Below are 54,094 nucleotides of genomic sequence, written 5' to 3'. Positions count from 1 at the left end.
GTGGGCACCCGCCAGACCGTCCACACGCTGCGCCTCAGGTACTGCGGGATGTACCTGCGCCTGCTGGACGCCGAACTCACCGCAGGCAACCAGACCCCGGCGATCAGATCGGAACGAGCCAGGATGGGAACCCTCTTCGACGAATGGTTCGACCTCGCCGAGGCCGACTCGACCGCAACCCCCATCCCCCTGGAAACCCTGGTCACCGTCCAACTCGAAGCCGCCCTGCTCGCGGCCGGGTGGTGGACGCATAGATGATCTATTAACGGCCTGCCCGATGCTGTGGGCATGATGACGAAACCGCACGTGGAGGGCTGGCTCGTCGAGGGCGCCCTGGTCAGGACCTCGGAGGTCACCTACACGATCGACCTGACCCGACCGGCCGAAGCGGAGGTCGCGCATGACCTTCGGTAGTGAACTGCGCCGCCTGCGCCGCAGGCGTGGAATGAGCCAGCTCACGCTCTCCCAGGAGGTGGGCACCGGGCAGCGCCACATCAGCTTCCTGGAGCGGGACAAGGCCAGTCCCGGCCGCCCGCTGGTCCTGCGGCTGGCCGAGCACCTCGGGCTCACCTCGACCGAGCGCGACGACCTGCTGCTCGCCGCAGGTCTGGTGCCCGAGGCGGTACGGCCGGAACCGGACTCCCTGCCACTGGACCTGCTGGAATCGGTGGTGAGCAGCTACCTGCCCTACCCGGCGGCGATCATCGGTCCGCTGGGCGGCGTGGTGGCGGCCAACGCCGCCCTTACGCTCGTCACCGACGGAAAAGGCCCCGCGGAGCTGCGCGAACCTGCCTCGCTGTGCCGCCTGCTGACCAGCCGGGCGGCCAACCCCGCCTCGTGGGCCGGGCACGTGCTCGCGGGCATGCGCACCCTGGCCCGCCGTACCGCGGGAAGCCCCGGGCTCGTCGCCTTCATCGGCGAGCTGGCCGAGCACGTCACCGACCCGATGCCCGACCACCTCGGCTTCACCACGTCACTGCGCCTGCGCAGCTCCCGCGGCGACCTGAACCTCACCATCGTCACCACCACCCTGGGCACCGCCGCGGAGCCGACGCTGAACGGCTGCCTCCTGAAAACCTTTCTGCCCGCCGACGCCCGCACCGCCGAGCTCTTCCACAGCGCCGTCCTGACCTAGCCCGGCGGCAGGTCGTGGCTGGTGAACATGTCGAGCAGGCGGCTGATCGGCAGGTCGGACTCGGTCGGGTAACGCAGGTGCCGGTCGGGATGCACGCTGTAGCGGTTACGCCGCCCCACACGCTCGCGGGTGAGGTAACCGGCCTCGGCCAGGTCGTTGACGATGCCCTGCACGGCGCGCTCGGTGATGCCGATGACGGTGGCGATGTCGCGCAGCCGTACATCGGGATCGCGGGCGATCTCCAGCAGCACGCGGGCATGGTGGGTCAGGAACGTCCATTGCGACGGTTCGGGCACGGCGCCTCCTGGATGTCGGCGTTCCTCCATCTTATAATGAAGCAACATTCAGGTAATTTCCTTCATGTGTGGGATGGGGGGAACGGCCATGAGCCCACTGTCGCTGGCCTGCCAGCACCTGCCCGGCGGCTCCGTGATCCGGGTGAGCGGTGAGGTCGACGCGAGCACGTCCGTCCAGTTCGCGACGTTGCTCCTCGAGGCCCATCCACGCCCGCACGAGCCGCTGGTGCTCGATCTCAGCGCGATGACCTTCATGGACAGCTCCGGGCTGACCGTCCTCCTCAACACGCGGGCGTCGGCGGAGGCGGCAGGCGGCCGCCTGCTACTGGCCGCCCCGCACCAGCGCGTCCGCCGCGTGCTGGAGGTCACCGGCCTCGTGCGGCTGTTCAGCCCCTACGAGGACCTGGACGAGGCCATCGCCGCAGCAGGGCTGCGAGCTGAATATGAGCTGCTGGAGGGGTAGGCAGTCAGTTATGACAGTGACCAGATTCCAGGACCTGCCACTCGCCGACCGCGACCACAAGTGGGACGGCGACGCCGCCGACAAGCGGGTCCGCGCCTGGGCCGACGCCGAGGACGCCCCGGACGCGGCATACCGCGACGCCCACGTCTGGTACGACGGGGACGCGCCGGACAACTTCGGCAGCTACAAGCTGCTGATCGCCGACGTGGTCGACGGCAGGCTGAAGGCCGTGCCGCACGCCGTGATGGCAGCGGGCGGCGTCATGCAGGGCGCCAGGGGCGGGGTCGACCTGCCGGACGGGGACGTCGAGCGGGTGAAGGCCCACCTGGCCCGCTACTACACCAAGATGGGCGAAACCCCGCCTTGGGAGCGCTGAGGCACGGACCAGGTGCGCCTTGGGCCGGGGCTAGCCCCGGATCGGGCCGTGGTTCTCCACCGAGGAGATGCGGTCGTTCCAGCCGATCCGCTCCATGTCGGGGATGTCGATGGTCGGCGTCCCCCACAACCGGGAGCCGTGGTAGTGGTCGTGCTCGTAGTAGAACACCAGGCAGTTGGTCGCCCCGGTCGAGCTGATCGTGTCGTTCCACTCCGAGCCTGGCCAGGAGCCGTGATGGACCTCGGTCAGGTCCGGCCACGCGTAATAAGCGTCCAGCCAGAACCAGTCCCCGGCGAAGAAGTGGTGCTCGAACATCTGCACCTGCCCGATCGTCGGCGGCCTGGACGCCATGGCCGGCGGGCTCTCCGCCCTGCCGACGGCGGCCGCCGCCCACACCGCGGCGCGCAGCGACCGGTCGTCGGTGTAGGCGAGGATCCGGTCGGGCGAGCCGTCGGCGACGAAGGTCAGCATCTGCCCGTCGAAGCGGGCGATGTCCGCCGGGTCGTACTCGACCCCGTCCACGACCACCGCCACCTGCGGCGGCCGGTGCTTCAGCGGCGGGGCTCCCGCTGTCGCGGGCGTGGTCGGGGCGAGCAGCCGGAGGGAGTCGATCGGTTCCGGCCTGGCCGGTGGCGGGGTGGCCACGGCGCGCTGGACGAGGGACTCCAGCGTGGTGATCCCGGCCTCGTCGAGGACCGCCAGGACGTCGTCCTCGGTCAGGCCGCCGACGTTCCCGGAGAAGCGCAGGAGCTTCTCGACGTCTTTCCTGGTCTGCGTGCTGAGCTGAGCGTTTGACATGGGGCGTGGCTCCATCAGTCGAGGGGGTCAGCGTCGGCCGTTGCCGTAGTTGGCGACCGAGGAGATGCGGTCGTTCCAGCCGATCCGCTGCAGGTCGTCGAGGGCGATGCCGGGCGGCGCGTAGAGCGCGATGCCGCCGAAATTGATGTGCTCGTAGTAGTAGACGAGGCAGTCGGTCGGCTTGGCCGAGCTGATGGTGTCGTTCCAGTCGGAACCCGGCCAGGAGCCGTGCCTGACCCCGGTCAGGTCGCTCCACCCCTGGTGGGCGCCGCACCAGAACCAGTCGCCGTCGTAGAAGTGGTGCTCGAACATCTGCACCTCCCCCTGGGTGATCTCGGCGGAGGGGGCGGCAGGGGACTGCGCGCCGAGCGAGGTGGCCACCCATACCGCGGCCCGCAGCGGCCGGTCGTCGGTGTAGGCGAGGATCCGGTCGGGCGAGCCGTCGGCGACGAAGGTCAGCATCTGCCCGTCGAAGCGGGTGATGTCCGCCGGGTCGTTCTCGACCCCGTCCACGACCACCGCCACCTGCGGCGGCCGGTGCTTCAGCGAGGCGTCCGCCGTCCGGGTGGGCGCCAGGAGGTGGGAGGGGTCGAGCGGCTGGGGCTCCGCGGGCGGTGGTACGGCGAGAGCATGCCGGATGAGGGCGTCGAGGCTGGTGATGCCCGATTCACGCAGGACCGTCAGAACATCGTCCTCGCTGATTCCGCCGACGTTGCCGGAGAAGTGCATGAGCTTGTCGACGCCTCGCCGGGTTTCACTGCCGATCTGGTTACGAGCCATTGCGGGTCTCCATCTGAGAGGGGGGTGCTGCTCAGGCACACCAGACTGCTCGTGGGACCCGTGATGCTGAAGTAGCGCGAGCGCGACAGATTGACACTCGACAGTTACATTGAGTGACCTACGTCGTCGATAAACGGTGACATTCGGCGGACAGTCCGCGCACATTCGGCCGACATCGTGGAACGTCATGACGAGCACCACGCAGCAGTCCCTGGCCGCATGCGCGCGGGACCTGACCAAGACCTACGGCCAGGGCGACGCCCAGGTGCACGCCCTGCGTGGGGTCGACCTCGACCTCCCCCGAGGCAGGTTCACCGCTATCATGGGGCCGAGCGGTTCCGGCAAGTCCACGCTGATGCACTGCCTGGCCGGGCTCGACCAGGCCAGCAGCGGCACCGTCACTGTGGCGGGCACCGACCTGGGGTCGCTCGACGACGACGCGCTCACGATCTTCCGCCGCAAGCACATCGGATTCGTGTTCCAGTCGTTCAACCTGCTGCCGATGCTCACCGCGATCGAGAACATCGTGCTCCCGCTGGAGCTGGACGGCCGCCGGATCGACGAGGCGGCCCGGCAGCGCGCGCACGCGCTCGCCGAGACCCTCGGCGTGGCCGACAGGCTCGGTCACCGGCCGGCCGAGCTGTCCGGCGGCCAGCAGCAGCGCGTCGCGATCGCCCGGTCCCTCATCACCCAGCCTGACCTGCTGTTCGCCGACGAGCCCACCGGCAACCTGGACAGCACCACGTCGGCCGAGGTGCTGGACCACCTGCGCCGCTCGGTGCGCGAGCTGGGCCAGACCGTGGTGATGGTCACCCACGAGCGGGACGCGGCGACGTACGCCGACGACGTGGTCATGATGCAGGACGGGCGGATCGTCTGATGAACACCGTGTTCCTGGCGTCGCTGCGCATCCACGCCCGCAGGTACGTGGCTGCGGCGATCGCGGTCGTCGTCGCGGTCTCCTTCGTGGTCGTGGTCGGGGTGCTCACGGCCGGGGCGCAGACCGGTCTCATGGACGGCCTTGGCGTGCCGTACCGCAATGCCGACCACGTGGTCTCGCCGGTGGGGTGGCCCTCGTTCGAGCTGGACACCAAGGACGTGATCGCCTACGCCGAGCGGCACGGCCAGAACGCCTCCGCGATCGGCCGGGCCACGCTCCCGGCGCGCGCGGGCGGCCGTCTGCTGTCGGAGACGACCGTGGGGCCGATCGCCCCCTCGGAGGAGCTGCGCTGGCAGAAGCTCAGCTCGGGCCGCTTCCCGGCGCGCGAGGGCGAGGCGCTGGTGGACGTGTACTTCGCCCTGGCCGAGGACGTCGCGGTCGGCGACCGGGTCAGGGTCGGCGACAGCGCCAACGCGGCCGACATCGAGGTGGTCGGCCTCGTGGAGTCGCCCTCGCCCCCGGCCCAGGCCTCGATGTACGTCACGTGGCCGCAGCTGATGAAGTGGCGCGACCAGCTCCACCTGGGCTCGGTGGCGGTGCGCGGGGAGGTGGGCGAGCTTCCGAAGGGCGCCAAGGTGATGTCGCCCGAGGGGTTCGCCGAGGAGCGGCTGCACTTCGTCCAGAACCGGGTGGACAGCCTGTCGGTGATGCTGCTGGTGTTCGCGGGCATCGCGCTGTTCGTCTCGGTACTGGTCATCGCGAACACCTTCTCCATCCTGTTCGCGCAGCGCCTGCGCGACTTCGCGATGCTGCGCTGCGTCGGCGCGACCCGGCGGCAGGTGGTGGGCTCGGTGCGCCGGGAGGCGGCCGCGGTCGGCGTCCTCGCGTCGCTGGCCGGGATCCTGGTCGGCGTCGGCCTCGGCTACGGGCTGATCGCCCTGATCAACGCCCTCGCGCCCACCACCCCGATGGGCGCGGCCGACCTGCCGGTGCTCTGGCTGCTTGGCGCGTTCGCCGTCGGCCTGGTGGTCACCATGGTCGCCTCCTGGCTGCCGACCAGGCGGGTGGTCCGGGTGAGCCCGCTGGCGGCACTGCGCCCGGACGCCGCGGTCGACGTGAACCTGTCCACCAGCCTGGTGCGGCTGGTGCTCGCCGCGCTGCTGCTGGTCGCGGGGCTGGCCCTGCTCGGGGTCGCCATGATCCAGGACGCCACGGTGCTCATGGTGGCCGGGGGCGGCTCGGTCTTCGCAGCGGTCCTGCTGTTCGGTCCGGTGCTGATCCCCCGGCTGGTACGGATCGTCGGCGCGCTGCTCGGTCCCGCCGGGCGGCTGGCCACCAAGAACGCCGTGCGCAATCCGCGCAGGACGGCCACCACGACCGCGTCCCTCCTGGTCGGCGTCACCCTGACGACGGCCGTGCTCACCGGGATGAACACCTGGCGCTCCGCGCTGGACGAGCAGGTCGGCAGGGAGCACCCCATCGACGTGTCGCTCACCTCGGCGGGCAAGCCGGTCGGCGCCGACCTCCTGGACCGGGTACGGGGCACCCCCGGCGTGGAGAACGCCGTCCTCCTGAACGGCGCCGTGGCCCGGGTGGCTGGGCTGGACAAACCGCTCCCGGTGGTCGCCGCGCCGGACGTGGGGCAGGTGTCCCGCGACGGCGGGACCTTCGCCCAGGTGGCGCCGGGGAAGATCAAGCTCGACGCCGAGGCCTTCGGCAAGGAGCTGAAGCTGCGGCCGGGCGACCGGGTGACCGTACGGGTGGGAGACCGGCAGGCCAAGCTGCAGGTCGCCACCGGCACCGGCTGGGGCAGGACGGGCGTGGTCGCGCCAGAGACGCTGGCGACGCTCACCGCCTCGCCCGAGCCGCACGCCGTCTGGATCCGCGCCTCGTCGGGCGCCGACCCCGCGCAGCTCGGCCGGGACCTGGACGCGCTGGCGAACCCGGCAGGCGCGGCGGTGGAGAACGGGCTGCGCACCTGGGAGTCGCTGGACGCCCAGCTGAGGGTCCTGACCTGGTCGGCGCTGGGTCTGATCGGCATCGCCATCGTCATCGCGCTGATCGGGATCGCGAACACCCTGGGACTCTCCGTACTCGAACGCGCCCGTGAGCACGCGATGCTGCGCGCGCTCGGGCTGACCCGCAGGCAGCTGCGCCGGATGCTGGCGGCCGAGGCGGTGCTGCTGTCGATGGTGGCCACCCTGCTCGGCACCGTGATCGGCGTCGCGTTCGCCTGGGTCGGCTTCGAGACGGTCGTGACGCGCGCTCTGAGCAACGCCACCATGCGGATCCCGTGGTTGTCGCTCGCCGTCGTCGTCGTCATCGCCGCCTTGGCCGGGCTGCTCGCCGCCGTCCTCCCGGCCCGGCGGGCCGCGCGAGTCACCCCGGCCGCGGGGCTGTCCCTCGACTAGTCCAGGGGCATCACCGTGAAGCTGAACCCGGTGCTTCTCGTACGGCGGAGCGGGGTGTCGCTCTTGATCCGACGCGCCACCTCGCTCCTGCTGAAGCCGAGCCCCTGGGCGATGAGCCACTCGGGGCGCACCGGCACCGGGTCGTCGAAGGCGACCTCCACCCGGACCGGCCACGCCTCGTCGGACCACCCCGACGGGGCGTCCAGCTCCCAGGCCCCCGCCCAGTCGAGTGTGAACCGGTTGCGCCGGGCGAGCAGCGGGTCCAGCAGCCTGGCGGCCACCAGCCCCTGATCGTTGGCGTGGTAGCCGTCGAGCTCGGCCGGGTCGAAGGACCTGACGGGAGCCCGCTCGTGCACGGTGAGCTTGCTGGTGCGATCGCAGGACACGCAGCGCACCAGCAGCCACACGTCCAGCAGCTTGCCGTTGGCGTTGACGCGGAACCTGCCCTCGCCCGTGGTGGCCGACTCCGACCGGCAGTCGACGCACCGGAGCGACAGCAGGGGCAGCCTGGTCCGGCGGACGGCCCAGGGCAGCACGATATGAGGTTGTGAAGACATGATCTCTCTAGACCTGACACGAGGCCGATTACGCGCGGCCTCGAACGCTGAACGGCCGGGCAGCCCGGCGGAGCCGACGTCACGGTCGGCTTGAAGGAGAGCGGAACTGTGTCAGGTCTAAAGGGCAGGCGGGGTCACGCGGGTTTTGTCCTCTGTCTTCACGGGCGTTGGGGCCGCAGGCAACCTATGGGAACGCCGGAGGAGGGCTCAACCGGTTTTACAGTGGATCACCATGAGACACCGTATCGCCGTGGTCGGCGGCGGCCCCGCCGGTCTGACCTTCGCCCGCGTCATGCACCGCCACGGCCACCTGGTCGACGTCCTCGAACGCGAGCCCTCGCGCGACTCCCGTCCCCCGGGTGGAGCGCTGGACATGCACGCGGGGATGGGGCAGCTCGCGCTGAGCAAGGCGGGGTTGCTGGCGGAGTTCCAGGCGCTGTCGCGCCCCGAGGGGCAGGCCATGCGCATCCTGGACACGGACGGGACCGTTCTCCGCGACTGGCCGGCCCGTCCCGACGACCAGGCCAACCCGGAGATCGACCGCGGGCAGCTCCGCGACCTGCTGCTCGGTCCCCTCGACGTCCAGTGGGGGCGTGCCGTGACCGAGGTGGCGCCGGGGGTCGGGGACGGCGCGCTGGTGCGGTTCGCCGACGGGCGGGAGGAGACGTTCGACCTGGTGATCGGCGCGGACGGCGCGTGGTCCCGGGTCCGTCCCGCGCTCTCGCCCGTGGTGCCGCACTACACCGGGGTCACCTATGTCGAGACCTCGCTGGACGACGTCGACACCCGCCACCCGGACCTGGCCCGGATGATCGGCGACGGTTCCATGGCCGTGTACGGGGTGAACCGGGCCGTCGTCGCCCAGCGCAACAGCGGCGGTCACGTCAAGGTGGGCGCCCAGTTCCGCGCGCCTCTGGACGAGCGTGCGGACATGGACGACGCCGAGGTCGTGCGGGCGGGCCTGCTGGAGATGTTCGACGGCTGGGCCGACCCCGTCCTCGACCTCCTGCGTCACGGCACTGCCTTCGCCTACCGCCCGCTCTACGTGCTGCCGGTCTCCCACACCTGGACGCACGTCCCCGGGGTGACGCTCCTGGGCGACGCCGCCCACCTGATGCCCCCGCTGGGGGCGGGCGCGAACCTCGCGATGCTGGAGGGCGCGGAACTCGCTGAAGCCGTGGCCGCGTCCGACGATCTGGACGGGGCCGTGCGCGCCTTCGAGGAGCAGATGTGGGCGCGGGCGAGCAGGTGGGCGAAGATCACGGGCGACGGCCTGGAGCGCCTCGTGAGCTCCGACCCCACCCAGGCCCTCGCCCTCTTCGACGAGGTCCAGCCCTCCTAGGGTGTGCCGTAGCGGGTGGCGACCGTGGTGGCACGTTTGTGGAGGGAGGCGCGCAGCCACTCGGGGGTCAGGGCCTCCGCGCTCGTGCTGAGCTGCCACAGCGCCCATTCCGCGTGCCGGTGGTCCTGGAAGCTCACCTCCAGCCGCAGCCAGCCGTCCGCCTCCGTCTCTTCAGCGAGTACGGCCAGCGCGGTGCCCACCAGCTCCTCCCGCCGCACCGGATGCACCCGCACCACCACGGTGACCTGGTCGCCGCCGGTCCTGAACCGCGCGCTGCGCTCCTGCCAGGCCCGGTCCAGATCGACCCGGTCCGGCCGCTGCGCGGGTTCGTCGAGCTCCTCGGCGGCCAGGATCCGTGACAGCCGGTAGGTGCGGTCCTCCCCGGACCTGGTGGCCAGCAGATAGCCACGCTCGCGCACGGTGACCAGCCCGATCGGGTCCACCGTGCGCCACTGCGGACTCTGGTCCGCGGCAGCGTACTGGATGCGCAGCTTGTGCCCGGCGAACACCGCACGCAGCACGTCGGCCACGATCGCGTCGGGCGCCTCCTCCGCCTCCAGCCGCCGCGAGAGCAGGTCGGTCTCCGGATCGATGAGCAGCCGCTGCGCCGCACCGGCCGCGGTGTCGCGATAGCTCTCCGGCAGCGCGTCGACCACCTTGAGCATCGCCGACGCGAGCGCCGAGCCGAGCCCGAACGCCTGCGCCCCGCGCCGCGACCCGGCCACCAGCAGGGCCAGCGCCTCGTCATGATTCAGCCCGGTCAGCTCGGTCCTGAACCCCGGCAGCAACGCGAACCCGCCGAGCCGTCCGCGCTCGGCGTAGACCGGGACGCCTGCCGAGGACAGCGCCTCGATGTCGCGCAGCACGGTCCTGGTGGAGACCTCCAGCTCGCGGGCCAGCGCGGTCGCCGACAGCCGGCCGTGCTGGCGCAGCAGCAGCACCAGGGAAACCAGCCGGTCAGCACGCATCAGAAAACCCTAAGGGATACACGACACAGGGTGTCGTATATGGCCTGGCAGACTGATCGGCATCTGGTCTCGACGAATCATATGGAGCTGAAATGGCACTGCAGCGTACTGCGGTCAACCCGTGGGCATGGTCGGCACCCCTGGGATACAACCAGGGTGAGCTCGTTTCCGGCGACACCCGGACCCTGTACATCTCCGGGCAGACCGCGATGAGCGCGGAAGGAAAGCCCGAGCACATTGACGACATGGCGGGGCAGTTGGCGCTGAGCCTCGACAACCTGGAGGCGGTGCTCGCCGAGGCGGACATGTCCTTGGCGAACCTGGTCCGGCTCAACGTCTACACCACCGACGTCGACCGGCTCTTCGAGCACTACGGCGTGCTGGCGGCGCGGCTGGGCGCCGCGGGGGTGGCGCCGTCCACCACTATGCTCGGTGTGACCCGGCTGGCGATCCCCGTCCTCATGGTCGAACTCGAGGGGACCGCCGTCGCGTGACAGGCACCACCACGGAGTTGGGGATCATGAGCGCGGAAGAGGATTTCCAGCAGGTCGGCGCGGAGCTGGCCGACCTGGGTGTGCGGCTGTCCAGCATGATGGGGCGCCCCGCGCTCAAGGACCAGGCGGGCAAGGTGTTCGCGAGCCTGCAGCGCGACGGCGCGATGGTGTTCCGCCTGGTCAGGGACACCCCCGAGCACGCGGCCGCGCTCAAGCTGCCCGACGCGTCCCTGTTCGACCCCTCGGGGGCGGGCAGGGCGATGAAGGACTGGGTGGTCGTGCCACACTCCTCGGCCGACGAGTGGACGGATCTGGCCGAGGCGGCGCTGAGCCGCCCCCGCTAGAGGTGCTCGTGGCGGTGCTGAGCCGTCACGAGCCGTCCACGACGACGACCAGGTCCTCGCCTGGATGCACAACGGGCACGCCGACCTCCTGCGCCAGGGCATCGACGGCGCCGTGGGCCTCTAGTCCCTCATGAGGCGAGCGAGCCGGTCCCAGGCCGGGGAGGTGGCCTCGGGCTGCGACTGCGCGGCCAGACGGGCGATGGTCGGGTTCTGGACCGGGCGGGTCTCCGAGCGGCTGTGGTGCCGGGCGAACCAGTCCCGGGTACGGCCGGCCAGGCCGGGCAGCCGCGGGTCGTCCGGTGACCAGTCGTAGGCGGCGTCGTGTTCGAGGTAGAGGGCGCGGAACTCGGGATCGGCGATGAGTTCACGCTTCTCCGCGAGCCACACGGCGGCGTCCTCGGGTGAGGCGGTCTGCATCAGGATCCAGCCGTCGCGTTCCAGGCGCACCTGGCGCTCGCCTGCGCCGAGCTCGCGCAGCTCCTCCAGGTAGTCCGCCACGTCCTGGGTGACGAAGAGCCGGTCGTCGCCGCGCAGCCGGGCGAGGTGCTCGCGGCTCCGTCCCAGCTGCGCGATGCGCTCCTGCAGGTCGTGGTCGATCTCGGCGATGGCCGCGGTGAGCGTGTCGGGGTCGGCGTCGAGGAGGTCCTTGACGCGGGCCAGCGGCACGCCCGCACCGGCCAGGGTCCTGATCTTGACGAGGGTGATGGCGTGCTCGGCGGTGTAGCGGCGGTAGCCGGAGTGGTCGCGGCCCGGCTCGGCGAGCAGGCCGCGCTCGTGGTAGTGGCGGATGGTCTTGATGCTCACTCCGGCGTAGTCCGCGAGCTGGCCGATCGTGATCATGCCGGTCATTCTCCCACGTGGCGGGTGAGGCGGCCGCCGCCGTTGCGGAAGCGCGCCTGGCCGTCGCGCACGTCGTGGAAGGAGACCAGCAGCAGGCGCAGGTAGCCGTCGAAGGTCTCCAGCGGGTACCCGGCGGGCGCGAACAGTCCGGGCCGGATCGCCACGTAGCGCTGCGGCGGGGCGGAGGTCGCACCGCCCGCGAACGCGGTGAAGATCTCCTCCTGGGAGGCGTCGGCAGGCTCGTAGGTCATCCGTTCCTCCAGCTGCCCGTCGACGATGCTGACGTCGATGCGGAGCTGGTTGGAGCGGTAGGTGCCGACGTACGGGGTGAGGTCGACGTCCTCCCGCACCTCGGTGACCAGGGCGGGGATCTTGGCGCCGAGGTGCTCGGTCAGGATCCACTGCAGGATCTGGTCCTGCAGCATGATCGCCCCCGAGGTGTTGCCGAAGGCGGTGAAGACCAGGTCGTGCTCGGGGACGACACACAGGATGGACACGCCGCCCGGCGAGGCGCCCGACATGGCCAGGACGGTGGTGTCGCCGAAGGGGTAGCGCACCCAGCCCAGGCCCATCGGCGGGACGTTCGGGGTGGCCATGTCGAAGGCGACCTGCTGCATCAGCGCGGTCGACTCGGCCGACAGCACGCGTTCACCGGAGGGCGACACCCCGCCCGCGAGGTGGGTGCGGCCGAAGGCGAGCAGGTCGGCGACGGTGCCGATCGGGGTGCCACCGGCCGGTCCCCAGGTGTCGGGCAGCATGAACATGCCGGTGGGCCTGGCCGCCATGGTCTCGGGGTCGAGGAAGTGGCCGACGGCGGTGCTGCGCAGGATGGCCCGCTCGGCGCTGGTGGAGGAGTCCTTCATCCCGGCGGGCGCGTAGACGTCGCGGGCGAGCAGGTCGGGGAAGGACAGGCCGGTCACCGCCTCCAGCAGGCGGCCCGCGACGATCATGCCGCCGTTGGAGTAGCTGAGCTGCTCGCCGGGCTCGAACAGGGTGCCGCAGTTGCCCGCCAGGCCGGCGACGTAGGCCTTCAGCGCGTCGCGGCCCTTGGCGTCGGGGAAGTACAGGTCGGCGTCGATGCCGTTGGTGTGCGAGATCAGGTGCCTGACCAGGATCCTGTCCGCCGCTCCCGGGACGGCCAGGGCGAACTCGGGCAGGTAGGAGACCACGGGCCGGTCCAGGTCCAGCAGCCCCCGCTCGACCTGCCGCAGGACCAGGGTGGTGGTCAGGACCTTGGTGACCGAGCCGAACAGGAATCCGGTGTCCGGCAGCATCGGCGCGTTGGTGGCGGTGTTCGCGGTGCCGTGGGCGACGACGATCTGCTCGCCCGCGTGGTAGACGCCGGCGACGAACCCGGGGATGTGGGTGGAGGCGGCGGCCTGCTCGCGGATGTGGGCTTCGACGGTGTGGAGCGCGTTGTTGTTCATGCCCCTACCGTCCAACCCTGCCCTTGGGGCGGGGTCAAGCCTCGGGACCAAGAAATTCGGCGAGCTCCATGCGCTTGGTGATCCCGAGCTTGGGATAGGCGCGGTAGAGGTGGTGCCCGACCGTTCGCGGGCTGAGGAACAGCTGGGCGGCGATGTCGCGGTTGCTGAGCCCGGCCGCGGCCAGCCGTACCACCTGGCGCTCCTGGGCGGTGAGCCGGGCGAGCGGGTCGCGGTGCTGCGGCTGTGCCACCGGGCGGTCGCCGAGGACGGCCAGCTCGGCGCGGGCCCGCTCGGCCCACGCGCGGGCGCCGAGCTGCTCGAAGGCGGTCAGCGCCTCGGCCAGGTGGGTGCGGGCCCGCGTGCGCTGACGGTGGCGGCGCAGCCATTCCGCGTACAGCAGAGTGGTGCGCGCGTGGTCGTAGGGGCGTCCGTCGTGCAGCTTCAGGGCGGCCTCGTAGTGCGCTTCCGCGTCGTCGGTGAGCAGGGCGCGGCAGCGGTGGGCCAGCGCGGCGGCGTGCGCCTGGCGCGTGTGCGTGGCCCAGTTCTCCAGTCGCGGCACGTAGGTGGCGGCCTGTGCTGGACGGCCCGCCCGCACCGCGGCTTCGACGTGGTCGGGGATGGCGCGGATGAGGAAGTCGTGCCGGGCGGGGCCGGAGCAGACCGCCTCCAGCCGGTCGGCGGCGGCTTCGTGCCGACCGCGGCAGAGATCGAGCAGGCCCAGCGCCCAGGTGGCGAGCGCGGCGTTCGTGGGGTGGCGCACCGCGTCGTGGAGGAGGTCGGACCTGACGCCGTCGGCGTCGCCGGTGACCGCGGCGAGCCAGGCCGGGATGGCGGTCATGATGGCACGCTGCGTTTCCTGGCCGAGCTCGGCAGACACCGACAGCGCCTCGGTCACGGCGGCCTCGGCCTCGCCGAACCTGCCGCGCAGCAGCAGGGTGATCGCCAGCGGCTCCTGCGCGTAGGGCAGCCAGGCGAGCGAACCCTCCCGGCGGGCCTGGGCGACCATGGCCGCGAAGATGTCGGTGGCTGCCTCGTCGTCGGCGACGATGAGCGCCAGATACCCGGCCAGCACCCGTTCCACCAGCCCGCTGACCCGTCCCTGTGCCGCGGCGGCGACCAGCTCGGCCATGCGGGCCACGCCGTTCCCGGTGGCGCCGTCGAGCAGGTCGCGCAGCCCGATCATGCCCTCGGCGACGGGCAGCAGCTCGGAGTCCGGGTCCAGCGACACCTCGGCCAGGTGGTCGGCGCCCCGGCGGATCAGGTCGTGCGCGCCAGCGTCCTTGGCGCACCCCATGGCGTCGGTGAGGATCGAGACGGCCTGCTCGGGATGCGAGCCGACGATGCGGGCGGCGCCGTCCAGCATCAGCGCTGCGGCAGCAGCCGGTGACTCGAGCTCGTAGGCGACCTGCGCCCTGACCCACGTGGCCTGGGCGAGCAGGGACTCGTCCGTGGTCAGGCGGGCTGCAGCCGCCGACGACTCGGCGGCCCGGTCGAGCCAGCCGGCGTCGTAGGCGGCCCTGGCGGCGCCGATCAGCCGCCTGCCCTGCTGCTCCCTGTCGGTGCTGAGCTGGGCGGCGCGCTCCAGCGCGCTCGCCACGGCCGCAGACCCGCCGCGCCGTTCGGCGCGGCCCGCCGCCTGCTCCAGCTCGGCCGCGATCCGCTCATCGGGTACGCCGGTGGCAGCGGCCAGGTGCCAGACCCGGCGGTCGTCGTCCAGCGTGTCGGCCAGGGCCCGGTGCGCCGCGATCAGCCACGCCCTCGGCGCGCCCCGGTAGGCGGCGGCCCGGATGAGCGGGTGCCGGAACCTGATCGTGTCAGCGGCCCATTCGATCAGCCCGGCCTGCTCGGCAGCCGCCAGATCGGCAACCGACAGGCCGAGCCGCAGCGCCGCGCCCATCACCACGGACGCGCTGGCCGTGTCGTCGGCGGCCGCCAGCACCAGCAGCCGCTGCGCCGCCTCGGGCAGCTCCACGATGCGGGCCCGGTAGGCGTCCTGGACCTGCCTGGCCACGGGGAGCGGCTCGACGGGGAGCGACCAGGCGCGCCGGTCGGTGAGCGCGGCGGTGAACTCGATGATGGCCAGCGGATTGCCGCACGCCTCCGCCAGGACGCGCGCCCGCGTCTGCCCGGCGAGCCCTTCGGCCCGCTCGTCGAGCAGCGCGATCGCGCTGGCCCGGTCCAGCGGGGGCAGCTCCATCACCTCGATGCCGGGGGCGGAGAACGGCCCGGCGTCCGCGCGGACCGCGAACACGACGGCCACCGGCTCCACCCGCAGCCGCCGGGCGGCGAACAGCAGCGCGTCGGCCGAGGCCGGGCCGAACCACTGCGCGTCATCGACCAGGCAGAGCAGCGGACGGTCGGCGGCCAGCTCCGACAGCAGCGACAACGTGGCCGCCCCGACGAGGAACCGCTCGCCCGCCTGGCCGTCCGCCAGCCCGAACGCCGCCCGCAGCGCCTCCGCCTGCGGGCGCGGAAGCCCGCCGATCCGGTCCAGGAACGGGTGGAGCAGCAGGTGCAGCCCGGCGTACGGCACCCGGATCTCGGACTCGATGCCGACGCCGCGCAACACGCGCAGGTCGGCGGCCCGGGCGGCGGCGTGGTCGAGGAGGGCGGTCTTCCCGATCCCCGCCTCGCCCCGGATGACCAGCGGGCCGCCGTCGCCGGCCCGCACCTCGGCCAGCAACCGCTCGATCCTGGCCAACTCCGCCGCCCGGCCGACAATCACCCACGCACAGTAACCCGGCTCATGGACGAGTCGTAACCGCCTCCGCCGGGGTACACCCAGGCGCCGTCCAGCTCGTCGCCGTCCGGGGCGAACGTGCCGCGGAAGTAGGCCGGCGAGCCCTTCTCGCCGGCCCAGATGGTCAGGACGTCGCCTTCCAGCTCGTAGACGTAGTCCAGGGTGTCGCCCCTATGGCCGTAGAAGCGGCTCTTGACGTCCGCGCTGGGCTCGGCGCCGTACGGGCGCTCGTGGCCGATGATCTCCATGCCCCTGATCTGCTCGCCGTACTGCTCGAGGTCGACGTCCTGGATCAGGAACGCGCCTCCCTCCATCCAGCGGTAGGTCACCGTGCCCTCGGCTCCGCCGGTGACCTTCCACGTGCCGACCAGCCGTTCCAGCTCTCTCATCTCCGTCATGCTCCGACGCTATGACCGGGCCTGTAAGTACCCGCATCGGTCGAAATACCGGCGGTCAGGGCGTATTCGGCCAGGCTGGCGGCCATCATGTCGGCGATCTCCTCCAGGCGCGGGTCGTCGAGTTGCGCCAGCTTCGAGAGCATGATCTCGGGGATGCGGTCGGGCCAGCGCGCCGCGACCAGGATCCACCCGTCCCGCTCGCCCTCCACCAGCCGCTCCGAGGCGGCGGCGCATGCCACCGGAGTAAGTCGAGACCTTGCGCCCGCCCGCCTCGGTCAGGGAGAACCTGCGCAGCAGGTCGTCCGCGATCGCGCCCGGGTCCTTCAGGTGCCACAGCCTGGCCGCGAGGAGGAGGTTCTCCCGTCCGGTGAGTATGCCGTCGACGGCGGCGAACTGGCCGGTGAGGCTGATGGACTTGCGCACGTCAGCGGGTTGGGTGGCGAGGTCGAATCCGTTGACGCCCGCCGTACCCGCGTCGGCTTTGAGTAGCGTGGCGAGGATCTTCACCACGGTCGTCTTGCCCGCGCCGTTGGAGCCGAGCAGCGCGAAGATGCCGCCGGGCGCCACCTCGAAGTCCACGCCGCGCAGCACGTGGAGGTCCTTGTACGACTTCGTCAGGCCCTGCACCTGGATCGCATGACTGGTTCTCATGGGAACAGCGTGGAGGGTTGACGCCGCGTCAGGGTCAAGAGGCGAATCAGCTCAGCGCAGTCGCGCGTTCAACCGTGCGGCCTGGCGGGTGAGGTGGTCGCGCTCCGGGAGGCTCAGCGCCGAGCGGGCTGCTTCGCCGTACAGGCGGGCCGCGCTCACCAGGTCACCGGCGCGCTCGTGCAGGTACGCCGAGGCGGCCGTGTAGCGCGGGAGGGCGGGGTCGAGCTCGGCCAGGGCGGCCAGCCCGGCCCGCGGACCGTCGGCCTCGCCGACCGCGACGGCCCGGTTGAGCCGCGCCACCGGGTTGCCGGTGAGGCGCACCAGTTCGTCGTACCACTCCACGATCTGCACCCAGTCGGTCTCCTCGGCCTTCTGGGCGTCGGCGTGGAGCGCGGCGATGGCGGCCTGGGCCTGGTACTCGCCCAGGCGGTCGCGGGCGAGCGCGGTCTGGAGCACGTCGACGCCCTCGGCGATCAGGCGGGTGTTCCACAGGCCGCGGTCCTGCTCGGCGAGGGGGACGAGCCTGCCGTCCGGACGCGTGCGCGCCGGGCGCCGCGCGTGGTGCAGCAGCATGAGCGCGAGCAGGCCGGCCGCCTCCTCGTGGTGGGTCATGGCCGCGAGCTGCCGGGTGAGCCGGATCGCCTCGGCTGCGAGGTCGACGTCGCCGGAGTAGCCCTCGTTGAAGACCAGGTAGAGCACACGCAGCACGGTGGCGACGTCACCGGGCTGGTTGAACCGCACGTCGGCGACGGTCCGCTTGGCCCTGCTGATCCGCTGCGCCATGGTCGCCTCGGGCACGAGGTAGGCCTGCGCGATCTGGCGGGTCGTCAGGCCGCCGACCGCGCGCAGCGTGAGCGCGACGGCCGAGGACGGGGTCAGGGACGGGTGCGCGCACAGGAAATACAGCCGCAGCGTGTCGTCCACCGCCTCGCCCGGGTCGGGCACGGGCTCGGTCTCGACGCGTTCCTCGCGGCTGCGCCTGGAGGTGTCGGCGCGGGCGGCGTCGAGGAACTTGCGCCAGGCCACGGTGACCAGCCAGCCCTTGGGGTCGCGCGGCGGGTCGTCCTGCCACACCCGCACCGCCTCGACCAGGGCGTCCTGCACGGCGTCCTCGGCCGCGGCGAAGTCAGCTCCGCGGCGGACGAGGACACCGATCACCGCGGGCACCAGCTCCCGCAGCAGCGACTCGTTCACTCGGTCACCGTGGGCGCCTCGCCGTAGCAAGGGCGCAGTTCCAGCCATTCGTGGATCGGCTCGCCGCCGGCACCCGGGGCGGCTGACAGCTCGCCGGCCAGCTCGACCGCCCGCTCGTGGGACTCCACGTCGATCAGCATCCAGCCGGCGATCAGGTCCTTGGTCTCGGCGAACGGGCCGTCGGTGACCGGCGGCCGGCCCTCGCCGTCGTAGCGGACGAACATGCCCTCGGGTGAGAGCGCCTGCTCGCTGACGAACTCGCCGGTGCTCTCCAGCCGGGTGGCGAAGTCGCGCATGTACTGGATGTGGGCGGTGACCTCCTCCGGCGTCCACTGGTCCATCGGCGCGTCGTTGACGGAGGCGGGGGCGCCCCGGTAGTGCTTGAGCAACAGGTACTTGGCCATCGTGTTCTCCTCAGCTCTGACGTTCTGCCCGCTGCCGGACCAGTTCCTCGACCGCGCTCGGCAGGGTCGTCTCGAAGTCGATCAGCTTCGCCCAGGTCGGGGTCACGACGATCCTGACCATGCCGTCGTACAGGGAACGCACCTCCGCCTCCCACGCGACCCGCTGCTCGGCCGTCATCTCGTAGGTGCCGTTCATCTGCAGGTACTCCTCCGGGATGCCGTCGACCACGTCCAGCTCCGCCCGGCCGCGGAGGAGCAGGATCCTGGGCGGGTGCACCTCGGTGTCGATCGTCAGGGCGACCATCGGATTCTCCCGCAGGGCGGGGATCTTCGGCGCGTTCTTCGTCGTGCACATGACGATCTGCGTGCCGTTCCAGGTGAACGCGATCGGCACGTTGCGCGGGGTGCCGTCCTTGGCGACGTAGGCCAGGCGGGTGATGTCGCGGGCCAGCAGCTCCCGGCTGAGGGGGTGGTTCAGGATCTCGTACGGTTCCACGGTCGTTTCTCCCCTTCCTCAGTTGAGCTGCTCGGCCAGCGCGATGACGATCCCCTCCGGACCGCGGACGTAGCAGAGGCGGTAGCTGTCCTCGTACCGCGCCAGCTCGCCGACGAGCTCGGCGCCGTGGGTGAGCAGGCGGTCGACGACGTCGTCGATGTCGTCGACCGCGAACATGATGCGGCGGATGCCCAACGTGTTGGACGGCGCGTCCTTCGGGACGCCGGTGATCGCCTCCGGCTCGTGGTACTTGGCCAGCTCGATCCGGCCGTGGCCGTCGGGGGTGCGCATCATGGCGACCTCGACCCGCTGGTAGTCGAGCCCGACGACCCGCGCCGCCCACTCACCCTCGATCGGCATCCTGCCTTCCAGCTCCATGCCGAGCTCGGTGAAGAACGCGACGACCGTGTCGAGGTCGTCGACGGTGATGCCGATGTTGTCCATCCGCTTGAGCGTCATGGTGGTGCTCCTTCTCCGTCACTGGCCTTGGTATGCCTGGGACGGAGCCACCACCACGTTCTCGACATCTATTTGCCGAGCACCGGATAATTCGCGCGGAACACGTTGTGCGGGTCACGCGCTCGCTTGATCTCCCGCAGCCGCGCGAGCGTGCTGTCGGAGAAGGACATCGCCGCCGTCTCACCGGGGGACAGCACGGTGTACGGCTTGCGCCCGCTGACGTAGGCCCCCAGGTCAGCCACGACCTCGGCCTGCTTGGCCCGCGTCGCGTCGGCCACGTGCGGCAGGCCCAGACCGACCAGGCCGAGCAGGTACGGCTCAGCCAGCGCACCACTCGCGCCCGCCCCGGCGCCCGGCTCGGTGAGCGCCCCACCCAGGTGCCTGATCTGCAGGTTGATGAGCGGTTCGACCGGCTTGGCCAGCAGGATCTCCACCGCGTCCGCATCAAAGCCGGTGAGCAGCTCCGCACGCGCGATGGACGGGGCGGGATCGGTGGGCTCGGCGGCGATGCTTCCCAGGTCGGCGACCGGGACGACGCCGCGGTTGTCGGAGATCGCGTCCCCGATCTTGTCGATGCGCGCCAGCAGGTCCGCCCCCTCAGCCGCCCCGCCCAGGTAGGCCAGATCCAGCGTCACCATCGGCGGCGCGCCGGGCGGCTGGAGCCGGTTGATCCAGACGCTGAGCTCACGCGGCGCCTCTGCGGTGATCTCCAGGAACGCGTCGTACACCTCCCTGGTGCGGTGTTCCGGCCAGATCACGCGCCCGCCGTACAGGTCAGGTGCGGGATACAGCTCGAGTTCGAGGGCGGTCACCACGGCGAAGTCCCCGCCACCGCCGCGCAGCGCCCAGAACAGCTCGGGGTCGGACTCGGCGGTCACCCGGCCCGGCTCGCCCTCGGCGTCCACGATGTCGAAAGCCCGCACGCTGTCGGAGGCGAAGCCGTACTTGCGGCTGAACCACCCGACCCCGCCGCCCAGGGTGTAGCCGGTCACGCTGACGCCGGGCGCGCTGCCGGACAGTCCGGTGAGCCCCAGCGGGCCGGCCGCCGCCAGGAGCTGCCCCCACTTCGCGCCCGCACCCACCCGGACCAGGCGCTCTTCCGCGCGTACTTCCACCTCGTTCAACAGGCCGGTACGCAGCAGGATCAGGCCTTCGACATCGCCTGAGGCGCCGTGGCCGCTCGGCTGGGTGGTCACGGTGAGACCCGCCCGCCGGGCGTGACGCACGAGAGCTGCCACGTCGTCGGCGTCGGCGGCCTCCACCACGGCTGCCACGGGCTGCCTGACGGTCAGATTCCAGGCGGTGGTCGCCTGTTCGAAGCCGTCGTCTTCAGGCAGGATCACGCGCCCCTTGAGCACATTGCGCAGATCGTTGATCGTCATCGTCGTCCCCTTCCCGAGTTCTTAAGGCAAAACCATGCTGCCCTACCGGGAGCATGGCTTCTAGCAGCGCTAGATGCAGTAGCGACGATAGACCTATCGACGACATTTTGTCTAGCGCTGCTAGTTCGCCTCGGGCAACAGAAGAACCGGCGGGACACACGGCTGGGGCCGCCGGTCAGTCGATGCCTTCGATGATGCGGAAGTCGCGCTCGGCGCCGTCGGGGTAGGCGGCCAGCGCCTTCTGGTATGCCTCGCTCTCGTAGGCCGCGACGGCCTGTTCAAAGCTGTCGAACTCGATCAGAACAACGCGTTCCGCGATTCCGGCCTCGCGGGCGACAACTCGACCACCACGGGACGGGATCCGGGACAGCACGCGCCCGCCCCCAGCCTGGACAGCCGGACCCGCCAGCCTGTCATAGGCAGCCAGCCCCTCAAGATCGGAAATAGCGGGGTAGACACTGACCCAATAGCCCTTAGCCATGAGAACCTCGATTGATCGTCATATGCGCAGGTTAGGGCTTGATATACGGCCGAGGGAAAGACCGGTTCGAGCTAGACTCAGAACGGATCGTTATCAATCGGCAGGGAGGGCGCATGGCGCCGGACACGGTGAGCCTGCGCTACTTCCTGGTGCTGGCCCAGGAGCTGAACTTCACTCGCGCAGCCGCCCGGATCGGCATCGCACAGCCCGCACTCAGCGCCCGGATGCGCCGCCTGGAGGCCGAGCTCGGTACGGCCCTGCTGGTCCGCAACACCCGTAGCGTCGTCTTGACCGCGGCCGGTGCGGCTTTGGCGGAGTCCGCGCCGCCCGCACTGGCGGCGCTGGACCGGGCATGGGACACCGCCCGGAGCGCGGCGGCCGGCGAACTGGGCACGCTGCGCGTCGGATACAGCCTCAGCGCCGGAGCCGGAACGGCACCGGCCCTGGTCGACAGGCTCATGCGCGACAGCAGCGGACTCGAGGTCAACGCGGTCCCGATGGCGACACCGGAGATCTCCCCCGCCGTCGCCGACGGCCGCATCGACGCCGGGATCACCCGCGGTGAACAGCCCGGCCGTGGCGTGCGCCGGTACCTGCTGCGGCGCGCACGCGTCGGAGTCCAACTGGCGCAGCACCACCCGCTGGCCGAACACCAGGAGATCGAGATCGCCGACGCGGCCGCGTATCCCCTGCGCCTCCCCGACCGCGCCGCCAACCCCGTGATCCACGATCAGCTGACCGCCCTGTTCCAGGACACCCGGCCACATGCCCGATTCCACACGCCCGCGGTCTCTTTCGACATGTCCCAGCGCGACCTGTACGACGGGGTCACCCTCGCCCCGGCCGGAGAAGCCGCGATCACGACACAACCGGCCGGTCTCACGTGGCGACCGCTACGGGGCGCGCCCAGCTTGACGTTCCACCTGGTCCTCCCACGCGAGCAGTCGCCACTACACCACCACCTCCGCGCCGTCGCCAAAAACCTCGCGCACGAACTGCACTGGCTACCGAACTGACAGACAAGAAGCCGAAGACCTCGCACCCTTCCTCGCCCCCGCCGCTATGCCGACGGATCAGCATCCGACGAGGGCTCCACCGGCCGACCCGAGATCTCTGCCTTCGCCGACACCGAACCGAACAAGCACGATTAACCACCGGAAACGCCCGCCATCACGGCACCACCCGCCCTACCCCTTGGCGAGAAGCTCCGCCGTAATAGCCCGTTCGCGCAGTTGATCGGCCTCCGCCCTGACCGCCTGGAGTTGCGCCCGCAGATCCTCCACCCGAGCCAGCTCCCGCTCCTCCCGCGCAACCTCCTGGGCCTGCCGCGCGGCCTCCTCCTCCAAAGCCGCCAGCCGCCCGGCCACCGACTCCTCCGCCCGCGCCGCCCGAGAGGTCACCTCAGCGACCTCCCGCTCAGCCACCGCCCGGTCCCGCTCAGCGTCCGCCCGCCCACGCTCCGCCGTATCGGCCCTGCTCATCGCCCGATCCCGCTCCTCAGCCGCAGCCTCGGCCCGAGCCAGCGCCGCAGCCGCCTCCCGCTCGGCCCGCTCCTTGCCCTCAGCGGCCCGAGCCGCCCGCTCCCGCTCCCCGTCCCGCTCCTGGACGGCCCGCCGAGCCTCCTCTTCCTGCTGTACGGCTCGCGCGACCGCCTCAGCCGCCGCCCCTTCCGCCCGCCGAACCCGCACCTCAGCCTGGGCAACCATCTCCGCCGCCCGCGCGTTGGCCTCAGCCGACTGCGCCTCGCCCTGCGCCAGCGCCTCGACCGCCCGAGCCTCCGCCCGCTCGACGCGCTCGCTCAACTCCCGAACAGCCTGATCCCGCGCCTCACCCACCGCAGCGACCTGACGCAACGCCTCTTCAGCCGCGGACTCCGCCGCGGCAGCCCGCTGATCCGCCTCCTCAACCCGCTGGTCCGCCGTACGAACAGCCTCTTCGACCCGCTCCCCCGCCACCCGACGAGCCTCCAGGACCCGCTCCTCCGCCACCCGCTCCGCATTCTCGGCCCGCTGATCCGCCACCCGCTCAGCGTCTTCAGTCCGCTGATCCGCAGAAAGTTCCACCTCCGCGATCCGCCGCTCCATCGCCCCCCGAGCCTCCTCGACCTGCGCATCCGCAGCCCGCCGGATCTCCGCGACCTGCTCGTCCGCCGACCGCCGAGCAAGCTCGACCTGCTCCTCAGCCCCCCGCTGCGCCTCTTCCACCTGCTGCTCAGCCCGGCGAGTGGCCTCATTGGCCCGCCGCTCGGTAACCGACGCCTCCCGAAGAGCAGCCAGCGCCTGCTCCCGAGCGAGCTCAGCATCGGCCATGGCCGTATCCCGCTCCACCTGAGCTTCCTCCACCAGCGCACGCATCGCGGTAGCCTCCCGACGCGCGTACTCGGCCGCCTCCCGCGCCAGCCGTACCTGCTCGAAGGCCTGCTCCCGCTCAGTACGCGCGATGGCGACCCTGGTGTGCGCCTCAGCCTGCACCGCACTGATCTTCGCCTCAACCCCCGCGGGGCTGAGCTCATCAGCCAACGCCCTGGCCAGCGGCTCGATGGCCGCAGCGAGCCCGCTTTCCATCCGGTCATAGAGCTGCTCAGCCCGAGCCAGCGCCCCCTCAAGCCCCGGCGTAGCCCGCCTCAGCTCCCGCTCACGCTTGGCGGCTGCCTGGCAGTCACGATCCGGACAGTACGCCCGCGGCCTCCCCCGCCCAGCCCGCTGCTCAATAGCCGCCCCACAGTGCGCACAAGGCGTCACCACACCACTCTCCATCGCCACGACAGCAGCCTAGCATTTATTGTTTTCTAGAAATTAGATTCCAATAAAAACGATCCGTTGCGTCGAGAGCGCTTCAGGTTACTTGCGAGAAGTAAGAATTCCCGCAAGTAACCGACCGAAGCAGTTGGCAGGAGCATCTGCACGAGGTGTCACAGCGCAGAGGCTGTCCTGCCGCACGAAAGGTGGCGCCTATCGCTACTCAGCAGCGCGGACGGAAGCGTGCGGCGATGAGACAGAGAGCGCCACGCTACTGACACTCGATGACCTGGCCGACACCGTGTCGGCGGCGCTGGCCGAGGTCCGTGCCCCGCGGGCCGAGGTCGCCCAAGCCCGGCGCGAGAAGGGCGGAGGCCGAGACGCTCACCGACTGGCCGAGCGCCGCGCCCAGGCGAAGCGCGCCGACGATGCCTGAGCGGAGCACGAACGCGCCCCCGGGACGGCCGTAGGCGGGCACTGACGCGGGACCGGCTGGCGCATGCGGACCAGTACTACCTGCGCGGCGAGACTCCGGCGGCGGCCAACGCGCTGCTCATCCGGGCCCAGAGCGAGGTGCCCATGGTGAACGGCTGGGGCGGCGGGCTGCTCGCCTCGGTCGACGGGCTGCGCTTCGTCGTGCCCAAACGCAGCATCAACACCGGGCCGTCGCCGAAGTACTTCCACTTCAAGCGCGGACTAACCTGGCTCAACGCGATCAACTACCAGGTGTCCGGGATTGGGCCGACGATGGTACCCGGCACCCCGCGCGACAGCCTGTACATTCTCGACACCCTGCTGAACCTGGACGGCGGCATCAAGCCGGAGATGGTCACCACTGACAACGCCTCCTATTCCGACATGGTCTTCGGCCTGTTCGACATCCTCGGCTACCGCTTCTCACCTCGCTTCGCCGACCTGGTCGACCAAGCCCGTGGCAGCTACGGTGCGACTGTCCTGTGGAACAGCCGCTACCTGGATGCCGCCGTGGAACAGCTGCGTGCCATCCGCTACGACTTCATCGCCTCCCGGCCCGGCGAAGGCCTTCGCCCGCTACGAGACCCCTCCCAGCACGAAGAAGACGTGGGCTGACTGCAGGCCTTAACCCGCCCATGAGGGTCGTCAGTAAGAGGCATGCGCCCAGCCGCCAAATTCGTGATCATGGCGACCCCGTCTGACCTTGTCCAGGATCGGGATCACTCCGACCCCCTCAACCGTGCGGGCAAGATCGATCGTCGAGCGCTCGCCAAGATGCTCGATCCCGCACTCACCCTCCCGGAGGCAACACGCAACCCTCACGTTGTGCCATTCACTGGCGCGGGCGGGACGGATACGGGAAACTGTCGCAATGCCTGCTGAGTACACCCAAAGTGACCAGTTACGTGGTGCCCGCATCCATCTGAGCGACCTCTCCGGCCTCGAGATTCGCGATTGCGACGTCACCGGCCTGAAGATCGTGGACTGCTATGGGGGCAATGTCTCCCTCGGTGGCGGCTTCGAGCGTGTCGTGGTCAACGACGTCGACGTGACCGCCTACGTCGAGGCCGAGCTCGACCGGCTCCATCCCAACCGGGTGCTGGCCCGTGAGGCCACGTCCGCCGCCGAATACCGGGCCGCTTGGGATGCCATCGAGAAGCAATGGGAGGAGACGCTCGACCGCGCCAGGCGCCTACCCGAGGCGAAGCTGCACGAGCAGGTCGACGGCGAGTGGTCGTTCATCGAGACGCAGCGGCATCTGCTGATGGCCAGCGATGCCTGGATCGGCAACGCCGTGCTCGAGGAGGACGCGCCGTACCACCCGTTGGGCCTTCCTGGCGGGTGGATGCCGGCCGAAGTATCGGCGAAGATCGGGCTCACCCTCGATGCCACCCCGACGCTCGACGAGGTACTCGCGCCGCGGCTGGCCCGCATGGCCACGGTGCGCCGGGTCGTCGACGAGCTCACCGAGGCCGAGCTCGACCGGGTGTGTGGCCGCAAGCCGGCCGACCCCTACCCGGACCGGGAGTACGTCGTGCGCCGCTGCCTCACGGTGGTGTGCAAGGAAGAGGCCGAGCACCACCGGTATGCGGTCCGCGACCTCACCGCGCTCGAGGCCGGTGCCCGAACCGAGTGAAGGCGCGTCCCGGCCATGGACGGCGATCTCGCGATCCTGCGCTTGACCAGCCCATCTTGCTGCCGGAGCCCTTCATCGCACCCGCACTGCCCAGCCAGGGCGCGGTGCCGACCGGCGACCAGCAATGCGGGCTTTCCCAACGAACGACGCGAGGTCTTCCTCGATGTCACGCCGCGGTGGACCTGCGAAGGCATCTACCAGTTCGTGAAGCCGATCACGCCCGGAATGAACTGCACCCGCAAATCCGGCCAGACGGCCGGAGCATGCGGCACTGGGTGATGTCGTCATCGGAATCGTCTCCTGAAATATCTCTGGCCAGTGCGGCAACCCGACCTATCCCACCGTGAATAGGAACGGCAACGTGGGGAGGTAGCCGGCGGTTCATCCACCTGCCTTCAGCCGGAACGCGAGGCGGCGGGGCGCCTGCACGCGATAGCTGTCCGTCACCAGCTCGGCAACCTCGCCCCAGTCCGTCTCGTCGTCCAGCACCATTCCCACGACATTCACAGCCCAGTCGGCCCGAAAGAACGGCGGGCCGGCCTGCGCCAGCGCGGCCAACTCCCCGGGCGGCGCCCGGAAGGTCATCAGGATGGCCGGATCGTCCGTATCGATGTACGCCGACCCCCTCTCGTCGGTGGTGTAGACGTGCAGGAACGTCCGCCGGCGAATCCGCCACCGCACGCCGATCCACGCCGGCTCCTCGTACGCCTCGGGCAGCTCCCCGCAGATCACCCGAAACCGGCCCACAACGGCGGGTGGAACGTCCGCGATGTCACTCATCTGTACCTCCCGTGCCCATCCTGCCCGTCGGGTAGGACATCAGCACATCAGAGTCTCCGGGGTTGGCGGGGCCGCGCCGACGTCATAGGACTATCGGGCCCTGAACGCGCGCTTCACGTGGCCGATCTTGACGCCCTGGATGGCACGCCGGTGCTGGACGTCAAACCGTACCTCCGCGAGGTCGCGCCGCAGGACGAGGTACGGCAAGCCCCCTGGGCAACCAACCTGATGCATCAGTACTACCAAAACTGGATCGCAGGCCCCGGAAGATCTCGTCCCACAGAACCGGTCGGCTGAAGGCTGGACCCGCGAGATCACTTCCGGTCGATCCCGGCGGGCGTTTCATAGACGAGCACACATGAAACAGTTCTCACCGGGGTCGTTTCAAAACTGTAGCCACATGAAACACTCGCCGGGTGAATGACGGGTACCTCAGCGTGGAAACCCACGGCTGCCCCATGTCCAGCTGTGCCGCGCCGCCGGGTCACCTTGCCGGACCAGCAAGGGCAGGGTGGCGATCAACTACCACACCGCCCGGTTCCGCCTCGTCCGCTCGCTCGCCAAGGCCCTGACGGTTGTCACCCCGCCGATCCGCAAGCCGGGCACTCCGTGGATCGAACTGCCCCGCCCCGCAAGCTCCGGGGCCGAGCTGAGCGGGCACGTCCGGATCGGGTACGCTCGCGCGTCCACAGCCCGGCAGTCGCTCGACACCCAGCTCGACTCTCTCACCGCCGCGGGCGTGACGAAGATCTTCTCCGAGAAGATCTCAACCCGCGCCGTCAGTCGTCCCGAGCTCGACCGTGCGGTGGAGTTCGCGCGGGAGCTGCGGGCCGCCAGCCTCGGTGTCACGCTAGTGGTCCACGAGCACAAGCGCCTCGGACGCGGCCTGGCCCTGTGCGCCACCATCACCGACGACGCCATGCTCTCCCCGGCCCTCCACCTGCGCGAGAAGAACCTCAGCCTGCGTGAGATCGCGGCCAAACTCGTCGTCACCAAGGGCAAGAAGAAGGGCCGACATCCCTCACCCGCGACCGTCCTGCGGATGCTCCGCGAACACGACGAAGCCGATGAAGATCATTCTCACCGCCAATGGCTGTACCGCTGTTCCTCAACCCCGTAGGCGCGGATGAGGGGTTCGTCGATGGCGTTGCCGACTGCGGATCACGATGAGCCGGACAAATCGGGTGGTCAAGCGCGGGGGCGACGGACGACGGGGACGGGCTGGCCGCGGCGCTCGGCCTCGGTGCGCAGTCGCTTGCGGAGCTGCATGCCCTCCCCCAAGAACGACCGGACCCGCCGGTCCGCCGGGAGGCTCCAGTCGCTCAGCGCCCGCTCGACCCGGACTCGGAGCCGCGAACCCTGCCCCGTCGCGGTCCCGACGAGCACGACGTTCTCCTGCCAGCTGAAAGCCGGCCCGAAGCGGTGGAAGGTGAGGCACACCGGCCCCTCGACCGCCTCGATCCCCGCGGGGAGCCGCAGGTCGAAGCCCGTCTCGGTGCGTTCGGCCGAACGGCTCCGCACCACGAGCGGCATGCCGTCGGCGACCATGGTGACCACCGGCTCGCCCAGCCGCACCGCGCGCTCGGCGAAGGGCCTCCAGTCGACCGGCGGGCTCGATCGGCTCGGCAGCCGGGGGCCCTTCGGGGCGGGGTCGGAGGCAGGGACGACGAGGTCGCCGGGGGCGGTCCACACCTCAGGCGGCCTGGACAGGTCCCCTTCAGGCCACCAGACCATCCGCTCCGGGGTGACCTCCACCCAGATGCGGGCGAAGTACCACCCCAGCCCCTTCAGCACGAACCATGGCATGCCGGCGAAGCCGGAGCCGACCGACGCGGAGACGTACCGGTCGGTGTTGGCCTGCAGGTCCGCGTCTCGGACGGTCGCCCGGCCCTGGACGAGGACGACGGGCGCCCGATCGAGGCCGGTGTCGCTTGCGTCGGAGAAGAGCAGCGCGACATGCGGGTTCCTGCGGGCCCGCTCGGCTTTGCCTGGGTAGGTGACCCCGGTGCTCACGTCGAGCGAACCGTCCCCGACGTACGGTGTCACCGGCCAGGTGACGGGCCGCCCGTCACGGGTGAGCGAGGCGTACTCGCACACGAGGGCCCGTTCGAACAGGGCGGCGGCCTCGAGCGGCCAGGTGGTCATCACGCCTCTACCGCGGTGGGCAGGGCAACGGCTTTGCCGTACAGCCGGACGAAGCGACGCCGATAGGCGGGCCACCAGAACAGGCGGAACGTGAGCCGGACCACGGCAGGCGTGTCCGCCAACGCCGCCGTGAGCAGACCCGGGTCCGCGCCGGAGGCGAGCCAGCCGAAGATGACCGGGATCCGGCGTCGGCCGAAGTCGCCCATCGCCTTGCGCCGGTCGGCCTCGATGTCCTCGGGGGTGAGGTGTTCGAGCATGTACGGCACGGCGTCGCGCTCCTCGTGGTCGAGGTGCCGGTTGATGAGTTCGTGCAGGCGCAGCAACGTGGGCGAGCGGTCGGGCAGGGGGATCGACCGGTCGGCGGCGGCCGCCAGGAGCGGGTCGAGCTCGGCGTGCTCGGACTCCAGGCCGGCCAGCACGGCCGCGGCCTCGGAGTCCCTGCCGACGAGCTTGGGCCACAGGTCGGTGTCCTCGTGCGAGTGGTGGGAGTGGAGCATCTCCAGTACGAGCGCGAGGTGCTCCTCCAGAAGTTCCTCGTGCACGCCATCGCGCGGTCTGCTGCACGCCTCGGCAAGCCGGCAGAACTCGGCGCGGAATGCGGCGTGCACCAGCAGGAAGCCGCTCAGGTGCGTTTTCGTGATCATGGGAACATCGTGCGCTACCGGCCCTTACGAACTCTTGGCGAGCGCTTGGCGTGCCCTTGTGAGCCAGTAGCCGGCGCCCGCGCCCTCCAGGATGCGCACCGCCTCCCGCAGGTGGGCCCGAGCCGCCGGACGATCCCCGAGCGCCAGCAGCGCCTCGCCCAGATGCCCGTCGTACGCCCCGGCGACTGTGCTGCAGGTGCCGACCACGAGCAGCAGGCCGGAGAAGGGGCGGAACAGGTCGCAGATCTCCCGGACCACGTCCAACTCGCCCAGCCGGATCGCCGCGTGCAGCCGGTAGGTCGTCAGATGGACCCAGGTGTAGTCGCGCGGTGGCATCGGGGTCTCGTACAGCAGCCTCCGCGCGCGGTCACGTTCGTGCTCGCCCAGCCCGCTCAGGGCGTACGCCAGGACATAGCCGAATCCCGGGATGTCCATTCGGCGGGCGATCTCCTCGAATGCGTCGATCTCATCGGCGAGGTCGTCCTGCCAGAGCATCTCGGCCCGCAGCGCGACCATACTCAGCTCGAAGTAGGCGAGGTCGGCGAACGACAGCGTGGCCCTGACCGGCTCGAAATGGCGGAGAGCGTCCGGCACGTCCTGGAAGCGGTCGAGCCCGACGTGCGCGCCGGCCACCTGCAGCGCCAGCGTGGGGTTGTGCAGCTCACGCAGCAGCGCGTCGGTCTCGGCCAGCTTCGCGCGGGCGCCTGCCACGTGGCCGTGCTCGACCAGGTGGCAGGCGACATGGATCTGCGCGATGGCTCTCAGGTGCGACGTCAGGTGCGGCTGCTCCAGCAGCCGTCGCGCGGTCGCGGCCCGCTGCTCCATGAAGTCCTGCCCGCGCAGGGCAATCAGCCGCAGGTGGAGCGCGCGTAGCAGCGGGCCGGGTTCGCCGAGGCGTTCTGCGGCCGCCACGGCCTGCGCCGAGACCGCGTCGACCGCGTCCTCGCGCCCGGTCTGGGCCATGACGACGGCCCGTACGGCCTGCGCCGACGCCCAGGCCGGCGCCTCAGCGGGCAGTTCGCGCACGGCGCGCTCCATCGACTCCCGCAGCGCGGCCGGGTCAAGACCGGGCTGGAACGGCATCCAGACGCCGTGCGCCATCGCGATGTCGCCAACGCGGACCGCCTTCTCCAGGTCCCCGCCGACCAGGTCGAGCGCCCGCTCGACCGCCTCGTAGCCCTCGTCGAACCTGCCTGCGTCGTAGCGGCTCTCTGCCAGGCCGACGGCGAGCTCGAACCGCTCGGTCGTCGTGGCCCCGGCGAGTTCGGCGGCGGCCAACGCCTCCTGCCACGACGTGGCCGCGTCGTCCGGAGCGTGCCGGCGCAGGGCCGCCCGCGCCGCTCGGGCGGCGTGGTCCATCGCCATGCGCGCCGGCTCGGGCCCCAGTTCGGCGGCCGCCAGCCAGTGCCGCGCGACCGCCCACGCCCGATCGTCCCGGTCGCCGTAGGCGCGGGTGAGAGCGGCGGCGAATCGCGCATGCGCCCGAGCCCGCCACAGCCGGGAACGGCGGGACAGCAATGCGTCGGTGACCAGGGCGTGCGCGAACGCGTACCCGCCCAGCCTGCCCCCCGACTCCCGGATCATCCCGGCCTCGAGTGCCGCGTCAAGGGACGGCAGCAGGTCACTGACCGTACGCTCGGCCACCTCGGCCAGGACACCCGCCTCGAACTCGTCCCCGGCCACGGCGGCCAGCTCCAGCAGGCGGGCCGTGTCCTCCCCCAGCCGCGCCACCCGGTGCAGGACGACGTCGAGCACGCCCCGCGGCAGTTCCTCGCCCGCCCGGGCCAGCTCCGCGAGGAAGAACGGGTTTCCTGCGGTACGGCTGCGCAGCTCCTCGGCCCTTCCGCTTCCAGGGTCGCTGCCTGACAGCTCTTGCACGAGCGTGCGGACCTCCTCGGCCGTCAGCCCGTCCAGCCCCAGCCTGCGCGCGCCGAGCCGGGACAGCGCCGAGAGCGTGGCGGTCAGCGCCGACGCCTCGTGCGTACGGAAGGTCGCCAGGAGCAGCAGCCCGGGGCGAGCGGTGGACGCCACGTGCACCAGCAGGCGCAGGGTCGCGTCGTCGGCCGCGTGGATGTCCTCCAACACGACGATCACCGGACCGAGATCGGCCAGGAACGTTCCGACCGCCTCGAAGAACCGCAGCCGCGCGCCCTGCACGTCGTACGCCGGGATCGCCTCCACCCCGCCCGACAGGAACGTACGGACCTCCTCGGGCAGGGCGGTGCCGGGCGCCGTGACGGCGAGCTCGCGCAGCACCTGCTCCCACGGCCACAGGGCGGGTGCGGCCTCGTGGTCGGGGCTCGAGCCCCATCCCACCGGCACACCGGCCGTCGCCCGGAACCTCCGGAGCAGGCTCGTCTTGCCGACCCCCGGTTCGCCGTCCACCAGCACCACCTGCCCGGTGGCGGGCCCCGCCTTGGCGGCGCGGGCCAGGAACTCCAGCGCGCTCTCACGACCGACGAAGAACTCCGTCGCGGGCTCGGCGGACAAGGGGTGGCGCGTCGACCGGTTCGCCGCCGGCGTGGCCTGCCGGTCCGGGGGGATCAGCGCGGGGTCCTGGCGCAGCACCGCGGTCTCCAGCTCACGTAGCCGCGGCCCTGGGTCGATGCCCAGCTCGCCGGCGAGCACCTCGCGCACCCTGCGCAGGCACTCCAGCGCCGCCGCCTGGCGGCCCGACCGGTAGTGGGCCAGCACCAGCAGCTCCCACGCCCGCTCCCGCAGCGGGTGCTCGTGCACGAACGGTTCCAACCGGGCGACCACGTCCGTGCGGCGGCCCAGCCTCAGCTGGGCGTCCGCCAGGCCTTCGACCGCGTCGAGCCGGAGCTGCTCGTGCCGGGCGGTCTCCGGCCGCGCCCACTCCTCCGACCTCACGTCGGCGTACGCATCCCCCCGCCACAGGTCGAGCGCACCGCTCAGGGCGGCCGCCGCCTCCTCGTACCGCCCGTCGGCCAGATGGCCCGACCCGTTCACCACCAGCGCGTCGAAGTCCCGCGTGTCGAGGGCGAGCAGATCGGTCATCAGGCCGTACCCGTCCACCGCGCTGACGAGGACGGTGGGAGGTGTCCCCGCGCCCCGGCCGGGCTCCAGCCGCCGGCGCAGGTTGGAGACGTACGCCTGGAGGCTGCCCTGGGCGCTGGCGGGTGGGTTGCCCGACCAGAGCCGGTCGGCCAAGACGTCCGCAGGCAGCACGCGATCGGCATTCATCGCGAGGATGGCCAGCAGCGCCCGCTCCTTGGGCGGCCCAAGCGGCACCGCCTGCCCGGCCACGAGGAGTTGCATGGGCCCGAGGAGGTTCAGCCGCACGGGGCCAATCGTAGGGAGATGCGCCGAACGGGTCCAGCCGTACCCTGCCCCGCGACGGGCCTACGCGGAACAGGTGAGATAGAGGTCGCTCCAGGCCGCGTGCAGGAAGTCGTCGTTCTGGTAGCGGACCCAGTACGAGGACCCCTCCTGGCCGGAGTCGACGATGCTGACGCCGGCGGGGTGCCGCTCCTCGTGGCCGGTGACGCGCGGTTGGCTGGGCGGGCACGTGACGATGACGAGCGCCTCGCCGCCCGGCGCCATCGAGGTGCTCTCCTTCAACTCGACGCTCGTCGGGGGCTCCTGCGGGATGTTCGAGCAGAGGACCTCCACCTTCACGGACTGGGAGGTCGCGTACCGGTCCAGCTTCGACTGGGAGTTGGTGTACGTCACCTTCACCGCGCGCCCGTCGACCGTCAGGTTCTTGTAGCCCAGATACTGGGAGTTGTAGGAGTCCTTGGTGCTGGACGAGACCGCGATCTTCACCGGGTACGGGCTGGTCGAGGGGCACTTCGCCGTCAGGGTGGTCGTGTTCTCCGGGCCGATCGAGGTCGAGTTCCACACGAGCACCGTGTTCTCGACCACCGTGCTAGTGGCCATCGCGGGGGCGACGGAACCCACCAGCGAAGCGGCGGCCACAGCCGCGATCGCGCCCGTCTTCATGAGCTTGCGCATGCTTTCTCTCCATAGTTGTCAGGCTTGTCCTTGCGCTGACGACGTTAGGGAGCAGGTCTTGGAACGCTCTTGGCATGGGCTTGGGGTGGGCGTCTGGCCATGGGATGTGATCGACCGGAAACGTACGCTGTCAACGGCTGTACCGATGTTCCCCAACCCCTACAAGCGCTATGAGAAGCAGCTGCCCCGCCACCGCAGCGGGCGCAAGGTCGAGGTGATCCAAACCGACAACGGCGCCGGGCGGGAAGCGTCCGACGCTCGACAAGATCAGCATGGGACGCGCCGCGGGCCTGCCGGGAACCATCCGCGAGCTGGCCCACTATCTCGCCTCGATCCAGGATCGGCTGGACGCTCCGACCCCGATGGACGAGGTCGATCCCGGCGACTTCGACCTGGTCTTCTATCCGGGCGGCCACGGTCCCATGGAGGATCTGTCCAGGGACGCGGTCTCGGGCGCGCTGTTGACCAACAGGCTGGCTTCGGGCAGGCCGTTGGCCCTGCTGTGCCACGGGCCCGCCGCGATGCTGGCGGCCAAAAATATCGACGGCACCTGGCCGTTTGCCGGGTATCGAATCACCGCGCTGTCGAACGCCGAAGAAAAGCTCAACAGCTTCGGCCGCAAGGCCCCCTGGTTCCTGGAGGATCGGCTGCGCGAGAGCGGTGCGGACTACGCCAAGGGCATGATCCCGCTGCTGCCGCACATCAACCTCTACATCGGCCAGAACCCCGCCTCGTCCAGGCAGCTCGCCAACCGGCTGCCGGCCGACCTGACACCCCGTCTCATCACGGAGCACCGTGCAGGCCCGGCGGTCCGGCGATGGACCGAGGTTGACGATCCGTCGCCCGCGCCTGGCGTGGTGATCTGCCGTCGAACGTTGGTTCAGCAGCACCCGACCGGACAGAGACTGCTCGTTACCATCTTGCAAGGTGGTCCATAGCTCGCAGCACGTGGCCGCCGGTTTGCCAGCGGTCTGCATGCGACGGTCGGGAGACTGAAAGCACGCTGCAGGAGGCCCGTCGTCAATGGATCTCAAGCCCCTATGCAGAGGAGATCCCGATGAACCGCAGCATGCGCACCCTGTTCGGCCTCACTGCCGCCGCCGCGGCCATCGCTCTGACCGTCCCGGCCATGAGCAGCGCCGCAAACGCCTCACCGAGCTCGCCGTCCGACATCTACGACACCAGCCACGCCCACGATGTCACGCAAGCGCGATCCTTCCTGTTCACCTACACCTTCAACGACCACCTCAAGGTCGCCGGTGGCAATTTCACCGTCGATCGCCGCGTCTTCGTGACCGTCAAGTTCAACAACGGCGTCACGAAGTTCTCCAGGTGGGTGGTTGCTCGCACGCACCCCGTCACCCCCGGCGGAGCCATCTACGTCGAGACGACCGTCGCCGCTCCTTGCTACGGCGGCAGCAACGGCTATGCCCAGGCCTACGACGAGGCCACCCGCACCTGGTCGCCGCGCCTGCCGGTGACGATCTGCCAGCGCATCGACTAACGGCCCGAAGCCGGGCCGGACCGTATATGAACGGGCGCGCTGGCAGTGATGTCGCCCTGTGCTCACGATGCGGTGCCGGGGCTTGCAGGTCATGGCACCGCATCCTGCTCGGGCTGCGTTCGGCGGCTCACCCGACGACCAAGTCGGTCGGCGCGCCGGCGTCCTCGACCACCCCTGTTCGGCGGGCAGAGCCCTGACCTGCGGCCTTCGGGCGGCATCACCGCGGGGCTGCGCGTTGGGGATGTTGCCGTTCAACGTCCTCCAGCACTTCCACCCGTTCTGGCAGACATTCCGCCAGCGGCACCCGCAATGGGAGCTTCATCTGCGCCGCGCCCCTTTCACCGACCCGTACGCCAGGCTCCGCGACAGGCATATGGACGTCCTGATCGCCCGGCTCCCCGCAGAAGAACCCGACCTGACCGTCGCGCCGTCCCTGCCCTTCCACACACCGCGCGGGCAGACCATTGAAGGCGTCAGCCTCGCCAGCAACCGATGATGTCCACGTCAACACATGGTGTTGTCCGCTTCGGGGACGGGGGTGGCGGCGGCTGCGGCGAGGCCGGGCTGGGCCCAGAGGACGTAGGAGATGGCGCCGAATTCCTCGGTGGGGCCGGCCCAGAAGGCGCCCGTCGCTTTGGGGACGGCCAGGCCGTAATGCCCCGCATTTGTCTTGATGCACCAGCCGTGGTCCCCGTCCCTTCCCGGCCACTGCCAGTCCTGGAACTCGCTCTTCCACGCCGTGGAGGGAAGGGACATGCATGCGCTGAGCGTCGGCTCGGCTGTTCCGGTGAACTTCGCGGCCGTCGCACCGTTGACCAGCTCCGGGCCTATGTTGATGCCGAATTGTTTGATCCGGATGTCCGTCTTGCTGGCCTCGGGCGAGTCGGGCTGGAGGGTCTTCCCCGTATCCAGGTCCAGCTCGCCGGTGACGGTGCCGCGCACCGCGACGCCGTCACCGCCCTTGGCGTCGGTGACGGCCACCGTCGCCGTGGTACCGGGCGGGATGACCACCTTGATCTGCCGTACCGTGACGTAGAGGTCCACCTGCTTGAGCTGTGCTCCGTTCACACTGACCTTGAGCTCGTGATCGGTGTTGAGCTCGAACACGGTCGTCTGCCGCCGCCCCTGGAGCGTCTGCTCGATCAGGAGCCATGTCTTGTCCTCCGGCACCGTGTGATCGATGAGGTATTTCGCCAGGGCGTCCGCCGCGAACAGGCCGAGACTCACCGCAATGCCCGGGATCGTCTTCGGTGCCACCTCGGGCAGGATGGCCAGGACGATCGGCGAATAGGCCTCGTAGGCGCTGGCGATCGGATTCGGGGTGCAGCTGGTCTCGCCACAGCCCGAGACCAGTCCGACGATCACGGCACAGGTGGCGGCTACGGATGTCGCGTGTCGAATCAAGGTCCGTCCCCCGGCTAGTGACGTCGCCCGCTTCAGGATTGTCCTGCAGGTGTCCTGGCATGAGAAGGGGCTCGATTGCCTGTACGGCAGAGCGGTGGCGGGCCGACCGCTCAAGACGTCTACGACTGGGAGACGCAACGGGATAGCCGTTCGCGTTCTGGAGCCGATACCAGGAGGGCGGTTAGGGGTTCTGGGTGGGCGGCACGGGTGGCCAGTTTCTGCGGATGAATTCGAGGGGTTCTGGGCCGAGTATGTAGGTCTCGGTGTAGCCGCAGAACGTGCAGGCGAAGGTCCAGACGTCCTCGGTGTTGTGGGTTGAGGCGATCCCCCGGAACCCCGGGTCGAGGTGCGGGCGGAGGGGGACACGGGACCCATTGCCGAGCCCCAGGCCGTTTCGTGCGGCATGCACGTGGTTAGTCCGACATTTCGGACAGGTTCCTGATCTCATCGCTCGTCCTGGACGTGGTCACCTGAATGTCGTCGGCCTGACGATAGCGGATCTTGGCGTGACCGGCAGCGGTCATGGGGATGCTGACACCAGGCCCGCCTCGTAGGCCAGGATGACGAGGTGGACCCGGTCGCGGGCGTTCAGCTTGGCCAGCAGCCGCGTCACATACGTCTTGACCGTGGCGACGCTGATGACCAGGTCAGTGGCGATCTCGGTGTTGGACAGCCCGCGCCCCACCAGGGTCAGCACCGTGTGTTCCCGCTCGGTGATCCCCTCGACCGAACGCGGCCGCGGATCGGGCGCAGGACGTCCGGCGAACTCCTCGATCAGCCGCCGCGTGACGCTCGGCGCGATCAGCCCGTCACCCGCGGCCACGACCCGGATGGCCGCCAGGATGTCGTCCAGCGCCATGTCCTTGACCAGGAACCCGGAAGCCCCGGCACGCAACGCACCATAGACCGAGTCGTCATCGTCGAACGTGGTCAGGATGATGACATGCGCCCCACTCGGCCCAGCGGCGATCTGCCGCGTGGCCGTGATGCCGCACATGACGGGCATCCTGATGTCCATCACCACCACGTCAGGGACGAGTTCCTCGGCCAGCGCGACCGCTTCCGCACCCGTCCCCGCCTCCCCCACGACCTCCAGATCGGGGGCGTTGCTGATCACCATCTCCAGCGCGGCACGCACCAGGGGCTGGTCGTCGGCCAGCACGACCCGGATGGTCATCGCACTCCCGCCGGTACCGGCAGGCACGCCGCGACCCGGAACCCGCCCTCGGGCCGCGTCTGGGCGGAGAGGGTGCCGTGCAGCAGGCTGACCCGCTCGCGCATCCCGACCAGGCCGTATCCGCCCTCCCCTGCGTGGGAGCGGCCCTTCCCTCCGTCGAGGATCTCGATGGACAGCTCCTCGTCCCGGTACTCGATGGACACCTGGCAGGCCGCGGCACCCGCATGGCGCACCACGTTGGTCAGGGCCTCCTGGATGATGCGGTAGGCCGACACGTCGAGGTCCGGCGGCAGGGGCCGCTGCTCGCCCACCCACCGCAGGTCGACGCGGATGCCCGCCTCCGCCGTCCTCGCGACGAGCCCTTCGACGTCGGCCAGCCCGTGCATGTGGTCCGGCGCCGGCTGCCCGGGTTCCGGCTGGCGGAGCGCGCCCAGCATACGGCGCAGCCCCGACAGGGTCTCCCGACCGGCGATCTCGATCTTGGCCAGCGCGTCGTCGGCCCGTCCGGGCTGGGAGGCGATGACCTGGCGGGCCGCGCCCGCCTGCAGGGCGATGATGCCGATGCTGTGGGCGACCATGTCGTGCAGTTCCCGGGCGATCCGCAGGCGTTCGTCGGTGACCGCCTGGTTCGTGGCCTGGGCGCGCAGCCGTTCAGCGTGCTGGTGGGTTTGGTGGGTGAGATGGCCGGCCAGCCAGGCGATGGCGACCGTCATCGCCGCGGTGAGCTCCGCCGAGGTTCCGACATGCCAGCCGTACAGCAGTCGCGTGGTCAGGTAGGCGGCCAGGACGGCCAGCGCCATCGCCGCGGCGATCAGCCCGGTACGGCGCGGCCGGGCGGCCGCGACGAAGTACAGCGCGACGTCGACCGCCAGGAACTGGGCCAGGGGGATCTCGCTCACGCCCAGGGGCATGGTCGCGAGTACGGCTGCGCCGAGCAGCAGGGCCATGGCCTGCAGCGGGCGGTGGCGCAGCAGGACGCTGCCGAGCAGCACCAGCGCGGTGGCCACCACCTGGTAGGCCAGGCCGTCCCACCGGTAGAGGAGGGCTCCGGTCCTCATGGCCGGCTCGGACTCGCCGGGCAGCCTGAGGCGGATCAGGAAGGTGAACGCCAGGCCCGCGTACCACGCCAGCGTCGTCCAGGCGCCGGGTGGCACCCGCTTCAGCATGGGCAGCGATGGCGTGAGGTGCATGTGCCGAGGGTAGCGACCTGCTCGGCGTGCGGGCGTCGGACCCCGGGTGTACACCCAGGGTCGGCAGAGGTGAGCGCGAGTGCCACCCGTCGTCCGATGTGGTCGCGGTGACCGGCTTCTAGGTTCGTCAGGTCTCCCCGTCCACATGCAGGAATGGAAGCGTTTTGTCGTTGAAGACGGTCAACACCGTGCTCGTCGTGCTCGGTGCCCTTTTCATCATGTACGTCGGCGTGAGCTACGCCTTCACCCCATCATCGACGGCTCCGGACTTCGGCCTGCCGAGCTGGCCATCGGGGGACGGCGGCGGCTTCCTCGTCCTCAAGGGCATCCGCGACCTCGTCTCCGGCCTGGTCCTCCTCGTGCTCCTCGCGACGCGCCACCGCCGCGCCCTCGGCTGGGTACTGCTGGCCACAGCCTGCACCCCGCTCGGCGACATGATCACCGTTCTGCTCCACCACGGCTCGACCGCCGCCGCTCTCGGCATCCACGGCGCCACCGCGGCGCTGATCGTGCTGACCGCCCTGCTTCTCCTCAAGGAAACCCAGGCTGCCTGATGAGTAATCTCCTCTCCCCGGACTTCGATAAGTCGGTGATCGTACGATCGGCCGACGCCGAGGTGATCGGCCGCGCCCCCACCACCATCCGGTTGCTGGCCGACGGCAGCTCGACGGGCGGCGCGCTGTCCACCCAGCGGGTCACGTTGTCCGGCGGCGCCGACGGCGCCAAGCCGCACCGGCACGCCAACTCCGCCGAGCTGTTCTACCTCCTGGACGGCACGGCCCAGCTCCTGTCCGGCGACCAGGTCGTCACCGCGGAACAGGGCGATCTGGTCATCGTCCCTCCCGGTCTCGCGCACGCCTTCGCCGCCGCACCGGGCGAGGACGCCGACATCCTCATCGTCATCACCCCCGGCGTCGAACGCTTCGAGTATTTCCGTCACCTGGAACGCGTCGCCTACGGCAAGGTGCCGCCGGAAAGCCTGCTGGAGGTGCAGGAGCTGTATGACACCTACTTCCTGACCAGCAACGCGTGGGAGGAGGCACGATGAAGCTGGTTCTCGGCGGCACAGGGAAGACCGGCCGCAGGATCGTGGAACGGCTCCGCGAGGCGGGGACGGAGCCCCGGGTGGGCTCCCGTGGCGCCACGCCTTCCTTCGACTGGGACGACCCGTCGACCTGGCACGCGGCGCTTACCGGTGTGCGGTCGGTCTACGTGTCCTTCTTCCCTGACCTGGCCGTGCCGGGCGCGCCCGAGGCGATCGAGGCGTTCACCAAGACGGCGGTGGCCTGCGGGGTGGAGAAGCTGGTCCTGCTGTCCGGCCGCGGGGAGGCGGAGGCGCGGAGCTGCGAGCGGATCGTGGCGGCCTCCGGCGTGGAGTGGACGGTGCTGCGGGCGAGCTGGTTCAACCAGAACTTCAGCGAGAACTACCTGCTGGAGCCGGTCCTCGACGGCCAGGTCGTCCTTCCTGCCGGTGACGTCCCCGAGCCGTTCGTGGACGCCGACGACATCGCCGAGGTCGCCGTGGCCGTCCTCACTCAGGACGGCCACCACGAGAAGATCTACGAGCTGACCGGCCCCCGGTTGCTCACCTTCGCCGACGCCGTCGCCGAGATCGCCGCCGCGAGCGGCCGGTCGATCGAGTTCGTCCCGGTCAGCGCGGCTGCCTACGCGACGGCCCTGAAGGAGGCGGGCCTGCCCGACGACACCGTCAGCTTCCTCATCTACCTGTTCACGACGGTGCTCGACGGGCGCAACTCCCGGGTGGAGGACGGTGTGCGTCAGGTCCTCGGCCGCCCGGCGCGAGACTTCGCCGACTACGCCCGCGCCGCCGCGAAAACTGGGGTGTGGTCGCCGTGACCATGCGCGCCATGGGCCAGACCTCGTACGGCGGGCCGGACGTGCTCGGGGTCGTCGAGGTGGCGCGCCCCGAGCCTGGCCCGGCCGAGGTCCTCGTCCGGGTGCGCCTGGCTGACCAGACGCGGAAGGCAGACTGATGCGGCTCTTCCTCTCCTCGTGGAAACTCGGGGACGACCCCCGGCAACTCGACGAGCTCGCCGGTGAGGTACGGACCATGGCCGTCATCGGCAACGCGCTGGACGCCGCGCCAGCCGAGCTCCGTCGTCAGGCAACCGGCCGGGAAATGGACGCGTTGCGCGAGCGTGGCTACCAGGTGAGCGAGGTGGACCTGCGTGACTACGTCGACTCCCCGCAGGGCCTCGCCGAGCGGCTGTCCGGCGTGGTCTGGGTGCACGGCGGCAACCCGTTCGTCCTGCGCCTGGCCATGGCGCGCAGCGGCGCCGACACGATCCTGACCGGCCTGTTGCGGCGCGACGCGATCGTCTACGCCGGTTGGAGCGCCGGCGCGTGCGTCCTGTCGCCCAACCTGCACGGTCTCGAGCTCGTCGACGACCCGGCAGACACCCAGGCCGCCTACGGCGAACCGGCTCTGTGGGACGGGCTCGGCCTGCTGGACTACGCCTTCGTACCCCACTACCGCTCACCCGTCGCCGAGAGCGAAGCCATCGAACGCGTGGTGGAACGCTACGAGCGCGAAGGCGTGGCCTACCGCGCCCTGCGCGACGGCGACGTCATCATCGTGAAGGAGACCTCATGACATCCGTACGACTCCCGGTCGACACGCTGGCCCCGCACATCAACCGCGCACTCAACGCGCTGGACGCGGCCGCGCGCAAGGTCAGCCTGGAGCCCGCGCTGCTGGAACTGGTCCGGGCGCGCGCCTCCCAGCTGAACGGCTGCGCCTACTGCGTCGACCTGCACTCACGAGACGCCCGTACGGCGGGCGAGACGGAACGACGCCTGTACGCCCTGCCCGTGTGGCGCGAGACGCCGTTCTTCACCGACCGCGAGCGGACCGCGCTGGAGCTGACCGAGGCGGCGACCCGCCTCACCGAGGGCCCGGTCACCGACGAGGTCTTCGGCCGGGCGGCGGCCGAGTTCACCGAGGTCGAACTCGCCGAGCTGATCTGGGCCATCACGGTGATCAACGCCTGGAACCGGCTCGGCGCCACCGCCCGCCCCTGGCCGCTGGACTGAGGTGGGAGGTGCCCTGGTCCTCCGGCGATCGCTCGGCGGCGACGGCGGAGGCGGAAAGGAGCGTCCCGGCGGCGAGGCCTCCCCAGAGGACGGCTGAGCCGTACGAGGCAAGAGTGGTGATGACCGCCGGGGAGACGGCCAACCCGAAGCCCGTGGAGAGCTGGAAACGGGCGAGGGCGCGGCCCAGGAGATGCGCCGGGGCCAGGACGGTGACCAGCGCGGTGGCGCTCCCGGCGTAGATGATCTCGCCGAGCGTGCAGACCACGGCGACCGCTGCGACCGCCGGAGGGCCCCACCCGGGTCCCAGCGAGGTGGCCGCGAGGAAGCCGAGGTAGGACGCGGCGAGCACCACACCGGCCAGAGCCAGCACGCTACGCCGGGAGAAGCGGGACATCAGGACGGTGACCGGAACCTGCAAGGTCACCACCAGCACGGTGTTGGTCACGAAGATGGCCGCCGCCCACGCCGGGGAGGCGTGCAGTTGCGTCACCAGGATGAGGGGAAGCGCGATCTCGAAGAGGTTGAGGCAGAAGACGTAGATCACGTTGGCGGCCAGCAGCGCGCGCATCCGGGGCGCTGGCACCTCGAGCCTGTCAGTGGTGGCGGCCGGGTCGGTGCGCACGCGGACCGACCAGGCCAGGCCCGCCGCGATGAGGTACGCCAGCCCGGTGACCTGCAACGCGGTGGCCCCGCCCGCCAGGCACGCCATGGCCAGCAGGGCGCCCACGCCCAGGCCCCCGTTGCGCAGCGCGCGGCCAGCAGCGAGGGCGGCGTCGCGTTCGCGACCATGGGAGACCGTGGCCACCAGGGCCGCGTGGGCGGCAGGCCAGGCCTGGTTGCCGATGCCGAGGAAGAGCGCCGCCGCCGCGAACAGCCAGACGTTCCCCGTCGGGGTGACCAGCAGCAGCGCCACGCCGAGCACCCGCACCAGCATCGAGGCCGCCACGACCGTGCTGCGCGCGCCCCGGTCCAGCCACCGGCCGACCGCGGGCATGCACACCAGGCCCACGACGGCGCCGACCGTCATGGCCACGCCGGTGGCCGACGCCGACAGCCTCAGCGCCGTCACCCCGTAGAGCAGCAGGAACGGCCGCAGCATGCCGGTGCCGAGCGCGTCCACGGCCAGGGCGACGACATAGCGGGGACCGCCGCAGGCGCGGACGAGGGTGGTTGTCATGGCGTCAACGATGCGTTCGGCCGCCGGGCCGCCCGCGTCGATTGACGGAGACCGTCAAGCGATGATGTGGGGATGACGTTGAGGATCGACATCAGCGGCCTGCCGTACGGACAACTGCGGTTCGCCGCCTCCCCGCTGGCCGAGCTGACCGCGATGCTGCACGTTCTTGCAGAACCCGGGCATCACCCGCAGCTCGCGGGCTGGGCCGGGGACGTCTGGGCCGGGCTGCGGCCGGAGCTGGCCGAGCGGCTCAGGGAGGCGGAGTTCCTCTGGCGTTCCTCACGGGCCGACTTCCTGGTCCCCTCCCGCCCCCGGCCGACGCTCGCCGAGGAGCTGGACGACGTGGACCGGATCGACGACGAAACCTACGTGGCCGCCGCGCTCATCACCACGTGCGGCAGCAACCGGGTGCATTTCGGCGCGCCGTCGCCGCTGACCGACGCGACGGCGCGCGAGCGGGCCCTGGACCTGGCCCAGGCGCGCGGCGCGCTGCAGGAGGCCTTCGCAGAACGGCTGCTCGCGGACCCGGCCGCGGTGCGGGCGCGGGTGCGCGACACCTTCGAACAGTGCGCCGAGGCCTTCTTCTACGCCGCCTGGACGGGCGTCGCCGTACAACTGGCCACCGACCTGCGCCTGAAGAACGACCTGCTGAAGCGCCACGGCCTCGGGGCAGCGCTCGCATCGGTCTCCGGCTCCGTCACCCTGGCCCCGGACGGCGCCAGCATCATCGTCGACAAGCTGCAGGACAACGCGACCACCGCCCACACTGACGGGGTCACCTTCCTGCCCAGCGTCTTCGGCCGCCCGCACCTGGTGGTGGTCCACGCGCGCGGGTGGCGGCCCGTGGTGCAGTACCCCGTGGCCGAGGCGGGCCCGTCCGCGCCGGTCTCGCTGGAGACGGTGACGCTGCGGTTGGAGGCTGTGTCGCATCCGGTACGGCTGCGCCTGCTGCGCACCCTCGCCCGCGGCCCGCACACGACCGGAGAGCTGGCGCGGGCGTGGGACCTGTCAGCCCCGGAGGTGTCCCGCCACCTCGCGGTCCTGCGCCGGGCAGGCCTGCTGACCGCCCAGCGGCACGGCCGCTACGTCCGCCACAGCCTCAACCTCCCCGACCTGACAACACTGGGCGCCGACCTGCTGTCGGCCGTCCTGCGCTGAGAAGCCGGACATGACGAGCCCCTTATGGACCGGGGGTGACCTTTTGAGGGGTGAGCCTGGCGGTGACCCAGCGCGGGTTCGGTCCGGCGAACCCGGGATAGGGGCCGTCCAGGTACTTGCGGGACAGCTCCTGGACGAGCGTGCCGCCGGGGTCGTCCACGATGGACGCGGTGCCCTGCACCTGGACGCTGTCGTAGGGGTTGGCGGCGTCGAAGATCACTACGGTCGCCCGGGGGTCGCGGATCAGGTTGGCGGTCTTGCGGCGGCTTCTGGGCAGCGCGAACAGCAGGTCGTCGCCGTCGCGCCTGACCCAGACCACGGTCGAGTGCGGTGTGCCGTCCGGCTCGATCGTGGACAGGACCGCGAAGTTCTTGCCGTCGAACAGCGCGCGGACCCGGTCGGCGAGCGCCGTCACCGCGCTGGCCGGTAGGTGAGAAGGGTGACCCCGCCGCAGATGAGGCCGGTGTCGACGAGTTCGAGGTTCACGCGTTGCGCGCCGTCGTCGAAGAAGCTTCTGCCCCTTCCGAGCAGGACCGGGTGAACCAGGAGCCGGTACTCGTCGATGAGGTCGTGTTTCAGCAGGCTGTGCATCAGGTCGTGGCAACCGTACAAGACGAGATCCTGACCTGGCCCCTCCTTCAGCCTGGCGACGCCGTCCGCGACGTCGCCCTCGATCAGGTGGGAGTTGTCCCACGTCAGGTCCCCGGCGGTCGTCGAGGCCACGTACTTGGCCATGCTGTTCATCTTGTCGACGTAGGCGAGCTGTCCTGCCAGCGACGGCCACAGGCCGGCGAAGATCTCGTACGTCCTGCGCCCCAGGAGCAGGCCGTCGCAGCCCGCCAGAAGCTCGGTGTGGTACTCGACCGCCCCCTCGTCGTTGAAGGGCAGCGCCCAGTCCCGGATGTCGTCCACCTTCCCGTCGAGCGTCATGTAGGTCGAAACGATCAGGTTTCTCATCGTGGTCTCTCCTCCTGGCGAGTCGTTCGAGCCGCCGTTGAGGTAGTCGCCGCGCCGCCGCGAAAATGTGCGCTCCTCGACCGCACAGTTCGGCCCTCGACCGGCGTCCATACAGGATGGAAACGCGACAAGGCGCAGGAAAGGGTGGGCGAGGGTGGACCTGATCTCCAGGGCACGGGCAGGGGACGGCGAAGCGTTCCGAGCGCTGACCGAGCCGCACCGGCGAGAACTCCAGGTGCACTGCTACCGGATGCTCGCCTCGCTCCAGGACGCGGAAGACGCCCTTCAGGACACCATGCTGGCCGCGTGGCAAGGGCTGGCGGGCTTCCAGGGACGCGCCTCGATCCGCACCTGGCTTTACCGGATCGCCACCAACCGGTGCCTCAGCACGCTTCGCTCGGCCGGGCGGCGTCCCGCCAAGGAGTGGGACAGTTCCAGGTTCGAGCTGCCCGAGCCGACCCGGCTCGGCGAAGCCGTATGGCTCGAGCCCTTTCCCGACGCCCTCCTCGAGGGGGTCACCGAGGTGCCCCTCGGCCCCGAGGCGCGCTACGAGCAGCTCGAATCCATCTCCCTGGCGTTCATGACCGCCCTTCAGCTCCTGCCGCCTCGCCAGCTCGCCGCGCTGATCCTGCGCGACGTCCTCGGATTCCGCGCGAGCGAGGTCGCCGCCATGCTCGACTCCACGGTCGCGTCGGTCACCAGCGCCCTCAACCGGGCCAGGGTCAGCCTGCAGCGCCAGAACCCGCTGCCCCAGCACGCGCCCGACTCGTCCGCCGAGGACGCCATCGTGGCGAAGTTCGTCCGCGCCTACGAGTCCGGAAATGTCGACGCGCTGGTCATGCTGCTGACCGACGATTCCTTCAGTTCCATGCCGCCCATCCCCCTCGAGTACCACGGCCGTGACGCCGTGGCCGCCCTGTGCGCCTGCATCCTCCGTGCCGGCCCCGGGTTCGACCTCGTCCCCACCCGGGCCAACGGCCAGCCGGCGTTCGGCGCCTACCTGCGCACCCCTGACGGGATCCGTCGCGGGACCGGGCTGCTCCTGCTCACCCTCAGGGGCGACTTCATCTGCGGCATCACCCGCTTCGACGGCAGCGTCCTTCCGTGGTTCGGACTTCCCACGGCCCTCTAGCGTTGATCGCATTCGGGGCGTCCGGGCTGCCGTGCGCGGGAGGTTCCTGTCACGCCTGAGCTGAGGGCCCTGCTGGGGACGCCTGGCCTGGTGCCTTCACCGACGGGCATCACCGGGCGGACATTCTGGCCGAGGCATGAGAACGGGGTACAACCTGACCCCAGGCGTTCCGGGCCCGCGGCGATGCCGCGGGCCCGGAGCGCTCTGGTCGCCGCTGATCAGGCCGGCTGGTAGGTCAGGTCGAGCACTCCGGTGTCGAAGGTGACCGATCGGGTGAGCGTGAGCGGTACCTGGGCGGGGCCGTCCGGGAACAGGCGGCGGCCGGTGCCCACCACGATGGGGTGGACCAAGAGTCGCACCTCGTCGACGAGTCCGGCGCGCAGCAGCGTCTGGGTCAGGGTGATGCTGCCGGCGACGGTGATGTTCTCGCCGGGCTGCTCCTTGAGCTCCTTCACCGCGGTGACGACGTCGCCGTCGATCACGGTCGAGTTCTGCCAACCGGCCTCCTTGAGCGTGCTGGAGGCCACCAGCTTGCTGATGCCGTTGAGCTGGTCGGCCATCTCGTCGTTCTGCTCCGGCCAGACGGCGGCGAAGGACTCGTACGTCACCCGGCCCAGCAGCAGGGTGTCGGCCGCGGCCATCATCTCGCCGTACGCGACGCCCATCTCGTCGTTGTAGTAGGGGATGCTCCACTCCTCGGGCGCCTCTACGACGCCGTTGAGCGAGATGAACTGCCCGACCGTAAGTTTGCGGCTCATGTGTTTCTCCTTGAGAGGTTTCTTCTGGTTCGCTATCGTCCGCCGGCTGTGCCGGTGACCAGGGGCAGTGAGATCGAGGTGCCGGCCAGGTCGATGGTGACCTTGGCCCCGGTGCCGGGTTCGACGTCGGGCGTGGCGGTGAGGTTGGCGTTGGTGCCGGTCAGGATGAGGCCGAGCCGGTGTCCGGCTTTGAACTCGTAGTCCTGCGGCAAGGTGTTCCAGGTGATCTGGTACGGCTTGCCGGGTGTCAGGGGTGTGGTCCTGCTCAGTGACGTGCGGTTCTGCGCGTCGATGATGCCGCGGGTGACGACGTGGAAGTCGGAGGTGACGGTGTTGTCGGCGGTCTTGTGGTAGCAGCCGTCGTCGTCGGTCGTGCCCTGGCCGAGGCAGTCTTTGGTGTCGAGGAACTTGAAGCCGTAGGCGCGGGGCGGGTTGGCGCCCATGTCGTCGTAGTTGATGCGGGTGTCGGTGCCGTAGTCGACGAGCATGACGCCGAGGTTGGCGGTCGGCTTGTCGAGCTTGAGGCGCAGGCTCACCGATGGGGTACCGGACAGCCGTGTCGGGGTGTCCAGTGGCGGGGTGAGGTAGGCCAGCCGGTTGGGGTTGGCGGTGGCGGGGTTGTCGGCCATCGCGGTTTCGGTCTGCCGGGTGTCGAGGTAGGTGCCGGTTCCGGTGGAGGGCTTGCGGCCCAGCGTGCCGTCCTGCTGGGGGCGCAGGGTGAGCGTGCGGGTTCGCGCTGGCCAGTCGGCCTGGGTGATCCAGCGGTCGGGGCCAAGCTGCACGTCGGCGCGCGGCTGGCGCATGATGTCGTTGGGCACGCCCATGAGTTCGTGGTCGAACCACTGGTGCAGGGTGTTGACCCAGACGTCGCGGCGGGCCCAGAACGGGTCGAGGTGACCGTACTGCGTCACCCACGCCTTGCGCTGCACAGAGCGGGGCAGCTTGGCCCACCACTCGGAGAACTGGTTGCCCATCACGTTGCGGTCCTGCGTCCCCATCACCGCGAAGACGCTGGCATGGACATCGCGGGCGTTCGAGATCGGCCCGTTGCGGTAGTCGAGCTCGCGCCAGTAGGCGTTGTAGTCGCCGGTGGCGTCGTCGGAGCCTTCGTTCATGCGCCGGTGCACCGCGGCGCATTTCTCATCCGGATCCTCGTCGGTCTCCGTGGCCCACCATTCCTGCCCGCGCTTGACGTCGGTGAGGGTGCCGCCTGCCCGCCACAGGTCGTACCAGCTGCTGGGTCCGGCGAGCGGCACGATGGTCTCCAGCCCCCGCACGCCGGTACCGGCGACCCCGATGGCCAGGGCTCCTTCGCCCGAGTGGCCGATCATCCCGGTGCGCCCGGTGGTCCAGGAGGCCTTGACCGGAGCGCCCTTGTCGTCGATGGCGGTGGCGCGGCCGTTCAGCCAGTCGATGACCGCCTTGCCGCCCAGCACGTCGGACTTGCCGCCGGAGGTCGGGCAACCCTCGGACAACCTGGTACCGATCATGTCGACCGACACGAACGCGTACCCGCGCGGCACGAAGTAGTTGTCGTAGAACAGCGGGAACTTCGTCAGGTTCCCGTTCGCGTCGTAGGTCTTCCTGTCGTTCTCGAAGCCTGCCCCGGGCTTGTCGTAGTACGGGCTCTCGTGCATGATCACCGGAACCTTGAGCCCGGCGCCGGACTCCTTCGGCCGGATGATGTCCACCCGGACCAGGTCCCTCTTGCCGTCGCCATCGCTGTCGACCGGCGACTGCACCCGGACGTGCTCGCGGATGGCGTCGGCGTAGGAGAAGACGGGCTGGGTGAGCCCGCCGGAGACGTCGATCTTCGGCTCCTCCTTCGCGGACACGGCGGGCGTGGCGGCAACCAGGAGCGGGAGCACGAGGGCGACTGCGGCGAGGAACCCTCGTCGCTGTGAGCTGGGCATTTTCTTTCCTTCTCTTGTGTCGTTGCGGGAGATCGTTGCCGTCAGGCGGCGTCGAGGGCTGCGGTGATCGTGCGGGTCATCGCGGCCAGGGCAGGGCTGGACGGCCCCTGGTGGGTGCCGGCGGCTGCCTCGACGGCGAGGAGGACGATGGCGCGGAAGTTGCCGGCCTCGGTCTGGTCCTGCTGCCGCAGCAGGTTCATGGCTTCGGTCAGGGCGGGCAGCACCACGTCGGCGAGTTCGGCGACCGTGTTGCCGACCAGGTCGATGTCCTTGGTCTTGGCGGCGAGGACGTGCCCGATCGGGCCGGTGGCCGACGTCAGGGCGATGGAGCCGTGGGTGGCGCTCCTGTGGGGCGATCCGGCGGCGTCGGCGGCGGCCATCAGCGAGACGGCGCCGTAGGCGGCGGTGCGCAGGGTGGCCTTGTCCTGGGCGGTCAGGGTGATGGACATGAAAGTGCTCCTTGAGGGTTTCGTGTGGGTTCAGAGCATTGCCACCTGCTCTGATACGGGGTCGTTGCCGGGCTGACGCGGTCGCTGACACCGGCGTCCAGCCCGCGCGTTCCAGTAGAGGAGAGATCAGTGAGACGCGGTCCGGACAACCGTCGGGTCGCCCGCCGGACAGCCGAGGCGGTCGCCGATGACCCGCAGCACCCGCTCCAGCCCGCTCCACAGCCGCGATTCCATGTCGCCGGGCGGGGGATACTGCGCGCTGTGCACCCGGTGGGAGATCAGGCAGGTGCCGTCGTCGGCCGAGGCCACCGAGTGCACGCCGCCGTACCAGCTCTGAACGGCCAGAGCTCGAAGTCCGGGATCGACGGTGACGTCGATCTGGGCGTCCGTCCCGGCGACCACGGCTCGGTAGGAGCCCGCGAGGTCGCCGGCGAGCACGGTCATCGCTCCGCGTCGCGCGGCGGACATACCGGCCAGGACGAGCAGGTTGTCATCGCCCACCCGGCCGGGCTTGACGGCCAGCAGCAGGTCGGCGACCGCGTCGGCAGAGGCGTCGACCGTTCCGGCCACCTCCCATCGGACGGGGAGCGCGGAGAGCAGGGAGTTCATGGGTGTCGCCTTCCGGAGGGGGTGTGGGTACCGGTCACGTCGCCGAACACTGGCACCCACACCGTCGCCCCAGGGCGGGCGGCGACGTCCCCATGGGACAGAAGCCCCGCACGCAGCTCGCTGACCTGCGGCTATGCGACGGCTTTCCGCTGTCCCAGATGCGTCCCACCCGGGACGCCACCCCTCACCCGTCGAGACCCATGGCATTGAGCACGCGGCGAGCCCGGGCCTGCAGATGCCCGAGCCCGAGAGCCGCGGTCAGGTCGAAGGCCTGGCGCAGATGACGCGCGGCCTCACCGCGATCCCCGGCCGCCAGGCAGGTCTCGCCGTACGGGATGAGGATCGGGGCGGCGCGCAGCCGTTCACCTGTCTCGTCGATGATCCGCAAGGCCTGCGCGTGATGATCCAGCGCCTCCACGATCCGGCCCTGAGCGCGGGCGGCCTCCGCGACGTCGGTCAGGCTCAGAGCCTCCGCGATCCGGTGGCCCGTCGCCCTGGTGGAGGCAAGGGCCGTATGGAAGAGCTCCATGGCGCCCGCGGCGTCACCCTCGCCGAGCGCCGCCGCGCCGAGCACGCGCAGCCCCATCGTCTCCAGATGCAGGTCGCCGACGTCTCGGGCGATCCTGACCGCCTCGGTGGCTGCCTCGCGCGCTGCGGCGAACCGGCCGAGTTCCGCCAGCGCGTGACCGATCCGCGCGTGCGTCACCACGTGGCTTTGCGTGAAGGTTCCCGCAGGTAGAAGCTCGGCGGCCTGCCGTAGAAGGTCGATGGCATCCGCGAAGGATCCGTCGTCCATCTGCCGTTCGGCGAGCCGCTGGAGCGCCATCACCTCCCCGACGTCGTCTCCGGCCTCCGCCATGAGCCGCCGAGCCGCCCGGTAGTCGGCGCTAGCCTCGACGGCGCGGCCCGAGAACTGCCGGGCGATGCCGCGCCGGTAGGTCAGCCAGGCCGTGGCCCGCCGGTCGCCCAGGCGTTGGGCGGCGGAGATCGCGGCGTCCAGCACGTGGCCCCATCGCTCCATGCCGCCGCGTCTGCTGAAGTAGACGCCCATGACCTGGGCGAGTCCGGCCGTCGCCGTGTCGAGGCCGAGCTCCACCGCCAGGTCGAACGCCATGGCGATGTCGGGCACCTCCGCATCCAGCCAGGCCAGCGCCCCGTCGTGGCCGCCGAAGGCCGGAAGAGCCGCAGGCGGATGCGCCACGGTGATCGGCGCCCCGGCCGCCTCGTGGGACATCGTGGCGTCCGCGGCGAGCAGGCCGCTCAGGTAGTAGTCGAGCAGCCGGGCGATCGCCGGGGTCCGGTCCGGCGATGCCTCGGCCACGGCGACCTGCCGCAGCAGGTCGTGCATCCGGTAGCGGCCCGCCGCTGACTCCTGGAGCAGGTGCGCGTCCACCAGATCTTCCAGCAGGGACCGGGCGTTGCCCAGCGGGATGTCGGCCAGTGCCGCCGCGGCGAGGGCGTCGACGCCCTCGCCCGGCACCAGCCCCAGCAGCCTGAACATGCGCCGCTGCGCGGCGTCGAGCTGTCTGAGGGACATCGCGAGCACGTTGGAGACGTCCAGGTCGCCGCTGCGCAGGCGCTCGGCGAGAGCAGCGACCGTCCAGGCGGGCCGGTGCCGCAGCCGGGCCGCCGCGACCTGGATGGCCAGCGGCAGGTAGCCGCACAACCGGAGCACCTCAGCGGCCGCCTCGGAGTCGCCCGGCGACCGCGCACCGCCCGAGGCGGTCACGAACAGCTCGGCCGCCTCCGCCGCGGGGAGAACGTCGAGGGTGATCGGACGTACGGTGTCCAATTCCACCATCCGCCGGCGGCTCGTGACCACGGCGATGCTCGTCCCCGCGCCGGGAAGCAGCGGCCGGACCTGGTCCGCGTCCACGGCGTTGTCGAGAACGATCACGGCCCGGCGCCGCGCCAGCTCGGCTCTCCACAGCGCTGCCCGCTCCGGCATGGTCTCGGGGATGCGCGCCGGAGCCACGCCGAGCGCCGACAGCAGCACCCGCAGCGCCTCGGTGGGCTCGACCGGCTCCCGGCCTGGGGTGAAGCCGTGCAGGTCGACGTAATGCTGCCCGTCGGGATAGTCGGCGGCCAGCCGGTGCGCGGCACGCACCGCCAGCGCGGTCTTGCCCACGCCCGCCATACCGTCGATCGCCACCATCCGATGCGTCCGCGCGGCTTCCAGCAGCGCCGCGAGCTCGTCCGCCCGGCCGGTGAAATCACTGACGTCGTACGGCAGGTCGTTGCGCCCCGCCGGAACCGCCGGAACCGCCGGGGGCGGGGCAGGCTCCCGGGGCTTCGCGGGTGCGCGTTTGGCACGTTCCCACAGCGGGCGCAGTGGCCGGGGATCAAGCCCCGCCACCTGGCACAGCCCGACCACCACTGGCCACGGAGGCACCGACTTTCCCGACAGGTACCGGGACAGCGAGGAACTGCTCACATGGATGGCACGTTCGAGCTCGCGCAGACTACGCCCGGACGCCTCCCGCACCTGCCGCAGACGCTCCGCCAGCTCGTCGCTCACCAGTTCCGACTCTCTTCAGAAGTGCACTTCAAACGACAAACGCTACACAAAGCGAACTATCGACCCCAATTCGGTCCGGAAGGATGGTCGAGGAAGATGTCGGATCGGGGCGGTGACGTTCGTAGCAGGAGTGAGGACCCAACGACCTTCGACAGGAGAGGATGTCCAGATGCAATACCTGGTCTCAGTGATCGATGACAAGAGCGATCCCGGCAGCACGGACCGCCGGCCCGCCATCAGCGCGTTCAACGACCGGCTGATCGCCGAGGGCTACTGGGTCTTCGCCGGCGGGCTCGCCGACACCGACGCGGCCACCGTCGTCGACAACCGGGGCGAGCAGGTGGTGTTCAGCGACGGCCCCTTCGTGGAGACGAAGGAATACCTCGCAGGCGTCTGGGTGTGGGAGGCCCCCGACCTGGACGTCGCGCTCAGGCTCGCCGCCGAGGCGTCCAAGGTCTGCGATCGCAAGATCGAGGTGCGACCCTTCCAGTGAGCGACGTCGAAGAGGCGATCACCCGCGCCCACCACGACGAATGGGCGCGGGTGGTAGCCGCCCTGACCAGGCGGTTCGGCGATCTCGACATCGCCGAGGAGGCGACGGCCGAGGCGTTCACGACCGCCGTGGAGCGGTGGCGGGCCGACGGCGTGCCGCCCAACCCGGGAGCGTGGCTGACCACCACAGCCAACCGCAAGGCCATCGACCGGCTCCGGCGCGAGAACAAGCGCGACGACAAGCACAAGGAGGCTCTGATGCTGCACGACACCACCCCGCCCGAGCCGCTTGGCGCCGTGGACGACGACCGGCTCCGGCTGATCTTCACCTGCTGTCACCCGGCGCTGGCGATGGAGGCCCGCGTGGCGTTGACGCTGCGCATGGTCGGCGGGCTGACCGTGCCCGAGATCGCCCGCGCCTTCCTGGTGCAGGCCACCACGATGGAGCAGCGCATCACCCGCGCGAAGGCCAAGATCAAGGCGGCGCGCATCCCCTACCGCATGCCGTCCGCCGAGGATCTCCCCGCCCGGGTCTCCGGTGTGCTCACCGTCCTGTACCTCGTCTTCAACGAGGGTTACCTGGCCACCGGTCCTTCCGTCGATCCGGTACGGCACGACCTGACGTCGGAGGCGATCCGCCTGACCCGCCTCATCCGCGCGCTCATGCCGCAGGACGGCGAGGTGGCCGGGCTGCTGGCGCTGATGCTCATGACCGAGGCTCGCCGTACGGCACGCGTTTCCGGCAGCGGCGAGCTGGTCGCCCTCGACGAGCAGGACCGCGGCGCCTGGGATCTCGCGCTGATCGCCGAGGGCCATGGGCTGGTGCGCGAACGGCTGGCCGCCGCCGCCGGCGGGGTGGCTCCTGGGCGCTACCAGATCCTGGCCGCGATCAAC

The 54,094-nt window shown here is 70.6% G+C and carries 62 protein-coding genes and 1 pseudogene (2 of these 63 running past the window's edge); 28 read left to right on the top strand and 35 right to left on the bottom strand.

Translation table 11 applies throughout. The features are described from left to right. The 3 genes in view from ACIBG8_RS05575 to ACIBG8_RS05565 are tightly spaced (at most 30 nt apart) and all read left to right on the top strand, a layout consistent with a single transcriptional unit that may run on beyond the window. Positions 1–258 carry the final stretch of a M14 family zinc carboxypeptidase gene (locus ACIBG8_RS05575; protein ID WP_397341331.1) on the top strand. It extends 1,005 nt beyond the left edge of the window, so 258 of the gene's 1,263 nt are visible here — the last part of the coding sequence; its start codon lies beyond the left edge, outside the window; it ends in the stop codon at positions 256–258. Positions 259–288: 30 nt separating this feature from the next. Continuing rightward, the gene (locus ACIBG8_RS05570) at positions 289–414 is read left to right on the top strand and encodes a hypothetical protein (RefSeq protein ID WP_397341329.1); all 126 of its coding nucleotides are present in this window, start codon (positions 289–291) and stop codon (positions 412–414) included. Beyond that, positions 401–1,135, top strand: coding sequence for a helix-turn-helix domain-containing protein (locus tag ACIBG8_RS05565; protein WP_397341328.1), 735 nt, complete (start codon positions 401–403; stop codon positions 1,133–1,135). The genes ACIBG8_RS05570 and ACIBG8_RS05565 overlap by 14 nt, the downstream gene beginning before the upstream one ends. Here ACIBG8_RS05565 and ACIBG8_RS05560 read toward each other — a convergent pair. Continuing rightward, entirely contained in the window at positions 1,132–1,431 is a 300-nt protein-coding gene (locus tag ACIBG8_RS05560; RefSeq protein WP_397341327.1) for a helix-turn-helix transcriptional regulator, read from the bottom strand. The two genes, ACIBG8_RS05565 and ACIBG8_RS05560, sit on opposite strands and share 4 nt — an antisense overlap. 88 nt (positions 1,432–1,519) lie before the next feature. On the opposite strand from ACIBG8_RS05560, the gene ACIBG8_RS05555 reads away from it, so the two are divergent. Continuing rightward, complete coding sequence (locus ACIBG8_RS05555) at positions 1,520–1,894, top strand: STAS domain-containing protein (protein ID WP_397341326.1); 375 nt, start codon at positions 1,520–1,522, stop codon at positions 1,892–1,894. A 10-nt stretch (positions 1,895–1,904) separates the two neighbouring features. Next, positions 1,905–2,270 (top strand): hypothetical protein, encoded by a 366-nt coding sequence (locus ACIBG8_RS05550; protein ID WP_397341325.1) that lies wholly within the window; start codon positions 1,905–1,907, stop codon positions 2,268–2,270. Positions 2,271–2,300: 30 nt separating this feature from the next. On the opposite strand, the gene ACIBG8_RS05545 is transcribed toward ACIBG8_RS05550, so the two are convergent. Together ACIBG8_RS05545 and ACIBG8_RS05540 are read right to left on the bottom strand one after the other, a co-directional pair. Beyond that, positions 2,301–3,068: a hypothetical protein gene (locus ACIBG8_RS05545; RefSeq protein ID WP_397341324.1), complete on the bottom strand. Its 768-nt coding sequence runs from the start codon at positions 3,066–3,068 to the stop codon at positions 2,301–2,303. Between the two features lie 27 nt (positions 3,069–3,095). Next, the gene (locus tag ACIBG8_RS05540; RefSeq protein WP_397341323.1) at positions 3,096–3,848 is read right to left on the bottom strand and encodes a hypothetical protein; all 753 of its coding nucleotides are present in this window, start codon (positions 3,846–3,848) and stop codon (positions 3,096–3,098) included. A 187-nt stretch (positions 3,849–4,035) separates the two neighbouring features. Here ACIBG8_RS05540 and ACIBG8_RS05535 point away from each other — a divergent pair, with 187 nt between their 5' ends. Continuing rightward, the gene (locus tag ACIBG8_RS05535) at positions 4,036–4,728 is read left to right on the top strand and encodes an ABC transporter ATP-binding protein (RefSeq protein ID WP_397341321.1); all 693 of its coding nucleotides are present in this window, start codon (positions 4,036–4,038) and stop codon (positions 4,726–4,728) included. Next, on the top strand, positions 4,728–7,139 hold the full coding sequence (locus tag ACIBG8_RS05530) for an ABC transporter permease (RefSeq protein WP_397341320.1): 2,412 nt from the start codon (positions 4,728–4,730) through the stop codon (positions 7,137–7,139). The genes ACIBG8_RS05535 and ACIBG8_RS05530 overlap by 1 nt, the downstream gene beginning before the upstream one ends. Here ACIBG8_RS05530 and ACIBG8_RS05525 read toward each other — a convergent pair. Then, on the bottom strand, positions 7,136–7,675 hold the full coding sequence (locus ACIBG8_RS05525; protein ID WP_397341319.1) for a DUF1062 domain-containing protein: 540 nt from the start codon (positions 7,673–7,675) through the stop codon (positions 7,136–7,138). The genes ACIBG8_RS05530 and ACIBG8_RS05525 overlap by 4 nt on opposite strands. A gap of 253 nt (positions 7,676–7,928) precedes the next feature. On the opposite strand from ACIBG8_RS05525, the gene ACIBG8_RS05520 reads away from it, so the two are divergent. Next, on the top strand, positions 7,929–9,038 hold the full coding sequence (locus tag ACIBG8_RS05520) for an FAD-dependent oxidoreductase (RefSeq protein WP_397341318.1): 1,110 nt from the start codon (positions 7,929–7,931) through the stop codon (positions 9,036–9,038). On the opposite strand, the gene ACIBG8_RS05515 is transcribed toward ACIBG8_RS05520, so the two are convergent. Further along, positions 9,035–10,006 (bottom strand): helix-turn-helix transcriptional regulator, encoded by a 972-nt coding sequence (locus ACIBG8_RS05515; protein WP_397341316.1) that lies wholly within the window; start codon positions 10,004–10,006, stop codon positions 9,035–9,037. The genes ACIBG8_RS05520 and ACIBG8_RS05515 overlap by 4 nt on opposite strands. A 98-nt stretch (positions 10,007–10,104) precedes the next feature. Here ACIBG8_RS05515 and ACIBG8_RS05510 point away from each other — a divergent pair, with 98 nt between their 5' ends. Then, positions 10,105–10,500 carry a RidA family protein gene (locus tag ACIBG8_RS05510; RefSeq protein ID WP_397343895.1) on the top strand — a complete coding sequence of 132 codons (396 nt, stop codon included), beginning with the start codon at positions 10,105–10,107 and terminating at the stop codon, positions 10,498–10,500. Between the two features lie 26 nt (positions 10,501–10,526). Further along, positions 10,527–10,844: a hypothetical protein gene (locus tag ACIBG8_RS05505; RefSeq protein WP_397341315.1), complete on the top strand. Its 318-nt coding sequence runs from the start codon at positions 10,527–10,529 to the stop codon at positions 10,842–10,844. Between the two features lie 120 nt (positions 10,845–10,964). Here ACIBG8_RS05505 and ACIBG8_RS05500 read toward each other — a convergent pair whose 3' ends face one another. The 11 genes from ACIBG8_RS05500 to ACIBG8_RS05450 form a co-directional block, all read right to left on the bottom strand. After that, positions 10,965–11,684 carry a MerR family transcriptional regulator gene (locus tag ACIBG8_RS05500; protein ID WP_397341314.1) on the bottom strand — a complete coding sequence of 240 codons (720 nt, stop codon included), beginning with the start codon at positions 11,682–11,684 and terminating at the stop codon, positions 10,965–10,967. Between the two features lie 5 nt (positions 11,685–11,689). Beyond that, a complete protein-coding gene (locus ACIBG8_RS05495) occupies positions 11,690–13,111 on the bottom strand; it encodes a serine hydrolase domain-containing protein (protein WP_397341313.1) in 1,422 nt (473 codons plus the stop codon). Between the two features lie 34 nt (positions 13,112–13,145). After that, positions 13,146–15,836 (bottom strand): ATP-binding protein, encoded by a 2,691-nt coding sequence (locus ACIBG8_RS05490; RefSeq protein ID WP_397341312.1) that lies wholly within the window; start codon positions 15,834–15,836, stop codon positions 13,146–13,148. Then, positions 15,833–16,249 (bottom strand): hypothetical protein, encoded by a 417-nt coding sequence (locus tag ACIBG8_RS05485; RefSeq protein ID WP_397341310.1) that lies wholly within the window; start codon positions 16,247–16,249, stop codon positions 15,833–15,835. Before ACIBG8_RS05485 ends, ACIBG8_RS05490 begins: the two co-directional genes overlap by 4 nt. 9 nt (positions 16,250–16,258) lie before the next feature. After that, the gene (locus tag ACIBG8_RS05480) at positions 16,259–16,900 is read right to left on the bottom strand and encodes an ATP-binding cassette domain-containing protein (RefSeq protein ID WP_397341309.1); all 642 of its coding nucleotides are present in this window, start codon (positions 16,898–16,900) and stop codon (positions 16,259–16,261) included. A gap of 51 nt (positions 16,901–16,951) precedes the next feature. Next, positions 16,952–18,094 (bottom strand): RNA polymerase sigma factor, encoded by a 1,143-nt coding sequence (locus ACIBG8_RS05475; RefSeq protein WP_397341308.1) that lies wholly within the window; start codon positions 18,092–18,094, stop codon positions 16,952–16,954. Further along, on the bottom strand, positions 18,091–18,498 hold the full coding sequence (locus tag ACIBG8_RS05470; protein ID WP_397341306.1) for a YciI family protein: 408 nt from the start codon (positions 18,496–18,498) through the stop codon (positions 18,091–18,093). Before ACIBG8_RS05470 ends, ACIBG8_RS05475 begins: the two co-directional genes overlap by 4 nt. Positions 18,499–18,508: 10 nt before the next feature. Further along, complete coding sequence (locus tag ACIBG8_RS05465; protein WP_397341305.1) at positions 18,509–18,994, bottom strand: pyridoxamine 5'-phosphate oxidase family protein; 486 nt, start codon at positions 18,992–18,994, stop codon at positions 18,509–18,511. 18 nt (positions 18,995–19,012) lie between these two features. Next, the gene (locus tag ACIBG8_RS05460; RefSeq protein WP_397341304.1) at positions 19,013–19,453 is read right to left on the bottom strand and encodes a VOC family protein; all 441 of its coding nucleotides are present in this window, start codon (positions 19,451–19,453) and stop codon (positions 19,013–19,015) included. A gap of 68 nt (positions 19,454–19,521) precedes the next feature. Then, a complete protein-coding gene (locus ACIBG8_RS05455) occupies positions 19,522–20,835 on the bottom strand; it encodes an FAD-binding oxidoreductase (protein WP_397341303.1) in 1,314 nt (437 codons plus the stop codon). Between the two features lie 175 nt (positions 20,836–21,010). Continuing rightward, entirely contained in the window at positions 21,011–21,316 is a 306-nt protein-coding gene (locus tag ACIBG8_RS05450; RefSeq protein ID WP_397341302.1) for a DUF1330 domain-containing protein, read from the bottom strand. Positions 21,317–21,429: 113 nt separating this feature from the next. Between ACIBG8_RS05450 and ACIBG8_RS05445 the strand changes: the two genes are divergently transcribed. Continuing rightward, on the top strand, positions 21,430–22,332 hold the full coding sequence (locus ACIBG8_RS05445) for a LysR family transcriptional regulator (protein ID WP_397341300.1): 903 nt from the start codon (positions 21,430–21,432) through the stop codon (positions 22,330–22,332). Positions 22,333–22,503: 171 nt separating this feature from the next. On the opposite strand, the gene ACIBG8_RS05440 is transcribed toward ACIBG8_RS05445, so the two are convergent. Further along, positions 22,504–23,880 (bottom strand): hypothetical protein, encoded by a 1,377-nt coding sequence (locus tag ACIBG8_RS05440; RefSeq protein WP_397341299.1) that lies wholly within the window; start codon positions 23,878–23,880, stop codon positions 22,504–22,506. 445 nt (positions 23,881–24,325) lie between these two features. Continuing rightward, entirely contained in the window at positions 24,326–24,499 is a 174-nt protein-coding gene (locus ACIBG8_RS05435) for a hypothetical protein (protein WP_397341298.1), read from the bottom strand. 29 nt (positions 24,500–24,528) lie between these two features. On the opposite strand from ACIBG8_RS05435, the pseudogene ACIBG8_RS05430 reads away from it, so the two are divergent. Beyond that, positions 24,529–24,981, top strand: a pseudogene (locus tag ACIBG8_RS05430) (Tn3 family transposase); the annotation flags it as partial. Between the two features lie 418 nt (positions 24,982–25,399). Further along, positions 25,400–26,164, top strand: coding sequence for a DinB family protein (locus tag ACIBG8_RS05425; protein WP_397341297.1), 765 nt, complete (start codon positions 25,400–25,402; stop codon positions 26,162–26,164). 381 nt (positions 26,165–26,545) lie between these two features. Here the strand turns inward: ACIBG8_RS05425 and ACIBG8_RS05420 are convergent, their stop codons facing one another. Continuing rightward, a complete protein-coding gene (locus tag ACIBG8_RS05420) occupies positions 26,546–26,944 on the bottom strand; it encodes an MmcQ/YjbR family DNA-binding protein (protein WP_397341296.1) in 399 nt (132 codons plus the stop codon). Between ACIBG8_RS05420 and ACIBG8_RS05415 the strand changes: the two genes are divergently transcribed. Both ACIBG8_RS05415 and ACIBG8_RS05410 read left to right on the top strand, forming a co-directional pair. Next, a complete protein-coding gene (locus tag ACIBG8_RS05415) occupies positions 26,945–27,241 on the top strand; it encodes a TrmO family methyltransferase (protein WP_397343894.1) in 297 nt (98 codons plus the stop codon). Between the two features lie 214 nt (positions 27,242–27,455). Next, positions 27,456–28,064, top strand: a complete 609-nt coding sequence (locus ACIBG8_RS05410) for a recombinase family protein (protein WP_397341295.1) — start codon at positions 27,456–27,458, stop codon at positions 28,062–28,064. 68 nt (positions 28,065–28,132) lie between these two features. On the opposite strand, the gene ACIBG8_RS05405 is transcribed toward ACIBG8_RS05410, so the two are convergent. From ACIBG8_RS05405 to ACIBG8_RS05390, 4 genes are read right to left on the bottom strand one after another with little or no spacing between them, the layout of a single operon-like run. Next, on the bottom strand, positions 28,133–29,089 hold the full coding sequence (locus ACIBG8_RS05405) for a pyridoxamine 5'-phosphate oxidase family protein (protein WP_397341293.1): 957 nt from the start codon (positions 29,087–29,089) through the stop codon (positions 28,133–28,135). Continuing rightward, on the bottom strand, positions 29,089–29,733 hold the full coding sequence (locus tag ACIBG8_RS05400; RefSeq protein ID WP_397341292.1) for a hemerythrin domain-containing protein: 645 nt from the start codon (positions 29,731–29,733) through the stop codon (positions 29,089–29,091). The genes ACIBG8_RS05405 and ACIBG8_RS05400 overlap by 1 nt, the downstream gene beginning before the upstream one ends. Positions 29,734–29,757: 24 nt before the next feature. Beyond that, complete coding sequence (locus ACIBG8_RS05395) at positions 29,758–33,036, bottom strand: BTAD domain-containing putative transcriptional regulator (RefSeq protein WP_397341290.1); 3,279 nt, start codon at positions 33,034–33,036, stop codon at positions 29,758–29,760. A gap of 60 nt (positions 33,037–33,096) precedes the next feature. Then, complete coding sequence (locus tag ACIBG8_RS05390; protein ID WP_397341289.1) at positions 33,097–33,708, bottom strand: hypothetical protein; 612 nt, start codon at positions 33,706–33,708, stop codon at positions 33,097–33,099. Between the two features lie 272 nt (positions 33,709–33,980). Between ACIBG8_RS05390 and ACIBG8_RS05385 the strand changes: the two genes are divergently transcribed. The 3 genes from ACIBG8_RS05385 to ACIBG8_RS05375 all read left to right on the top strand — a co-directional run bounded on the left by ACIBG8_RS05385 (position 33,981) and on the right by ACIBG8_RS05375 (position 35,708). Continuing rightward, the gene (locus ACIBG8_RS05385; protein ID WP_397341288.1) at positions 33,981–34,646 is read left to right on the top strand and encodes a type 1 glutamine amidotransferase domain-containing protein; all 666 of its coding nucleotides are present in this window, start codon (positions 33,981–33,983) and stop codon (positions 34,644–34,646) included. A gap of 119 nt (positions 34,647–34,765) precedes the next feature. After that, complete coding sequence (locus tag ACIBG8_RS05380; RefSeq protein WP_397341287.1) at positions 34,766–35,212, top strand: hypothetical protein; 447 nt, start codon at positions 34,766–34,768, stop codon at positions 35,210–35,212. Positions 35,213–35,453: 241 nt separating this feature from the next. Then, complete coding sequence (locus tag ACIBG8_RS05375) at positions 35,454–35,708, top strand: LysR substrate-binding domain-containing protein (protein WP_397341285.1); 255 nt, start codon at positions 35,454–35,456, stop codon at positions 35,706–35,708. Positions 35,709–35,716: 8 nt separating this feature from the next. Here ACIBG8_RS05375 and ACIBG8_RS05370 read toward each other — a convergent pair whose 3' ends face one another. The 4 genes from ACIBG8_RS05370 to ACIBG8_RS05355 all read right to left on the bottom strand — a co-directional run bounded on the left by ACIBG8_RS05370 (position 35,717) and on the right by ACIBG8_RS05355 (position 38,983). Further along, positions 35,717–36,577, bottom strand: a complete 861-nt coding sequence (locus ACIBG8_RS05370) for a hypothetical protein (RefSeq protein ID WP_397341284.1) — start codon at positions 36,575–36,577, stop codon at positions 35,717–35,719. 220 nt (positions 36,578–36,797) lie between these two features. Beyond that, on the bottom strand, positions 36,798–37,025 hold the full coding sequence (locus ACIBG8_RS05365; protein ID WP_397341282.1) for a hypothetical protein: 228 nt from the start codon (positions 37,023–37,025) through the stop codon (positions 36,798–36,800). Between the two features lie 111 nt (positions 37,026–37,136). Further along, complete coding sequence (locus ACIBG8_RS05360) at positions 37,137–37,793, bottom strand: response regulator (protein ID WP_397341281.1); 657 nt, start codon at positions 37,791–37,793, stop codon at positions 37,137–37,139. Next, entirely contained in the window at positions 37,790–38,983 is a 1,194-nt protein-coding gene (locus ACIBG8_RS05355; RefSeq protein ID WP_397341280.1) for a sensor histidine kinase, read from the bottom strand. Before ACIBG8_RS05355 ends, ACIBG8_RS05360 begins: the two co-directional genes overlap by 4 nt. A 164-nt stretch (positions 38,984–39,147) precedes the next feature. Here ACIBG8_RS05355 and ACIBG8_RS05350 point away from each other — a divergent pair, with 164 nt between their 5' ends. From ACIBG8_RS05350 to ACIBG8_RS05325, 6 genes are read left to right on the top strand one after another with little or no spacing between them, the layout of a single operon-like run. After that, positions 39,148–39,537, top strand: coding sequence for a DUF4267 domain-containing protein (locus tag ACIBG8_RS05350; protein WP_397341279.1), 390 nt, complete (start codon positions 39,148–39,150; stop codon positions 39,535–39,537). Between the two features lie 35 nt (positions 39,538–39,572). Further along, positions 39,573–40,031, top strand: coding sequence for a cupin domain-containing protein (locus ACIBG8_RS05345; protein WP_397341277.1), 459 nt, complete (start codon positions 39,573–39,575; stop codon positions 40,029–40,031). Then, entirely contained in the window at positions 40,028–40,840 is an 813-nt protein-coding gene (locus tag ACIBG8_RS05340) for an NAD(P)H-binding protein (protein WP_397341276.1), read from the top strand. The genes ACIBG8_RS05345 and ACIBG8_RS05340 overlap by 4 nt, the downstream gene beginning before the upstream one ends. Continuing rightward, positions 40,837–40,977 (top strand): hypothetical protein, encoded by a 141-nt coding sequence (locus tag ACIBG8_RS05335; RefSeq protein WP_397341275.1) that lies wholly within the window; start codon positions 40,837–40,839, stop codon positions 40,975–40,977. The genes ACIBG8_RS05340 and ACIBG8_RS05335 overlap by 4 nt, the downstream gene beginning before the upstream one ends. After that, complete coding sequence (locus ACIBG8_RS05330; RefSeq protein WP_397341274.1) at positions 40,977–41,597, top strand: Type 1 glutamine amidotransferase-like domain-containing protein; 621 nt, start codon at positions 40,977–40,979, stop codon at positions 41,595–41,597. Before ACIBG8_RS05335 ends, ACIBG8_RS05330 begins: the two co-directional genes overlap by 1 nt. Further along, positions 41,594–42,037 (top strand): carboxymuconolactone decarboxylase family protein, encoded by a 444-nt coding sequence (locus ACIBG8_RS05325; protein ID WP_397341273.1) that lies wholly within the window; start codon positions 41,594–41,596, stop codon positions 42,035–42,037. Before ACIBG8_RS05330 ends, ACIBG8_RS05325 begins: the two co-directional genes overlap by 4 nt. On the opposite strand, the gene ACIBG8_RS05320 is transcribed toward ACIBG8_RS05325, so the two are convergent. Next, positions 41,985–43,214 carry an MFS transporter gene (locus ACIBG8_RS05320; RefSeq protein WP_397341272.1) on the bottom strand — a complete coding sequence of 410 codons (1,230 nt, stop codon included), beginning with the start codon at positions 43,212–43,214 and terminating at the stop codon, positions 41,985–41,987. The genes ACIBG8_RS05325 and ACIBG8_RS05320 overlap by 53 nt on opposite strands. A 72-nt stretch (positions 43,215–43,286) precedes the next feature. Between ACIBG8_RS05320 and ACIBG8_RS05315 the strand changes: the two genes are divergently transcribed. Next, complete coding sequence (locus ACIBG8_RS05315) at positions 43,287–44,372, top strand: DUF5937 family protein (protein ID WP_397341271.1); 1,086 nt, start codon at positions 43,287–43,289, stop codon at positions 44,370–44,372. Positions 44,373–44,394: 22 nt separating this feature from the next. On the opposite strand, the gene ACIBG8_RS05310 is transcribed toward ACIBG8_RS05315, so the two are convergent. Then, on the bottom strand, positions 44,395–44,787 hold the full coding sequence (locus ACIBG8_RS05310; RefSeq protein ID WP_397341270.1) for a PPOX class F420-dependent oxidoreductase: 393 nt from the start codon (positions 44,785–44,787) through the stop codon (positions 44,395–44,397). Beyond that, complete coding sequence (locus tag ACIBG8_RS05305; protein ID WP_397341269.1) at positions 44,784–45,329, bottom strand: dihydrofolate reductase family protein; 546 nt, start codon at positions 45,327–45,329, stop codon at positions 44,784–44,786. Before ACIBG8_RS05305 ends, ACIBG8_RS05310 begins: the two co-directional genes overlap by 4 nt. 154 nt (positions 45,330–45,483) lie before the next feature. Between ACIBG8_RS05305 and ACIBG8_RS05300 the strand changes: the two genes are divergently transcribed. Further along, entirely contained in the window at positions 45,484–46,461 is a 978-nt protein-coding gene (locus tag ACIBG8_RS05300; RefSeq protein ID WP_397341268.1) for an RNA polymerase subunit sigma-70, read from the top strand. Between the two features lie 218 nt (positions 46,462–46,679). On the opposite strand, the gene ACIBG8_RS05295 is transcribed toward ACIBG8_RS05300, so the two are convergent. The 5 genes from ACIBG8_RS05295 to ACIBG8_RS05275 all read right to left on the bottom strand — a co-directional run bounded on the left by ACIBG8_RS05295 (position 46,680) and on the right by ACIBG8_RS05275 (position 52,708). Continuing rightward, positions 46,680–47,219 (bottom strand): dihydrofolate reductase family protein, encoded by a 540-nt coding sequence (locus tag ACIBG8_RS05295; protein WP_397341267.1) that lies wholly within the window; start codon positions 47,217–47,219, stop codon positions 46,680–46,682. Between the two features lie 32 nt (positions 47,220–47,251). Next, positions 47,252–49,132 carry a CocE/NonD family hydrolase gene (locus ACIBG8_RS05290; protein ID WP_397341266.1) on the bottom strand — a complete coding sequence of 627 codons (1,881 nt, stop codon included), beginning with the start codon at positions 49,130–49,132 and terminating at the stop codon, positions 47,252–47,254. Positions 49,133–49,173: 41 nt separating this feature from the next. Then, entirely contained in the window at positions 49,174–49,581 is a 408-nt protein-coding gene (locus ACIBG8_RS05285; protein WP_397341265.1) for a hypothetical protein, read from the bottom strand. 126 nt (positions 49,582–49,707) lie between these two features. Then, the gene (locus tag ACIBG8_RS05280; RefSeq protein WP_397341264.1) at positions 49,708–50,190 is read right to left on the bottom strand and encodes a hypothetical protein; all 483 of its coding nucleotides are present in this window, start codon (positions 50,188–50,190) and stop codon (positions 49,708–49,710) included. Between the two features lie 184 nt (positions 50,191–50,374). After that, complete coding sequence (locus ACIBG8_RS05275) at positions 50,375–52,708, bottom strand: ATP-binding protein (protein ID WP_397341263.1); 2,334 nt, start codon at positions 52,706–52,708, stop codon at positions 50,375–50,377. Positions 52,709–52,877: 169 nt separating this feature from the next. Between ACIBG8_RS05275 and ACIBG8_RS05270 the strand changes: the two genes are divergently transcribed. Beyond that, entirely contained in the window at positions 52,878–53,201 is a 324-nt protein-coding gene (locus ACIBG8_RS05270; protein WP_397341262.1) for a YciI family protein, read from the top strand. Beyond that, positions 53,198–54,094, top strand: the 5' portion of a protein-coding gene (locus ACIBG8_RS05265; RefSeq protein WP_397341261.1) for an RNA polymerase sigma factor. 348 nt of this gene lie beyond the right edge of the window; only the first 897 of its 1,245 coding nucleotides appear in the window; its start codon is at positions 53,198–53,200; its stop codon lies off the right edge, out of view. Before ACIBG8_RS05270 ends, ACIBG8_RS05265 begins: the two co-directional genes overlap by 4 nt.

The organism is Nonomuraea sp. NPDC050556 (assembly GCF_044457355.1).
Taxonomy (GTDB): domain Bacteria; phylum Actinomycetota; class Actinomycetes; order Streptosporangiales; family Streptosporangiaceae; genus Nonomuraea.
Note: the sequence above shows the minus strand (reverse complement) of the source record. Positions and strands in the feature narration are given on the sequence as shown.

Coding starts and splice junctions, on each gene's coding strand:
- ACIBG8_RS05570 (WP_397341329.1), top strand. CDS start 289: ATGATGACGAAACCGCACGTGGAGGGCTGGCTCGTCGAGGGCGCCCTG.
- ACIBG8_RS05565 (WP_397341328.1), top strand. CDS start 401: ATGACCTTCGGTAGTGAACTGCGCCGCCTGCGCCGCAGGCGTGGAATG.
- ACIBG8_RS05555 (WP_397341326.1), top strand. CDS start 1,520: ATGAGCCCACTGTCGCTGGCCTGCCAGCACCTGCCCGGCGGCTCCGTG.
- ACIBG8_RS05550 (WP_397341325.1), top strand. CDS start 1,905: ATGACAGTGACCAGATTCCAGGACCTGCCACTCGCCGACCGCGACCAC.
- ACIBG8_RS05545 (WP_397341324.1), bottom strand. CDS start 3,068: ATGTCAAACGCTCAGCTCAGCACGCAGACCAGGAAAGACGTCGAGAAG.
- ACIBG8_RS05540 (WP_397341323.1), bottom strand. CDS start 3,848: ATGGCTCGTAACCAGATCGGCAGTGAAACCCGGCGAGGCGTCGACAAG.
- ACIBG8_RS05535 (WP_397341321.1), top strand. CDS start 4,036: ATGACGAGCACCACGCAGCAGTCCCTGGCCGCATGCGCGCGGGACCTG.
- ACIBG8_RS05530 (WP_397341320.1), top strand. CDS start 4,728: ATGAACACCGTGTTCCTGGCGTCGCTGCGCATCCACGCCCGCAGGTAC.
- ACIBG8_RS05520 (WP_397341318.1), top strand. CDS start 7,929: ATGAGACACCGTATCGCCGTGGTCGGCGGCGGCCCCGCCGGTCTGACC.
- ACIBG8_RS05515 (WP_397341316.1), bottom strand. CDS start 10,006: ATGCGTGCTGACCGGCTGGTTTCCCTGGTGCTGCTGCTGCGCCAGCAC.
- ACIBG8_RS05505 (WP_397341315.1), top strand. CDS start 10,527: ATGAGCGCGGAAGAGGATTTCCAGCAGGTCGGCGCGGAGCTGGCCGAC.
- ACIBG8_RS05500 (WP_397341314.1), bottom strand. CDS start 11,684: ATGATCACGATCGGCCAGCTCGCGGACTACGCCGGAGTGAGCATCAAG.
- ACIBG8_RS05495 (WP_397341313.1), bottom strand. CDS start 13,111: ATGAACAACAACGCGCTCCACACCGTCGAAGCCCACATCCGCGAGCAG.
- ACIBG8_RS05485 (WP_397341310.1), bottom strand. CDS start 16,249: ATGACGGAGATGAGAGAGCTGGAACGGCTGGTCGGCACGTGGAAGGTC.
- ACIBG8_RS05480 (WP_397341309.1), bottom strand. CDS start 16,900: ATGAGAACCAGTCATGCGATCCAGGTGCAGGGCCTGACGAAGTCGTAC.
- ACIBG8_RS05470 (WP_397341306.1), bottom strand. CDS start 18,498: ATGGCCAAGTACCTGTTGCTCAAGCACTACCGGGGCGCCCCCGCCTCC.
- ACIBG8_RS05460 (WP_397341304.1), bottom strand. CDS start 19,453: ATGACGCTCAAGCGGATGGACAACATCGGCATCACCGTCGACGACCTC.
- ACIBG8_RS05455 (WP_397341303.1), bottom strand. CDS start 20,835: ATGACGATCAACGATCTGCGCAATGTGCTCAAGGGGCGCGTGATCCTG.
- ACIBG8_RS05450 (WP_397341302.1), bottom strand. CDS start 21,316: ATGGCTAAGGGCTATTGGGTCAGTGTCTACCCCGCTATTTCCGATCTT.
- ACIBG8_RS05445 (WP_397341300.1), top strand. CDS start 21,430: ATGGCGCCGGACACGGTGAGCCTGCGCTACTTCCTGGTGCTGGCCCAG.
- ACIBG8_RS05440 (WP_397341299.1), bottom strand. CDS start 23,880: ATGGAAAGCGGGCTCGCTGCGGCCATCGAGCCGCTGGCCAGGGCGTTG.
- ACIBG8_RS05425 (WP_397341297.1), top strand. CDS start 25,400: ATGCCTGCTGAGTACACCCAAAGTGACCAGTTACGTGGTGCCCGCATC.
- ACIBG8_RS05420 (WP_397341296.1), bottom strand. CDS start 26,944: ATGAGTGACATCGCGGACGTTCCACCCGCCGTTGTGGGCCGGTTTCGG.
- ACIBG8_RS05405 (WP_397341293.1), bottom strand. CDS start 29,089: ATGACCACCTGGCCGCTCGAGGCCGCCGCCCTGTTCGAACGGGCCCTC.
- ACIBG8_RS05400 (WP_397341292.1), bottom strand. CDS start 29,733: ATGATCACGAAAACGCACCTGAGCGGCTTCCTGCTGGTGCACGCCGCA.
- ACIBG8_RS05390 (WP_397341289.1), bottom strand. CDS start 33,708: ATGCGCAAGCTCATGAAGACGGGCGCGATCGCGGCTGTGGCCGCCGCT.
- ACIBG8_RS05385 (WP_397341288.1), top strand. CDS start 33,981: ATGGGACGCGCCGCGGGCCTGCCGGGAACCATCCGCGAGCTGGCCCAC.
- ACIBG8_RS05380 (WP_397341287.1), top strand. CDS start 34,766: ATGAACCGCAGCATGCGCACCCTGTTCGGCCTCACTGCCGCCGCCGCG.
- ACIBG8_RS05375 (WP_397341285.1), top strand. CDS start 35,454: ATGTTGCCGTTCAACGTCCTCCAGCACTTCCACCCGTTCTGGCAGACA.
- ACIBG8_RS05360 (WP_397341281.1), bottom strand. CDS start 37,793: ATGACCATCCGGGTCGTGCTGGCCGACGACCAGCCCCTGGTGCGTGCC.
- ACIBG8_RS05355 (WP_397341280.1), bottom strand. CDS start 38,983: ATGCACCTCACGCCATCGCTGCCCATGCTGAAGCGGGTGCCACCCGGC.
- ACIBG8_RS05340 (WP_397341276.1), top strand. CDS start 40,028: ATGAAGCTGGTTCTCGGCGGCACAGGGAAGACCGGCCGCAGGATCGTG.
- ACIBG8_RS05330 (WP_397341274.1), top strand. CDS start 40,977: ATGCGGCTCTTCCTCTCCTCGTGGAAACTCGGGGACGACCCCCGGCAA.
- ACIBG8_RS05325 (WP_397341273.1), top strand. CDS start 41,594: ATGACATCCGTACGACTCCCGGTCGACACGCTGGCCCCGCACATCAAC.
- ACIBG8_RS05320 (WP_397341272.1), bottom strand. CDS start 43,214: ATGACAACCACCCTCGTCCGCGCCTGCGGCGGTCCCCGCTATGTCGTC.
- ACIBG8_RS05315 (WP_397341271.1), top strand. CDS start 43,287: ATGACGTTGAGGATCGACATCAGCGGCCTGCCGTACGGACAACTGCGG.
- ACIBG8_RS05305 (WP_397341269.1), bottom strand. CDS start 45,329: ATGAGAAACCTGATCGTTTCGACCTACATGACGCTCGACGGGAAGGTG.
- ACIBG8_RS05295 (WP_397341267.1), bottom strand. CDS start 47,219: ATGAGCCGCAAACTTACGGTCGGGCAGTTCATCTCGCTCAACGGCGTC.
- ACIBG8_RS05290 (WP_397341266.1), bottom strand. CDS start 49,132: ATGCCCAGCTCACAGCGACGAGGGTTCCTCGCCGCAGTCGCCCTCGTG.
- ACIBG8_RS05285 (WP_397341265.1), bottom strand. CDS start 49,581: ATGTCCATCACCCTGACCGCCCAGGACAAGGCCACCCTGCGCACCGCC.
- ACIBG8_RS05280 (WP_397341264.1), bottom strand. CDS start 50,190: ATGAACTCCCTGCTCTCCGCGCTCCCCGTCCGATGGGAGGTGGCCGGA.
- ACIBG8_RS05270 (WP_397341262.1), top strand. CDS start 52,878: ATGCAATACCTGGTCTCAGTGATCGATGACAAGAGCGATCCCGGCAGC.